This is a genomic window from Streptomyces sp. NPDC057137 (genome assembly GCF_042670825.1).
Taxonomy (GTDB): Bacteria; Actinomycetota; Actinomycetes; order Streptomycetales; family Streptomycetaceae; genus Streptomyces.
Map to the genome: position 1 here is coordinate 144,990 of NZ_JBHUUW010000008.1, position 56,265 is coordinate 201,254.

General features: G+C 71.4%; 46 protein-coding genes and 1 pseudogene. 27 read left to right on the top strand and 20 right to left on the bottom strand.

Going from position 1 to position 56,265, the window contains the following annotated elements:
• Positions 1 to 297 precede the first annotated feature (297 nt).
• The 3 genes from ACFT9I_RS09900 (at position 298) to ACFT9I_RS09910 (ending at position 3,854) form a co-directional block, all read left to right on the top strand.
• Positions 298 to 1,977, top strand: a complete 1,680-nt coding sequence (locus tag ACFT9I_RS09900; RefSeq protein WP_382562541.1) for a hypothetical protein — start codon at positions 298 to 300, stop codon at positions 1,975 to 1,977.
• Positions 1,978 to 1,989: 12 nt separating this feature from the next.
• On the top strand, positions 1,990 to 2,976 hold the full coding sequence (locus ACFT9I_RS09905) for a threonine/serine dehydratase (protein WP_382562543.1): 987 nt from the start codon (positions 1,990 to 1,992) through the stop codon (positions 2,974 to 2,976).
• Between the two features lie 143 nt (positions 2,977 to 3,119).
• Entirely contained in the window at positions 3,120 to 3,854 is a 735-nt protein-coding gene (locus tag ACFT9I_RS09910; protein ID WP_382562545.1) for an alpha/beta hydrolase, read from the top strand.
• Between the two features lie 68 nt (positions 3,855 to 3,922).
• Here ACFT9I_RS09910 and ACFT9I_RS09915 read toward each other — a convergent pair whose 3' ends face one another.
• The gene (locus tag ACFT9I_RS09915) at positions 3,923 to 5,233 is read right to left on the bottom strand and encodes an ABC transporter substrate-binding protein (protein ID WP_382562547.1); all 1,311 of its coding nucleotides are present in this window, start codon (positions 5,231 to 5,233) and stop codon (positions 3,923 to 3,925) included.
• Positions 5,234 to 5,416: 183 nt separating this feature from the next.
• On the opposite strand from ACFT9I_RS09915, the gene ACFT9I_RS09920 reads away from it, so the two are divergent.
• The 3 genes from ACFT9I_RS09920 to ACFT9I_RS09930 all read left to right on the top strand — a co-directional run bounded on the left by ACFT9I_RS09920 (position 5,417) and on the right by ACFT9I_RS09930 (position 7,335).
• Positions 5,417 to 5,854 carry a hypothetical protein gene (locus ACFT9I_RS09920; RefSeq protein WP_363242771.1) on the top strand — a complete coding sequence of 146 codons (438 nt, stop codon included), beginning with the start codon at positions 5,417 to 5,419 and terminating at the stop codon, positions 5,852 to 5,854.
• A 142-nt stretch (positions 5,855 to 5,996) separates the two neighbouring features.
• On the top strand, positions 5,997 to 6,893 hold the full coding sequence (gene purU, locus ACFT9I_RS09925) for a formyltetrahydrofolate deformylase (protein ID WP_382562549.1): 897 nt from the start codon (positions 5,997 to 5,999) through the stop codon (positions 6,891 to 6,893).
• A gap of 178 nt (positions 6,894 to 7,071) precedes the next feature.
• A complete protein-coding gene (locus ACFT9I_RS09930; RefSeq protein WP_382562551.1) occupies positions 7,072 to 7,335 on the top strand; it encodes a hypothetical protein in 264 nt (87 codons plus the stop codon).
• Positions 7,336 to 7,394: 59 nt separating this feature from the next.
• Here ACFT9I_RS09930 and ACFT9I_RS09935 read toward each other — a convergent pair whose 3' ends face one another.
• Both ACFT9I_RS09935 and ACFT9I_RS09940 read right to left on the bottom strand, forming a co-directional pair.
• Positions 7,395 to 8,951, bottom strand: coding sequence for a maleylpyruvate isomerase N-terminal domain-containing protein (locus ACFT9I_RS09935; RefSeq protein ID WP_382562553.1), 1,557 nt, complete (start codon positions 8,949 to 8,951; stop codon positions 7,395 to 7,397).
• Entirely contained in the window at positions 8,948 to 9,529 is a 582-nt protein-coding gene (locus ACFT9I_RS09940; RefSeq protein WP_382562555.1) for a sigma-70 family RNA polymerase sigma factor, read from the bottom strand. Before ACFT9I_RS09940 ends, ACFT9I_RS09935 begins: the two co-directional genes overlap by 4 nt.
• Positions 9,530 to 9,818: 289 nt before the next feature.
• On the opposite strand from ACFT9I_RS09940, the gene ACFT9I_RS09945 reads away from it, so the two are divergent.
• The 3 genes from ACFT9I_RS09945 (at position 9,819) to ACFT9I_RS09955 (ending at position 11,920) form a co-directional block, all read left to right on the top strand.
• On the top strand, positions 9,819 to 10,193 hold the full coding sequence (locus ACFT9I_RS09945) for an STAS domain-containing protein (protein ID WP_382562557.1): 375 nt from the start codon (positions 9,819 to 9,821) through the stop codon (positions 10,191 to 10,193).
• Between the two features lie 155 nt (positions 10,194 to 10,348).
• Positions 10,349 to 10,861, top strand: coding sequence for an EF-hand domain-containing protein (locus ACFT9I_RS09950; protein ID WP_382562559.1), 513 nt, complete (start codon positions 10,349 to 10,351; stop codon positions 10,859 to 10,861).
• A 507-nt stretch (positions 10,862 to 11,368) separates the two neighbouring features.
• Complete coding sequence (locus ACFT9I_RS09955) at positions 11,369 to 11,920, top strand: ATP-binding protein (protein ID WP_382562561.1); 552 nt, start codon at positions 11,369 to 11,371, stop codon at positions 11,918 to 11,920.
• Here the strand turns inward: ACFT9I_RS09955 and ACFT9I_RS09960 are convergent.
• Positions 11,907 to 13,013, bottom strand: coding sequence for a GlxA family transcriptional regulator (locus ACFT9I_RS09960; protein ID WP_382562638.1), 1,107 nt, complete (start codon positions 13,011 to 13,013; stop codon positions 11,907 to 11,909). The genes ACFT9I_RS09955 and ACFT9I_RS09960 overlap by 14 nt on opposite strands.
• Positions 13,014 to 13,121: 108 nt before the next feature.
• Here ACFT9I_RS09960 and ACFT9I_RS09965 point away from each other — a divergent pair, with 108 nt between their 5' ends.
• The gene (locus ACFT9I_RS09965; protein ID WP_382562563.1) at positions 13,122 to 14,453 is read left to right on the top strand and encodes an MFS transporter; all 1,332 of its coding nucleotides are present in this window, start codon (positions 13,122 to 13,124) and stop codon (positions 14,451 to 14,453) included.
• A 266-nt stretch (positions 14,454 to 14,719) separates the two neighbouring features.
• Entirely contained in the window at positions 14,720 to 16,114 is a 1,395-nt protein-coding gene (locus ACFT9I_RS09970) for an MFS transporter (protein ID WP_382562565.1), read from the top strand.
• A gap of 4 nt (positions 16,115 to 16,118) precedes the next feature.
• Here the strand turns inward: ACFT9I_RS09970 and ACFT9I_RS09975 are convergent, their stop codons facing one another.
• Positions 16,119 to 17,312 carry a flavin-containing monooxygenase gene (locus tag ACFT9I_RS09975; protein ID WP_382562567.1) on the bottom strand — a complete coding sequence of 398 codons (1,194 nt, stop codon included), beginning with the start codon at positions 17,310 to 17,312 and terminating at the stop codon, positions 16,119 to 16,121.
• 150 nt (positions 17,313 to 17,462) lie between these two features.
• On the opposite strand from ACFT9I_RS09975, the pseudogene ACFT9I_RS09980 reads away from it, so the two are divergent.
• Positions 17,463 to 18,478: pseudogene (locus ACFT9I_RS09980) on the top strand (ATP-binding cassette domain-containing protein).
• Positions 18,475 to 19,296 carry an ABC transporter permease gene (locus ACFT9I_RS09985; protein WP_382562569.1) on the top strand — a complete coding sequence of 274 codons (822 nt, stop codon included), beginning with the start codon at positions 18,475 to 18,477 and terminating at the stop codon, positions 19,294 to 19,296. The pseudogene ACFT9I_RS09980 and the gene ACFT9I_RS09985 overlap by 4 nt, the downstream one beginning before the upstream one ends.
• Here the strand turns inward: ACFT9I_RS09985 and ACFT9I_RS09990 are convergent.
• Together ACFT9I_RS09990 and ACFT9I_RS09995 are read right to left on the bottom strand one after the other, a co-directional pair.
• Positions 19,269 to 22,607 carry an ATP-binding protein gene (locus ACFT9I_RS09990; protein WP_382562570.1) on the bottom strand — a complete coding sequence of 1,113 codons (3,339 nt, stop codon included), beginning with the start codon at positions 22,605 to 22,607 and terminating at the stop codon, positions 19,269 to 19,271. The two genes, ACFT9I_RS09985 and ACFT9I_RS09990, sit on opposite strands and share 28 nt — an antisense overlap.
• Positions 22,608 to 22,720: 113 nt before the next feature.
• On the bottom strand, positions 22,721 to 23,128 hold the full coding sequence (locus ACFT9I_RS09995) for a RidA family protein (protein WP_382562572.1): 408 nt from the start codon (positions 23,126 to 23,128) through the stop codon (positions 22,721 to 22,723).
• A 131-nt stretch (positions 23,129 to 23,259) separates the two neighbouring features.
• Here ACFT9I_RS09995 and ACFT9I_RS10000 point away from each other — a divergent pair, with 131 nt between their 5' ends.
• The 4 genes from ACFT9I_RS10000 to ACFT9I_RS10015 all read left to right on the top strand — a co-directional run bounded on the left by ACFT9I_RS10000 (position 23,260) and on the right by ACFT9I_RS10015 (position 26,224).
• The gene (locus tag ACFT9I_RS10000) at positions 23,260 to 23,643 is read left to right on the top strand and encodes a winged helix-turn-helix transcriptional regulator (RefSeq protein WP_382562574.1); all 384 of its coding nucleotides are present in this window, start codon (positions 23,260 to 23,262) and stop codon (positions 23,641 to 23,643) included.
• Between the two features lie 51 nt (positions 23,644 to 23,694).
• On the top strand, positions 23,695 to 24,195 hold the full coding sequence (locus ACFT9I_RS10005; protein ID WP_382562576.1) for a MarR family winged helix-turn-helix transcriptional regulator: 501 nt from the start codon (positions 23,695 to 23,697) through the stop codon (positions 24,193 to 24,195).
• An 89-nt stretch (positions 24,196 to 24,284) separates the two neighbouring features.
• On the top strand, positions 24,285 to 25,673 hold the full coding sequence (locus ACFT9I_RS10010) for an MFS transporter (RefSeq protein WP_382562639.1): 1,389 nt from the start codon (positions 24,285 to 24,287) through the stop codon (positions 25,671 to 25,673).
• Complete coding sequence (locus tag ACFT9I_RS10015) at positions 25,670 to 26,224, top strand: cysteine hydrolase family protein (protein ID WP_382562578.1); 555 nt, start codon at positions 25,670 to 25,672, stop codon at positions 26,222 to 26,224. Before ACFT9I_RS10010 ends, ACFT9I_RS10015 begins: the two co-directional genes overlap by 4 nt.
• Before the next feature lie 24 nt (positions 26,225 to 26,248).
• Here the strand turns inward: ACFT9I_RS10015 and ACFT9I_RS10020 are convergent, their stop codons facing one another.
• The gene (locus ACFT9I_RS10020) at positions 26,249 to 26,935 is read right to left on the bottom strand and encodes a pyridoxal 5'-phosphate synthase (RefSeq protein ID WP_382562580.1); all 687 of its coding nucleotides are present in this window, start codon (positions 26,933 to 26,935) and stop codon (positions 26,249 to 26,251) included.
• A gap of 102 nt (positions 26,936 to 27,037) precedes the next feature.
• Between ACFT9I_RS10020 and ACFT9I_RS10025 the strand changes: the two genes are divergently transcribed.
• On the top strand, positions 27,038 to 27,616 hold the full coding sequence (locus ACFT9I_RS10025; RefSeq protein ID WP_382562582.1) for a TetR/AcrR family transcriptional regulator: 579 nt from the start codon (positions 27,038 to 27,040) through the stop codon (positions 27,614 to 27,616).
• Positions 27,617 to 27,726: 110 nt separating this feature from the next.
• Here the strand turns inward: ACFT9I_RS10025 and ACFT9I_RS10030 are convergent, their stop codons facing one another.
• Positions 27,727 to 28,374, bottom strand: a complete 648-nt coding sequence (locus tag ACFT9I_RS10030; protein ID WP_078076684.1) for a TetR family transcriptional regulator — start codon at positions 28,372 to 28,374, stop codon at positions 27,727 to 27,729.
• A 339-nt stretch (positions 28,375 to 28,713) separates the two neighbouring features.
• Here ACFT9I_RS10030 and ACFT9I_RS10035 point away from each other — a divergent pair, with 339 nt between their 5' ends.
• Both ACFT9I_RS10035 and ACFT9I_RS10040 read left to right on the top strand, forming a co-directional pair.
• Positions 28,714 to 29,499 carry a VOC family protein gene (locus ACFT9I_RS10035; protein ID WP_382562583.1) on the top strand — a complete coding sequence of 262 codons (786 nt, stop codon included), beginning with the start codon at positions 28,714 to 28,716 and terminating at the stop codon, positions 29,497 to 29,499.
• Between the two features lie 287 nt (positions 29,500 to 29,786).
• Positions 29,787 to 32,246 carry a serine/threonine-protein kinase gene (locus ACFT9I_RS10040; protein WP_382562585.1) on the top strand — a complete coding sequence of 820 codons (2,460 nt, stop codon included), beginning with the start codon at positions 29,787 to 29,789 and terminating at the stop codon, positions 32,244 to 32,246.
• Between the two features lie 4 nt (positions 32,247 to 32,250).
• On the opposite strand, the gene ACFT9I_RS10045 is transcribed toward ACFT9I_RS10040, so the two are convergent.
• Positions 32,251 to 32,970: a hypothetical protein gene (locus tag ACFT9I_RS10045; RefSeq protein ID WP_382562586.1), complete on the bottom strand. Its 720-nt coding sequence runs from the start codon at positions 32,968 to 32,970 to the stop codon at positions 32,251 to 32,253.
• A gap of 198 nt (positions 32,971 to 33,168) precedes the next feature.
• Between ACFT9I_RS10045 and ACFT9I_RS10050 the strand changes: the two genes are divergently transcribed.
• Complete coding sequence (locus ACFT9I_RS10050) at positions 33,169 to 33,678, top strand: hypothetical protein (RefSeq protein WP_382562588.1); 510 nt, start codon at positions 33,169 to 33,171, stop codon at positions 33,676 to 33,678.
• A gap of 196 nt (positions 33,679 to 33,874) precedes the next feature.
• Here ACFT9I_RS10050 and ACFT9I_RS10055 read toward each other — a convergent pair whose 3' ends face one another.
• The 4 genes from ACFT9I_RS10055 to ACFT9I_RS10070 form a co-directional block, all read right to left on the bottom strand.
• Complete coding sequence (locus tag ACFT9I_RS10055; protein WP_382562589.1) at positions 33,875 to 34,045, bottom strand: sigma-like protein; 171 nt, start codon at positions 34,043 to 34,045, stop codon at positions 33,875 to 33,877.
• Between the two features lie 306 nt (positions 34,046 to 34,351).
• Positions 34,352 to 37,495, bottom strand: a complete 3,144-nt coding sequence (locus ACFT9I_RS10060) for a BTAD domain-containing putative transcriptional regulator (RefSeq protein WP_382562590.1) — start codon at positions 37,493 to 37,495, stop codon at positions 34,352 to 34,354.
• A 172-nt stretch (positions 37,496 to 37,667) separates the two neighbouring features.
• On the bottom strand, positions 37,668 to 38,780 hold the full coding sequence (locus ACFT9I_RS10065) for a hypothetical protein (RefSeq protein ID WP_382562592.1): 1,113 nt from the start codon (positions 38,778 to 38,780) through the stop codon (positions 37,668 to 37,670).
• Between the two features lie 139 nt (positions 38,781 to 38,919).
• Entirely contained in the window at positions 38,920 to 40,458 is a 1,539-nt protein-coding gene (locus tag ACFT9I_RS10070; RefSeq protein ID WP_382562593.1) for a CehA/McbA family metallohydrolase, read from the bottom strand.
• A gap of 251 nt (positions 40,459 to 40,709) precedes the next feature.
• Between ACFT9I_RS10070 and ACFT9I_RS10075 the strand changes: the two genes are divergently transcribed.
• From ACFT9I_RS10075 to ACFT9I_RS10085, 3 genes are all read left to right on the top strand, one after another.
• Complete coding sequence (locus ACFT9I_RS10075; RefSeq protein WP_382562595.1) at positions 40,710 to 41,537, top strand: LLM class F420-dependent oxidoreductase; 828 nt, start codon at positions 40,710 to 40,712, stop codon at positions 41,535 to 41,537.
• Positions 41,538 to 41,661: 124 nt separating this feature from the next.
• The gene (gene murJ, locus ACFT9I_RS10080; protein ID WP_382562597.1) at positions 41,662 to 43,404 is read left to right on the top strand and encodes a murein biosynthesis integral membrane protein MurJ; all 1,743 of its coding nucleotides are present in this window, start codon (positions 41,662 to 41,664) and stop codon (positions 43,402 to 43,404) included.
• A 58-nt stretch (positions 43,405 to 43,462) separates the two neighbouring features.
• Positions 43,463 to 43,960, top strand: a complete 498-nt coding sequence (locus ACFT9I_RS10085; RefSeq protein WP_382562598.1) for a GNAT family N-acetyltransferase — start codon at positions 43,463 to 43,465, stop codon at positions 43,958 to 43,960.
• A gap of 4 nt (positions 43,961 to 43,964) precedes the next feature.
• Here ACFT9I_RS10085 and ACFT9I_RS10090 read toward each other — a convergent pair whose 3' ends face one another.
• The 3 genes from ACFT9I_RS10090 to ACFT9I_RS10100 all read right to left on the bottom strand — a co-directional run bounded on the left by ACFT9I_RS10090 (position 43,965) and on the right by ACFT9I_RS10100 (position 46,463).
• A complete protein-coding gene (locus ACFT9I_RS10090) occupies positions 43,965 to 44,480 on the bottom strand; it encodes a DinB family protein (protein ID WP_382562600.1) in 516 nt (171 codons plus the stop codon).
• A gap of 64 nt (positions 44,481 to 44,544) precedes the next feature.
• Positions 44,545 to 45,801, bottom strand: a complete 1,257-nt coding sequence (locus tag ACFT9I_RS10095; protein WP_382562602.1) for an MFS transporter — start codon at positions 45,799 to 45,801, stop codon at positions 44,545 to 44,547.
• Entirely contained in the window at positions 45,798 to 46,463 is a 666-nt protein-coding gene (locus ACFT9I_RS10100; RefSeq protein ID WP_382562603.1) for a winged helix-turn-helix domain-containing protein, read from the bottom strand. The genes ACFT9I_RS10095 and ACFT9I_RS10100 overlap by 4 nt, the downstream gene beginning before the upstream one ends.
• A gap of 139 nt (positions 46,464 to 46,602) precedes the next feature.
• Here ACFT9I_RS10100 and ACFT9I_RS10105 point away from each other — a divergent pair, with 139 nt between their 5' ends.
• Positions 46,603 to 47,067, top strand: coding sequence for a hypothetical protein (locus ACFT9I_RS10105; RefSeq protein ID WP_382562605.1), 465 nt, complete (start codon positions 46,603 to 46,605; stop codon positions 47,065 to 47,067).
• Between the two features lie 127 nt (positions 47,068 to 47,194).
• On the opposite strand, the gene ACFT9I_RS10110 is transcribed toward ACFT9I_RS10105, so the two are convergent.
• From ACFT9I_RS10110 to ACFT9I_RS10120, 3 genes are read right to left on the bottom strand one after another with little or no spacing between them, the layout of a single operon-like run.
• Entirely contained in the window at positions 47,195 to 47,989 is a 795-nt protein-coding gene (locus ACFT9I_RS10110; protein WP_382562607.1) for a hypothetical protein, read from the bottom strand.
• 52 nt (positions 47,990 to 48,041) lie between these two features.
• Positions 48,042 to 48,245, bottom strand: coding sequence for a hypothetical protein (locus ACFT9I_RS10115; RefSeq protein ID WP_382562608.1), 204 nt, complete (start codon positions 48,243 to 48,245; stop codon positions 48,042 to 48,044).
• 38 nt (positions 48,246 to 48,283) lie between these two features.
• Complete coding sequence (locus tag ACFT9I_RS10120; protein WP_382562610.1) at positions 48,284 to 53,668, bottom strand: DUF6531 domain-containing protein; 5,385 nt, start codon at positions 53,666 to 53,668, stop codon at positions 48,284 to 48,286.
• A 268-nt stretch (positions 53,669 to 53,936) separates the two neighbouring features.
• Here ACFT9I_RS10120 and ACFT9I_RS10125 point away from each other — a divergent pair, with 268 nt between their 5' ends.
• The gene (locus tag ACFT9I_RS10125; protein WP_382562612.1) at positions 53,937 to 54,770 is read left to right on the top strand and encodes an ABC transporter ATP-binding protein; all 834 of its coding nucleotides are present in this window, start codon (positions 53,937 to 53,939) and stop codon (positions 54,768 to 54,770) included.
• 3 nt (positions 54,771 to 54,773) lie between these two features.
• Positions 54,774 to 56,111, top strand: a complete 1,338-nt coding sequence (locus tag ACFT9I_RS10130) for an FtsX-like permease family protein (protein ID WP_382562614.1) — start codon at positions 54,774 to 54,776, stop codon at positions 56,109 to 56,111.
• Positions 56,112 to 56,265 lie beyond the last annotated feature (154 nt).

The following is a 56,265-nucleotide window of genomic DNA, read 5'->3' on the forward strand; positions in this document are numbered from 1 at the left end:
TTGCTTGCCGGCCCGGGTCCCCGGGGTTTGCAACCCCGGCCGCGGGGCGGGGGCCTGTCGGGGGGGGGGGGGTTGTGGGGGGGGGGGGGGGGGGCCCCCCCCACGACGTTGACGCGGCGGCTGGTGGGGCGCCGGTGGCACGGCCGGTACGGCGGGGTGCGGCCGGTCCGGTTGGCCGGCGCCGTCGGCAGGTGTCTTGAACAGGCGGGTGGTGACTGGTTCCAGGCGCGTAGCAGGCCCGCCGATTCACCCGGTAGCGTGAACTGACGATTCCGTAGGTCCACACTAGGAGTCCCGGTGACGCAAAGCGGACAAAGGGACGAGCCGCAGTCGCCTGCCGCTCGGCCCGCGCACGAAGGCATCGTGCTGCCCGCCGACGGCGGTCCCCCCTTGATGCCCGGCGCCCAGGCGCCGGTCCCGGCCGACCAGGCCGCCCCGGCGGGCGGGCAGCCGTGGGGGCAGCCCTGGGGTCCGGGGGCGCCACAGCCGCAGGCCGAGCCGGAGCCGCCTCAGCAGGACCCGGGTGCCTACGGGACGTACCAGCAGCCGGGAGCGTACGGCGGCGGGGGCGGGGGTGGCGGCGGGTACGGCTATCCGCAACAGCCCCAGCAGCCCCAGCAGCAGTACCAGGACCCTCAGCAGCAGCCGTACCAACAGTCGTACCAGCAGCCGCAGCCACAACCGCTGCCGCCTGCCCAGCCGGGGCCCCAGCAGCAGTACGGGGCGCCGCAGGGCGGCACGTACGGCGCGCAGCCGCTGCCCGCCGAGACCCCGCCTCCGCCTCCGGGCGGCAGCGCGGACGCGACGCAGTATCTGCCGCCGGTGCCCCCCGCCGGTGCCGCCGACGCCACGCAGTTCATACCGCCGGTGCCGCCGCAGTACCAGCAGGGCCAGAGCCCCGGCGGGCTGCCGCCCGAGCGGCCCAGCGACTCCACCCAGTACCTCGGCGCCGCCCAGCCGCCCGCGCCCGCGCAGGGCACCTCGGACGCGGACGCGACGCAGTTCATCGCGCCCGTCCCGGCCGCGCCGCCCGGCGCGCCGTACGACATCAGGCCCGGCGCGCCCGGCGACCGCCAGCCGCCCGCCGAGTTCGACAGCCTCTTCCGTACGGAGGCCCCCGGCGGGCCGACGGCGCCGGACGAGACACAGCAGATGCCGCACTTCGACGCCGGCGCGGCTCCCGGTCCGGGGCCTGGTCCGGTCCGGGGCAGGGGCCGGGGCGCTCAGCCGTCGTACGCGCAGCAGCAGCAACAACAGCAGCAGCCGTCCCTGTCGCCGTACGCGCAACCGCAGGGCCCGCACGGCCCCCAGGAGCCCTCGGGCCCGCAGGGCCGGGCCGCCGGGCGCCGCAAGTCCTCACCGCTCCCGCTGATCGCCGCCGTCGTGGTCGGCTGCGCCGTCCTCGGCCTCGGCGCGGGCTGGCTGATGAGCGGGGACGACAGCAAGAAGCAGGACAACAACCAGACGGTGTCGTCGGAGAGTTCACCCTCGGGCTCGGGCGGCGACGAGAACGCGGCCGACCCCGCCGAGCCGCAGGCCGAGGAGTTGGACAAGCTCCTCGCCGAGAGCAACGACAGCCGGGCGGCAGTGATCAGCGCGGTCGAGTCGATCAAGACCTGCCAGAATCTGGACAAGGCGGTCAGCGACCTTGAGGGCGCGGCCGACCAGCGCCGCGACCTGGTCTCCCGGCTCAAGGAACTGACCATCGACAAGCTGCCGCAGCACGGCCAGCTCTCCTCCTCGCTGACCAAGGCCTGGCAGGCCTCCGCGTCGGCGGACGACCACTACGCGACGTGGGCGGGCGAGGCGAAGACGAAGAAGGGCTGCAAGGACGGCAAGGCCCGTACGACGAAGGCGGCCCAGGAGGGCAACCGCGCGAGCGGCGAGGCGACGGCGGCCAAGCGGAAGGCGTCGGACCTCTGGAACGGGATCGCGTCCAAGTACGGCCTCACGGAGCGCGCCCCGACGGAGCTGTGAGGGAGGTTCGCGGTGCGGTTGGACCTCGCGAGGATCCTTGTCGCGCGTAGCCGGCTCAGTCCGGTGTTCCGGGACACACCGCAGTACGAATGCGGGCCTCTGGGCGAGGCGCTGGGCTGCCGCCTCGTCCTGAAGGTGGAGACCCTGAACCCCGTCCGCTCGTTCAAGGGCCGTGGCACCGAGACCGTACTCGACCGCCTTCAGGAGGACGGGACCGCGGACGCCGTCGTCTGCGCGAGCGCGGGGAACCTCGGTCAGGCGCTCGCGTTCGGCGGCCGGTCGCGGGGAATCGGGGTCACGGTCGTCGCGTCGTCGGCGGCCAACCCGCTGAAGATCGCGCGCATGAGAACGCTCGGCGCCGACGTGGTCCTGGTCGACGGCGAGATCGAGAAGGCCCTGGAAATGGCCGCGCGCATCGCCACCGAGACCGGCGCGTTCCTGGTCGAGGACAGCAAGGACATCGGTACGTGCGAGGGAGCCGCCACGATCGGCGTCGAACTGGCGGAGCTGCCCGGTGAACTCGACGCGGTGGTGGTCTCGTTGGGCGCGGGTGGGCTGGCGTCCGGTGTGGGCTTCGCGCTGAGGAATCTGCGCGGGGCCACCGAGACCATCTGCGTCCAGCCCGAGAACGCCCCGGCGATGACGCTCGCCCTGCGCGCGGGCCGGCCGGTCGAGGTCGGCGCCCCGAACACCATCGCCGACGGAGTCGCGGGCCGGTACGTCCTCCCGGAGGTGCTCGACGACCTCTCGTCGGCCACGGACGACGCGGTCCTGGTGACCGAGGCCGGCATCATCGAGGCGATGCGCCTCATCCACGTCCACGCGGGCCTGGTGGTCGAACCGGCGGCGGCGCTGGGAGTTGCCTCGATCCTGGAGTCCGCCGGCCGGTTCGACGGCAGGACGGTCGCGACAATTCTGTGCGGCAGCAATGTGACCCCGACGGACTTCGACCACTGGACCCGTGAAAACCCGTTGGCGGACCACGGCGCCCCCTGCTAATTTCCCGGAGGCCGTGCGAGAGAACGAGGAGGTGGTACCCGTGAACGCAGTATCGACATGGGTGCTCCCTTCCGGGGTCACGGTCGGGCGGTAGACAGGTCGTCCGGGAGCGCCGTTCCAGTGCACTCCCGAAAGGCACGACCATGCGTTTCACTTCCGAGCAGCGCCTCGACGACGGCGTCCTCGAACGCGAATTCACCCTCGGCGAGATCCCCGGCATCCTCTGGACGCCCGAGCCCGCCGCCGCACCCGCACCCCTGATCCTGCTCGGCCACCCTCCCCTCGGCCTGCGCAGGATGTACCCCCGACTGGCGGCCCGCGCCCGGCACTCCGCGGCGGAGGGCTTCGCCGCGGCCACCATCGAACTCCCCGGAAGCGGCGACCGCCCCCGCCTCCCCGCTGTCGAACAGGCCCGCGCCGACCTGCGCCGCGCGCTGGAGGCGGGCGAGCCGGTCACCGACGAGACCGTCGACGCCCTCGTCCTCCCGCTGGTCGACAAGGCGGTCCCGGAATGGCAGGCCGCGCTGGACGCGCTCCTCTCACTGCCCGAGATCGGCGGCCCGGTCGGCTACTCGGGAGGAGTGATCGCCATCGGCACCCGCTTGGCGGCGGTCGAACCCCGCATCTCGGCGGCCGTCCTGTTCGCCGGAAGTTTCGTGCCTCGCGCGACGTTCGATGAGGCCCGCCAGGTCACCATCCCGCTGCACGTCCTGCTGCAGTGGGACGACGAAGGCAACGACCGCCAGGCGGCCCTGAACCTGTTCGACGCCTTCAACTCCAAGGAAAAGTCCCTGCACGCCCACCTCGGCGGCCACACGGGCGTCCCCCAGTCCGCGGGCGACGCCGCGGCCCAGTTCCTCACCCGCCACCTGAAGTAGGACCGGGCTGCCGCTCATTGAGGACAGGCGCCGGGCCTCCTCGATGAGCGGCAGCCTGTGGATGCCCGCTACGCGCTGCGGCCCGCGTCGCTCAAGGTGCCGCGTACGTCCACGAAGCCGTCCTTCTGGGACACCAGTTCGCCGTCGCGTACCACCTGGAACGTCACCTCGCTGTTCACGATGCGCGGGTAGCCGGGGGAGCCGAGCATGTCCTCGTAGCGCCAGCGGAGCGTGGGGGTGAGGCCGCCCGTCTCGACCTTCGCGCCCTTGTCCAGCGCGTGCGAGAGCGTGGCCGAGGAGATCGTGTCCCTGTCGGTCGACTCGATGACCGACTTGAGCGCGGTGTACGCGATCCAGGTCGTCTGCACGCCGGGGTCCGCCGGGTCGATGCTGTCGTCGCCGAACGCGTGCTTCTGGATCACGTTCCGCATCGGCCGCCACGCCGGATCCTTCGCCTGCGGGTACCAGCCCGTCACGTACGCGCCCTCGAAGAGGCCCTTCGAGCCGCCCGTGCGGTCCACCAGGGGCTGGCCGATGCTGCCGAGCACCGAGGAGATGCGGACGGGCTGGCCGGTGTCGGGGAGTCGTCGGTAGGAGTCGAAGAACGTTTCCGTACGGTCGCCGAGCACCGCCGTGACGCAGCCGTCGGCGGCGGTGGCCGCGTTCTCGCGGGCCCTCTCCGCCGGGTCGGTGTAGTCGGTGGCGTCCTCGGCGGCGCGGATGTCCGTCGCCTTCCCGCCGTCGCTCTCGCTCTCGCTCTTGCCCTTGTTCAGGCCGGAGTTGAGCAGTTCCGGCATCGCGTCACCGGTGATCGTGTCGGGCCGCACGATGGAGACCGGGCCGCACTCCCCGCCCAGCTGCATGCCGTTGCCGGCCAGGAGCGACGCCTGGCCGCCGTTGACCGGGTACGAGACGAAGCTGGAGAACTCCCGCTCGGCGATGCCGTAGCCCCCGAGATACGGGATCCCGGCCGCCTCCAGCGGCGCCATGAAGGCGTTGCCGTGCTGGCTGTACGAGCCGACGACGGCCGTGACGTCCTTCTCGGCGGCCAGCCGCGCGCAGTCGGCCGCGCCCGCCGAGGTGTTGCGCTCGTTGCAGGTCAGCACGCGCAGCTCGTGGCCGTCGATACCGCCCGCCGCGTTGACCCACCGGGCGAACGCCTTGGCCATGGCCGGCATCCCCGGCATGTTCGTCGCGGAGGTGCCCTCGGGCGCCCACGTCATGACCGTGACGGGCTCCCTGGAGCCCCCCGGGTCGCCAGGGAGCACGCCACACCCGGTGACCAGCGACGCTCCGGCCGCCGCTGTGCACAAGACGCGGACCGCCTGATTCCGGCGGGAGGGGCGGGGGGAGGAGGAGCGCTGCTGCCTACCGGTCATGTGTCCGCACACTTCCGGCCCGGGGGTAACTGCCAGGTGGGGCTTGTTCAACCAGACATGACAACGAGGTGAATTACGGGGGGCCAGGTGATCGCCTTCCGGAGGACCGTACGATCGACTGCTGTGCAGCAAGGTTCGGATAACTCTTCCCGTCGCGGCCGTCGCTCCTCCACCATGGGCGACATGCCGCTCAATGACATTCCCTGGTGGCGCTGGCGCAGCAATGTGCGCTCGGCGCTGCACATGCTTTCCGATCCCGTCTTCCACCAGGAGTACTGGCTGGCCGGCCGCGAGGGGTACGGCGACGTCACCGACGCCGTGTACCGGCTGGTCGAGGACACCTGGCTGGACAACTGGTCGGCCGAGAAATACGTCGGGACGATCTTCCGCGACTCCGGCGAGGCCGCGCTGGTCGACGTCGCCGTCCTGCGGGTGCTGCGGATCATGCACCAGGTGGGGCCGGACGCCCCGATCTCGGTGTATCTGGAGCATCACGGCTGGCCGGAGGCGGTACGGGCGGCGCGCGAGGCGCACGTCAGGCTGGCCGTCAACGACGGCGAGGACCCGGACACGGTGCCGCGCTCGCTGGACGTGCTGCGGATCCTGACGCGGTCCGCCTGACGCGGTCCGCCTGACGCGGTCCGCCTGACGCGGTCCGCCTGACGCGGTCGGCGTGATGTGCGTTACGTGCCGCGTCTGAGGGTGCGGTGCGTCTGACCGTACGCCGTGCCGCCCCGAGCCCCGTGTGGGATCCTCTGGGGTCATGAGTGCCCCGCAGCAGCCCGCCGCCCAGGCCGACCGGCCCGCCCTGTCCGACCAGTACGTCCTGACGCTGTCCTGCCCGGACAAACAGGGCATCGTGCACGCCGTGTCCAGCTTTCTCTTCATGACCGGGTGCAACATCGAGGACAGCCAGCAGTTCGGCGACCGCGACACCGGTCTCTTCTTCATGCGGGTCCACTTCTCGGCCGAGGAGCGGGTGAACCTGGAGAAGCTGCGTGCGAGCTTCGCCGCCGTGGGGGACTCCTTCCGGATGGACTGGCAGCTCCACCAGGCCGGGGAGCGGATGCGGGTCGTCCTGATGGTCAGCAAGTACGGCCACTGCCTGAACGACCTGCTCTTCCGGTCGCGGACGGGCGCGCTCCCCGTGGACATCGCCGCCGTCGTCTCCAACCACACGGACTTCGCCGAGCTGGTCGCCTCGTACGGCATCCCCTTCCACCACATCCCCGTCACCAAGGACACCAAGGACGCGGCCGAGGCCGAGCTGCTGGAGCTGGTACGCGCCGAGGACGTCGAACTGGTCGTGCTGGCCCGCTACATGCAGGTCATCTCCGACGACCTGTGCAAGCAGCTGAACGGCCGGATCATAAACATCCACCACTCCTTCCTGCCGAGCTTCAAGGGCGCGAAGCCCTACCACCAGGCGCACGCCCGGGGTGTGAAGCTGATCGGCGCGACCGCGCACTATGTGACGGCCGCCCTCGACGAGGGCCCGATCATCGAGCAGGAGGTCGAGCGCGTCGGCCACGAGGTCACCCCGGAGCAACTGGTGGCGATCGGCCGCGACGTGGAGTGCCAGGCGCTGGCACGCGCGGTGAAGTGGCACGCCGAGCACCGCATCCTGCTGAACGGCCGGCGCACGGTCATCTTCGGATAGCCGCCGGAGCCGGACACCGGACCCGGCCGGACCCCCGCCGGTCCCTGCGCGGTCCCCGCCCGGTCCCGGCCCGGTCCCCGCATGACAGGAATCAGCGATCTCCTTGCGGGCACGCGTCGAGTCATTCACGATCTCCATGCACCAGAAACCGCTTACTGCCAACACAGGGGAGATCAGGATGCGCAAGCGTGCAGTACTCGTGAGTGCGGGAATCGCCGTTCTGGCCATCACCGGAATCAACGCCCCCGCCCAGGCGGCGGCTCCGGGAACGTCCGTCACCGCCGGTGCCCAGTCCGAGGCGGCATGGGTGTACATCGGCTCGTACTCCAGCAGGGCCTACTGCGTCGACGCCGGTCAGCAGTACGTGCGTGAGGGCTTCAGCAACTACCGCTGCGACCCGGCCCCGGGCGGCACGGGCTACTACAAGCTGTACGTGAGCTAGTCGCTGATCGGCAGTCCGCAAGTGCCGTACCTCGTCGTACGGCACTTGCGGACGGCCCGCTACAGCCTGCTCAGCGAAGCCGCCGCGAACAGCACGTCCCGGATCGCGTCGCGGTCGCCGTCCTGACCGGCGGCCGCCTCCTCCGGTGAGATGTGCCCCGCCACCAACTGGCAGAACTCGACGTCGTCCAGCGCCACTTGGGCCACCGAGCGCTCGGCCGTGCCGACCGCGGCCGGCGAGTCCAGCGCGATGTACCAGTCGCCGCCGCCCGCGCCCTCGACCTCCAGATGCAGCGACCGGCCCGGCGAACCGGGCACGACCAGTTGACGCGCGGGCGATGCCAGGCCCGCGCGGCGGCGGGCCGCGAGGGTGGACGGGATCAACTGCGCGGCCAGGTCGATCATCACGCGCAGATGCGGACCGCTCGGCGCCGGATACGGGTAGTCCACAGCCTCCGCGATGTCCCAGCCGTGGATCCAGCACTCGAAGGCCCGGTCGATCAGCGCGTCGCGCAACGGCAGGGCGAACTCGCCGTACGAGACGGAGAGTTCGGCGACGCCGCGACCCGCGAAGGACACCGTCCTGATCAGCGTGTGGCTCTGCTCGCGCCACGGCTCGTGGATCGTGCGGGTGGGCGGCGGCTGCGCCGTACGCCAGAACGCCTCGGTCCGGTCGGTCGGCGACAGCGGCGCCGGCGTGCCCAGCGGATCGTCGAGCCCCAGCGCCGACGCCACCAGCCCGTCCACGGTCATGAGATGCCCGATGACACCGGCGACCGTCGCCCTGCGCGCGGTGGGCTCCTCCTTCTCGAACCACTTGAGCTGGAGCGGCGCGTGCCACTCCGCGTCGCCGAAGTCGCGCAGCAGCGCGTCGAGCCGGGCGGTCTCGGCGTCGTACGGGGTGGCCCACACCGGCACCGGGATACGGGCGGCCCGGCGGTCGAGGCAGTTCTCCAGCACGCGGGAGCGGAGCAGCGGCGGGAGATCCAGATTGCGGCTGGTCTGCAACAGGCCGACGGCGTCCCGCAGTTTGAGGGCCTCGTCGGCGCACGGCGCGCACTCGGTGAGGTGGTTCTCGACGTGGGTCGTCTCCTCGGGCGAGCAAGCGGCCAGGGCCCAGGCACCGAGCAGGGACTTCAGTACGGAGTGCGAGGGCGGCGGCCCGGCGGGCTCCGGGGTGAGCGCCGTCACGTGCTGCTCCCCGGCCGGATCGGGCGGGTGGGCCTGCTCGCGCGGCGCGGTGAGGGCCGCGTCCGTAACGCCGTCGGTAACCCCGTCGGCGGCTCCGTCCGTGACGCCGTCCGTGACGCGGCCCGCCCCCGGCCCCGCTTCCTCGTCGGCCTCTTCCGGCCCAGCTGCGTCATGTGGCTCATCTGCGTCATCCGGCTCATCCGGCTCATCCGGCGCTTCCCGCACTTCTCGTTCGCGGCTCTCCTTCGCCGCCTGCGCGGCGCGCGCGGCACCTTCGAGGGCCCGGCGCAGTACGTCCGCCGCGGGCGGCTCAAGGTCGTCCGCGGGGGCGCGCTGGCCGGGTATGCGCGGCACACCGCGCACCCCGTCGGGCTCGTCCGGGTCGCGACGGCCGCCGTCCCGGCCGCCGTCGAACGGCCCGGTCACAGCGACCGTCCGTGTCCGGGCGGCGAGGAGCCCTCCAGGGGGCGGGTGTTCGCCGACGAGAGCAGTTGCAGGCCGAGCCGCAGCCGGCGCCGCGCCTCGTCCTCGGTGACCCCGAGGTCGGCGGCGGTCTGCCGGTAGTCGCGGCGCTGGAAGTACGCCAGGTCCAGCGCGGCGCGCAGGGGAGCGGGCATGGAGGTGACGATGTAGTCGGCGCGTGCGGCGGCGGACGCCTCGCGGATCTTCTGCTCCAGCTCCTCCGCGCTGCCCTCGCCGCTGGCCTGGTGGGCGGCCGTCTCCAGCTGCCGCAGCCGGTTCACGGCCTGGACACGGGCGAGCTTGGCGATCCAGGACCGCATCGAGCCCTGCTTGGGGTCGAAGACGTCCGGGTTCTCCCACACGTAACCGAAGACCTCGCGGGTTATCCGGTCGGCGGCCTCGCTGTCGTCGAGCACCCGGTGCGCGAGGCTGTGCACGAGCGAGGCGAAGCGGTCGTACAGCTCGCCGAGCGCGGCGGCCTCGCCCCGCGCGAGCCGCTGCTGCATCCTGCGGTCCCAGCGGGGCGGTGTGTCCTTTGCCATGAGACCCCCAGCCCTGTGACTGCTCCGTGACGACCCTGCTACCCGTGCTCCGTGCCTGACCCCGCCGTTTCGAATGTACTGGCCAGTGTCAACGAAGTGCGCCCCTTTGCGTTAAGTGCGCCCCCGGAGGCCGTCCGAGCTGATAAGGAATTTCCCCGGTTCATGACCGTTGTGTTTCATGAGAGACCAGGAGGGCAGCCGCCGAGGAAGAAGGATGGTCCCCGGTGAAGGTCCGGAATCCGGAACTCCGCTAACGGGTCTCCGGGTCGGTTCGAGGGAAGGTCCAGGCGTGACGCTCAAGGTGGACAAGGACGAGCACGGTCTGTGGACCGTGCTGCGCATCACCGGGGAACTGGATCTCATGACGTCGCCCGAGGTCCGCCAGCACGTACACGACGCGGTCGCCGCCGGCCGCCGTGAGCTGGTGCTGGACCTGTCCGAGGTGTTTTTCTGCGACTCCAGCGGCGTGGGCGTCCTGATCGCCTCCCGCAAGTTGATGCGCTCCTGCCAGGGCCGGCTGCATCTCATCCTGCCCGCCCACGGCGCGGAGGAGGGTTCACACGTCAACCGCGTCCTCTCGGCTCTCGGTGTGCGCCGCCTGTTCGAGGTCTACTCGGACGTCTCCGACGCCGTCGACGAGGAGGCGCAGCCCCTCTCGGCCTGAGTTGCGCCGGGTCGTGCAGGTCTGCGCCGGGATGTGCCGGCTTGCGCCGGTCGTGCCGCGCCATGGTGGACCGTGGCCGGTCCTGCCGGGTCGTGTCCGCCGGACAGACCCGAAGCCTTCACACGGCAGGCCCCCGGCGTCGTACGCTCCCAGTCATGGACAGCGCAGAGTACGAGGGCAAGATCGCCTCCCGATTCGCCGCCTTCGACCAGGACGGCAACGGCTACATCGACCGCGAGGACTTCAGCGGAGCGGCAGCGGCACTGCTCGCGGAGTTCGGCGTCACCGCACGATCCGACAAGGGGCAGGCCCTCTACAGCGGGGCCGAGGCCTTCTGGCAGGGCATGGCGGGCATCGCGGACGTCGACGGTGACCAGCGGGTCACCCGCCAGGAATTCATCACCGGCGCCGCGAAGAGGCTGCGCGACAGCCCCAAGCGCTTCGCCGAGATCGCCCGGCCCTTCCTGCACGCGGTGATCGCCATCGCGGACGAGGACGGCGGCGGTGTGACGCCCGCGGCGGCCGAGCGGGTGCTGCTCGTGCTGGGCACGGAGCCGGCCGTGGCGGCGGAGGCCGCCCGGGGGCTGGACGGGGACGGTGACGGCCGGATCACCGAGGAGGAGATCCTGACGGCGTTCGCCGCGTACTACGTGACGCCGGAGCCGTAAACCCGGAGCGGTACGAGGCGGTACGAGGCGGTACGAGGCGGAGCGGTACGAGCCGGCGCGAGGCCGTACCGGAGCCGTCCGGAGCCGTCCGGAGAGCGTGACCGTGTGTGACGAGAAGGTCCTTCACGCATGTCGATACCGGGTTGTGTCCTACGGGTGACCCGTCACGGGCCGGAGTCGGCGGCGGGCTCCGGTACGCTCCCTCGGGTGCGAGTGGTAGTGAGGCGCGACGGATCCGGTGTGGCCAGTACGGCGACGCCGGACCGGGGAATGCCTGCCAGTAGCACCGTTCGAAGGCGCCGGACGCGTCCTTGTTCGACTCCCCGCAGAGCGCGTCGCACAGTATGCCTCACGCGTACTCCTTCGCGTTGGAATATGCCCGAAGCGCTTGTTGCGGTGACTGTACGTCAACCATGCTGTCCCGCAAGGGAATCACGTTCTGTGACCTTGTCGTGGACCTTGTCGAGGCGCGAGGCGATGTGCCCGCCGGTTCGGATGGTGTGAGCGGTGCAGGTTCTTCAGATGCAGTTGGAGGTCGGGGCTGATCCGGCGGAGGTCGGGCGGGCCCGCCGATGGGCGCGTTCGCGGCTCATCGGCTCCGGAATGAACGACGACGAGCCGCTGGCGGAGACGCTGATCCTGCTGATCTCGGAGCTCGTCACCAACGCCGTGGTGCACACCGGCTGTCCGGCCGTGCTGCGGATGCTGTTCGGTTCGGGGGCCGCCGAGGCCGGGACCGTACGGGTCGAGGTCGCCGACACCAGCGCGCGACCGCCCTGTCCGCGCCACGCGCAGGGCGAGGACACCAACGGGCGGGGCCTGGAGCTGGTCGACGGGCTCGCCGACCGGTGGGGCTGGCAGCCGGAGGGCTCGGGCAAGCGGATCTGGTGCGAGGTGGACCGCAGCGAGCCGGGCGAGGGCGCGGAGTACGTGCCGCCGACACCGGCGCCGGTGCGGTACTGCGGGCTCGGACGGTACGCGGTCGACCTGTCGGGAGCGGCGGGGTCCGGTGCCGGAACGGTGGCGGACGAGCCGTCGAAGGCCGTCACACAGTCCTGAGCGCCGCGGTCGTGGCCGTGGCCGTCGCTGTCGCTGTCGCCGAATCGGTGGACGGCTCGGTCGGGGGAGTCCGCTGCCCGGGGACCGTGCGGAACGTCCGCCGGTAGACCGTCGGCGAGACACCGAGCGCCGCCTGAAGATGCTGGCGCATGGACTGCGCCGTACCGAACCCCGCGTTCTGCGCGATCTGGTCGACGGAGAGATCCGTCGCCTCCAGCAGATGCCGCGCCCGCTCGACCCGTTGCTGGACCAGCCACTGTCCGGGGCTGATCCCGGCCTCCTCGCGGAAGCGGCGCGTGAACGTCCGTACGGACATCGACTCCTGTTCCGCCATGTCCCGCAGCTGGATCGGCTCGTGCAGCCGGGCGAGCGCCCAGGCCCTGGCCGTGGTCGTGGTCGCCAACTGGGCATCGGGGACGGGACGTTGGATGTACTGGGCCTGGCCGCCGTCCCGGTGCGGCGGGACGACCGTACGCCGCGCGACGTCGTTGGCGATCGCCGTGCCGTGGTCGCGGCGCACGATGTGCAGACAGAGATCGATCCCGGCGGCGACCCCGGCCGAGGTCAGGACGTCGCCGTCGTCGATGAAGAGCACGTCCGCGTCGACCTTGATCCGGGGGAAGGTCCGCTGGAAGTGCGCGGCCGACGACCAGTGGGTGGAGGCGGGCCGGCCGTCGAGGAATCCGGCGGCGGCGAGCACGTACCCGCCGGTGCAGATGGAGACCAGGCGGACGCCGGGGCGCAGCCGACCGAGGGCGGCGGCGAGTTCGTCGGTGAGCCTGCCCTCCTCGTAGACCGGGCCGAGTTCGTACGAGGCGGGGATCAGCACCGTGTCGGCGGTGGCGAGGGCCTCGGGGCCGTTCTCCACGAGGATGTCGAAGTCCGCGTCCGTACGGACCGGGCCCGGCGGGCGGATCGAGCAGGTGATCACGTCGTACAGCGGGGCACCCTCGGGGCTCTTGGCGCGGCCGAAGATCCGCTGGGGGATGCCCAGTTCGAACGGGAGGACCCCGTCGAGGGCGAGCACCACGACGCGGTGGCGCGGCGGCCGTACGGCGCTGCTCACTGATGTCGTCCCCGGTGTCTCCGGCATCGTTCCGCTCTCCGTCGCGGGGGGTCCCTTGCTGTCCGTGCTGTCCGTGCTGTCCGTCATACGGAAACCCCTGGTGGTCCAGACCAGTCCTTGATATCTGTCGACTCTGTGACTGCCAAGCGTTCGACGGACCCCGACATTCCCGCCCCGGCCGGGACCCCTCTCTGGAACCGTAACTTCCGCCTCTTCTTCCTCGCCAGGACCGTCGCGCGCTTCGGCGACGGCATGGTGCCCGTCGCGCTCGCCGCCGGGCTGCTCGACGCGGGACACGGTGCCTCGTCCGTCAGCTTCGCGCTCGGCGCGTGGATGATCTGCTTCGCCGGGTTCGTGCTCTTCGGCGGTGTGCTCGCCGACCGGTTCACCCCGCGCCGGATGATGGTCCTCGCCGATGTGATGCGGCTGTTCGGCACGGTGGGCCTCGCGGTCGTCTTCGCCGGGGGAGCGCCGCCGCTCTGGCTCGTGTACGCGCTGAGCGCCCTCAACGGGCTCGGCGCCGCGCTCTTCCAGCCCGGTGTGGCCAGCATGCTGCCCGTACTCTCGCCCGACGTACAGCGCGGCAACGCGGTGCTGCGGGTCGCCGAGTCCCTGGCGACGATGGCGGGTCCGGCGGCGGCGGGCGCGCTGGCCGGGTTCGGCGGGCCCGGCACGATCTTCGCGGTCAACGCGGCGACCTTCGGCATCAGCGGGATCTGTCTGTTCCTGGTCCGGATGCCGACCATGAGGCCGGTGCGCGGCGACTCGATGCTCACCGAACTGATCGGCGGCTGGCGGGAGTTCCGGGCCCGGTCCTGGCTGTGGGGTGTGATCGCGGTCTGGTCGGTGTACGGCGTCACCGTCCTCGGGCCGATGGTCCCGCTGGAGGCGGTGGTCGTCACCGAGCGGCACAGCTCGGCCATGTTCGGTCTGATGATGACCGTCCAGGGGGCGGGCAATGTGGCGGGCGGACTGCTGGCGCTGCGACTGCGCCCGGCCAGGCCCCTGTTCGCGGGGACGATCGCCCTGTTCGCGGTCGCGGTGAATCTGCTGGTGCTGGCGTACGACGTCCCGCTGCCGCTGCTCGCCGCCGGGTTCTTCACGGGCGGGGTGGCCCTGGCGTTCTGGCTGGTGATGTGGTCCACGACGGTCCAGACGATGATCCCGCCGGAGGCGCTGAACCGGCTGCACGCGTACGACGTGGCCGGCTCCCTGATCATGCTCGCCGTCGGCCGCGCGCTGGCGGGTCCGGCGGTGGAGGCGATCGGGATGCGCGAGGTGCTGGTGGGCGGGGCGGTGGTGAACGTGCTGGTGTGCGGCGCGTTGTTCGCGGCGCGGCCGATACGGGAGTTGAGACGGGTGTCGGGCGCCTCAGCGGGGCCCGTCCTCCTTGTCGGGGAAAGCGACCCTGAGGAAAACGAAAAGCACGGACAGCACGGTGCCAGGCACACCACAGAACAGCACTAACACGGCTATGTCGGTGGATATGAATGCCGCGGAGTAGAGACCGCCGACGGCGACCGCTGCTATATGGCCGAGAAGTAAGGCCGTGACGAAGCGTGTTCGCCGCATCGCGAAGAACGGCAGGGAGCCCCACGCCACCGCCACGGCGAGATAGATGAAGGGCACGAAGATCATGGGGTTTCTCCCGGGCGGAGCGGAGCTGGACCGTTTGGCCCGATCCTAGTGGCCGCTGTCCCTCGGGCCACTCGTATGCCGTGCCCCCGCCCTCGATGCTTCTTGACGTGACACAGACAGCCGAGACTCCCGCCGGTACTCCCGCGAAAGCCCCGACCCCTGCCCCCGCTCCCGCCCCCGCCCGCGCCCCGCGCCGTCGTCTCCGTATTCACCGGGCCTGGTTCGTCGCCGCCGTCACCTTCGTGACGATCATCGGCGCCGCCGCCTTCGCCTCGCTGCCCGGACTGCTCATCGAGCCGCTGAACAAGGAGTTCGACTGGTCACGCGGCGAGATCGGGTTCGCCGTCTCGGTCAATCTCGCGCTGTACGGGCTCACCGCGCCGTTCGCCGCCGCGCTCATGGACCGGTTCGGCATACGCCGGGTCGTCGCCGTCGCGCTGACCGTGATCGCCACCGGTTCCGCGCTCACCGTCGTCATGACCGCGGCCTGGCAGATGGTCCTCTACTGGGGCGTCCTCGTCGGTCTCGGCACCGGCTCGATGGCCCTGGCCTTCGCCGCCACCGTCACCGACCGCTGGTTCGTCGCCCGGCGCGGGCTCGTCACCGGCATCCTCACCGCGGCGGGCGCGTCGGGGCAGTTGGTGTTCCTGCCGCTGCTCTCCTGGCTCGTGGCGAACCACGGCTGGCGCCCCGCCTCCATCACCGTCGCGATGTCCGCGCTCGTCGTCGTCCCGTTCGTCTGGCTGCTGCTGCGCGACCACCCGGCGGACGTGGGGCTGCCGGCGTACGGCTCCGAGGAGTTCAAGCCCAAGCCGCCGCCGGTCACCGGCGCCGCGCGGCGCGCGGTCACCGTCCTGTTCGAGGCGGCCCGCACCGGGCCCTTCTGGCTGCTCGCCGGAACGTTCGCGATCTGCGGCGCCTCCACGAACGGCCTGATCAAGACCCACTTCATCCCCGCCGCGCACGACCACGGCATGCAGATCACGGCCGCCGCCTCGCTCCTCGCCGTGATCGGTGTCTTCGACATCATCGGCACGATCGCCTCGGGCTGGCTCACCGACCGCTTCGACGCGCGCCGGCTGCTGGCCGTCTACTACGCGCTGCGCGGTGTCTCGCTGCTCTTCCTGCCGATGCTGCTCGTGCAGGGCGGTGCGGACGTCCGGCCGCCGATGCTGTTCTTCATCGTCTTCTACGGCCTCGACTGGGTCGCTACCGTCCCGCCGACGATCGCCCTGTGCCGTGAGTACTACGGCGCCGACAGCGCCATCGTCTTCGGCTGGGTGCTCGCCTCGCACCAGATCGGCGCCGGGGTCGTCGCGTTCGCGGGCGGCATGGTGCGGGACGTCACCGGCTCGTACAACGCGGTCTGGTACGCCTCGGGCGCGCTGTGCGCGGCGGCGGCGCTGATGGCCCTGCTGATCAGGAGCCGTACCAAGACCGAGGCCGACCCGGCGGATGCGATCAACGTGCCTTCATCGCCTACGACTTGAGCGCCTACGACTTGGGCGTCTGTGACTTGACCGCTTTCGACTTGGGCGTCTGCGACTTGACCGCTTTCGCTATCCGCTCCGCGTCCATCGCCAGCTCGCGCAGCATCCCGCTGATCGGATTCGTGAAACCCGTGAAGTACAGCCCCGGCGCCCGCTCGGACGTCCGCCCGCCGCGCACCACCGGGCACCCCCGCTCGTCCAGCACACCGAGGTGGCCCAACAGCCCCTCCAGGGAACGGCTGTAGCCGGTCGCGGCGATCACCACGTCCGGCGAGATCCGCGAACCGTCCGCCAGCACAACCTTGTTGTCGTCGAACGACTCGACCGCCGCCACCGGTTCGACCTTGCCCTTGCGCACCGCCGCGATCAACCCCACGTCCTGCACCGGGATCGCGCCCTCGCGCACCCGCGAGTACATCCCGGTGTCGGGGCGCGGCAGCCCCTGGGCCGTGAGATCGGGCATCGCGATCTTGCACATGATGTCGCCGCCCCGGTCCACCAGCCGCGTCGGCAGCCGCCTCACCAGAATGCCGGTGCGCTGCGCCGACCAGCCCGCGGTGGAGCGGCGCACGATGTGCGGGACGGTACGGATCGCGAGGCGCACCCGCGCCGCGCCGCCCTCCACCAGGTCGACCGCGATCTCGGCGCCCGTGTTGCCGGCGCCGACGACCAGGACGTCCTTGCCCTCGTAGGGACGGGGGTTGCGGTACGCGCCCGCGTGCAGCAGTTCACCGCCGTACGACTCCGCGCCCGGCCAGGACGGCAGCCGCGGCGTGTGGTTGTAGCCGGTGGCGACGACGACGGCGCTCCCGGTCAGCTCCCGCCCGCCGGTGCCGTGCAGCAGCCAGCTCTCGCCGTCCGCCGAACGCTCGATGCCCGTGATCTCGACGCGGGTGACGATCTCCAGGCCGTGGAACTCCGCGTACTTCTCCAGATAACGGACCATGTGCGCACGCGAGACCCAGCGGCCGAAGGACCGCGGCATCGGGAGGCCCGGCAGCGCGGACAGCTTGCGGGTGGTGTGCAGATGGAGCCGGTCGTAGTGGCCGCGCCAGGAAGCCCCGACGGCCTCGGACTTCTCCAGTACGACGGCTCGCACGCCCTGCGCGCGCAGCGCGGCGGCGACGGCGAGACCGCCTGGGCCGCCTCCGATGACGTACACGGGGCGGTCGTTGGTGAGGTCGATGTCGCTGGGCATGAGAGCTGAGCGTAATCGAGCGGGCACTTGTTGGGTCTCGGTCAAGATGGGAATCGATTGCGAATCGGTTACGTCCGGGTAAGTTCTGCGCGCGGCGGCTGAAACCGCGGTGAAAGCGGCGTGAATCCGACGGGCCCCACGCTGCTCCCCATGACGACAAACCTCACAACGGCCGCAGCGCCACGTGCCATCAGCGTGAGCGGACTGCGCAAGTCGTACGGCGAGAAGGTTGTTCTTGGTGGTGTTGATCTGGAGGTGGTGGAGGGTTCGGTGTTTGCGTTGCTGGGTCCTAATGGTGCGGGGAAGACGACGGTGGTGCAGATTCTGTCGACGTTGATCGGTGCTGATGGTGGGGTGGTGCGGGTGGGGGGTCATGATCTGGGGCGTGAGCCGGAGGGTGTGCGGTCGGTGATCGGGGTGACGGGTCAGTTCTCGGCGGTGGACGGGTTGTTGAGCGGCCGGGAGAATCTGGACCTGATGGCGGATCTGCGTCATCTGGGGCGTGCCGTGGGGCGGCGGCGGACGGAGGAGCTGCTGGAGCGGTTCGATCTGGCCGGGGCGGCGGACAAGGTGGTGTCGGCGTACTCGGGCGGGATGCGGCGGCGGCTGGATCTGGCGATGACGCTGGTGGGGGATCCGCGGGTGATCTTCCTCGACGAGCCGACGACGGGGCTGGATCCGAGGAGCCGGCGCACGATGTGGGAGATCATCCGCTCCCTGGTCGCGGACCAGGGGTGACGATCTTCCTGACGACGCAGTATCTGGAGGAGGCCGACCAGCTCGCGGACCGGATCGCGGTGCTGGACCACGGGCGCCTCGTCGCCGAGGGCACACCCGCGGAGCTGAAACGCCTGGTCCCCGGCGGGCACGTCCAGTTGCGGTTCACCGACACCACCGCCTTCGAGACGGCGGTGGGGGTCCTGTCCCGGACGCTGGACGACATCCCGCGTGACGAGGACGCACTGACCCTCCAGGTCCCCAGCGACGGACGCGTCAACTCCCTGCGCGCCCTGCTCGACCTCCTCGACACGCATGCGGTCGAGGCCGAGGAACTGACCGTCCACACCCCGGACCTGGACGACGTGTTCCTCGCCCTGACCGGACAGCCCCAGCCCGTCCGCACCGCGACCGCCGGCTCCCTGAGCGGGAAGGCTGTGACCCGATGAGTTCCCTCAACCACACGCTGACGGACTCGGCGACGATGCTGCGGCGCAATCTGCGGCACATGCTGCGCTACCCGTCGATGACGGTGCTGCTGGCGGGGATGCCGGTGGTGTTCCTGCTGCTGTTCGTCTACGTTTTCGGCGGCGCCATCGGCAACGGACTCGGCCCCGGCCCGGCCGGCGGCGGAGCTGGTGGGGCGGGGGGTGGTCGTGGTGAGTACATCGTCTACGTGATGCCCGGGATCCTGCTCATGACCGTCGCCGCCGTCGCCCAGGGCACCGCGGTCTCCGTGGCGATGGACATGACCGAGGGGATCATCTCCCGCTTCCGTACCATGTCCATTTCCCGTGCTTCTGTACTGACGGGGCACGTCGTCGGGAGTCTCGTCCAGACCGTGATCGCGATGGTGATCGTGGTGGCTGTCGCGCTGGTCATCGGGTTCCGCAGTGACGCGACCCCGGTGGAATGGCTTGCGGCGCTGGGGATCCTGGGGATGATCGCCTTCGCGGTCATCTGGCTGTCGGTCGCCCTGGGCCTGGTCAGCAAGACCGTCGAGGGCGCGAGCAACCTGCCCATGCCGCTGACCTTGCTGCCGTTCCTCGGCAGCGGGTTCGTCCCCACCGACTCCATGCCCACCGGGCTCCGCTGGTTCGCCGAGTACCAGCCCTTCACCCCCGTCATGGAAACCCTCCGCGGACTCCTCACCGGAACACCCATCGGCAACAACGCCGCCCTCACCGCCGCCTGGAGCACCGCCATCGCCCTCCTCGCCTACCTCTGGGCCCGAAAGCTCTACAACCGCGACCCTGCCGCCCGTTGAGTGGCGTGCACGCTCCCGTCCCGCTGTCGTAGCGCCTCCAGGGCCGCCGCGCGCAGGTCTTCGTGGGGGAGGACGGCGTACTCCGCCGCCGCCCGCGCGTACTCGGCCGCGTCGGCCCGCTCGGCGGTACGGCGGGCGCGGGCGGGGGACATGGTCGGCTGGAAGTTCCGGAGGAGGCGGAAGCGCTCGGCGAGGGCGATCAGCCGGGCCGCCGACCGCCGCAGGGCGGCTCCGTCGCCGTCGGTGGTGCCGTCCACAGCCGCGAGGTCGACCATGGCCAACGTCAGCAACAGGGCGCCACAGGCGGGAAGTTCCAGCAGCGACATCGGTGAACTGGCGAGCGGGGAGGCAAGCGCCTTCGCCAGTGAGGGCCGCAGTCCACCGGCGGTCTCCGCGACGAGATCCAGCCGGCCGTGCTGGGCGTGCGCCAGCACGGCGGCCGTACCGATCTCAACGGCCCAGAGATCCAGGCTGTGTTCGGCGATCAGGTTCCTGTCGCTGGGTTGTGTCACCTGCTCCACGGCCGTACGCCACAGGCTCAGCCCGGTCTCGATCTGCCCGCGCGCGAGGGCGATCTCACCCCGTACCGCGTGATCGAACGCGTGACCGGACTCCGCGTCCGTCCCGAGGCCGAACGTCATCGCGGCCTCGTCGTCCGCCGGACAGCTCGTCGCGAGGTCCAACTGGCGCTCGGCGTCGTCGACATCACCGAGCTGAAGACCGATGAGCGCCAGCGCCGCGTGGACCCCCACCACGTCCGGCCAGGCGTTGAGCCTTTCGAGCACCGGCAGCATCGCCTCGTAGTGGTTCCGCTCCCGTTCGATCCGCCCGGACCGCGCGGCCAGTTCACCGACGCGCGCGTGGGCGATGATCCAGATCCAGGGGACCGTCACGGCGTCGGCCGCGTCGAGCATGCGTACGGAGGCGGCCAGCGCGCCTTCTACATCTCCCTCGGACTCGCGGGCGAAGCTGTCGAAGGCGCTTGTCACGGCGGTCAGCAGGGAGTTGTCGCCGCCGTCCGTCGTTGGCGTCCCGGGTACGGCGGCCAGGACGACGGACGTGGCCCGTATCAGGGTGTCGGGAGGGGCGGTCGGCAGCCGGCGCAGGGCGACCAGGGCGCGTGAGGCGTGCGGCCCCTGGGTGACGACGGCGTACGCGACGCACACCGTGAGCGCCGTCCTGGTGACCTCGACGGCCTCGGGCCCCGGCCGGTAGTGCGACAGCGTCCAGGCGGTCTCGTCGGTGAGCGCCGCCATGCGCGCGTACGCGGACTCGACCAGCCAGACGCCGCCGAGAACGGCGGTCGTGGCCGCCACCGTGGCGCCGTCCCCCTGGGCGAGCCCCAGCCGCAGCGCCCGCAGGAGATTGTCCTGCTCGGCCTTGATCAGCTCTCCGGACGTGATGGGTGCGGCGCCGAGGAGCGGTCCGTGGTGCGTCGTACCGAAGTCGCGTGCCCAGGCGAGGAATGCGGCCGTCACGCGCGTGGTCTCGCCTGCCGCCTCCAGGTGTGCCGTACCGAACTCCCTTACCGTCTCCAGCATGTGGAAGCGCGCGCCCGACCGGGCGTCGACCACTCTGAGCAGCGACTGGTCGACCAGGTCCTCCAGGACTCGCAGCGTGTCCTCCGCGTCCGCGTCCTCGTCCGTGTCCTTGGTCTCCGGGCGTCGGCCGAGCAGCGCGTGCGCCGCCTCCTCGGTGAAGCCGCCGGGGAAGACCGAGAGGGCGCGCAGCGCGGCCCGACCCGCCGGATCCAGCAGGTTCCAGCTCCACTCCACGACCGCCCGCAGGGTGCGGTGGCGCGCCGGTGCGTCACGCGCGCCGCCGCGCAGCAGGGTGAAGCGGTCGCCCAGGCGGCGGGCGATGGTGGGAACGGACATAACGCGTACGCGGGCGGCGGCGAGTTCCACGGCCAGGGGCAGTCCGTCGAGTTGGCGGCACACCTCGGCAACGGCGTCCGGCGCCAGTTCGACGTCCGGGCGCGCGGCGCGCGCACGTCGCTCGAACAGCTCGACGGACGTGGGGAGGTCGAGCTGCGGCAGCCCGTACACCGACTCCGACGAGAGGCCCAACGGGGCCCGGGTGGTGGTCAGTACGCGCAGATCGCGGGTCATCGACACGAGGCCCCGCACCATCTCGGCGGTGCCGCGCACGACGTGCTCGCAGTTGTCGAGGACCAGCAGGACCGGCCCGGGGCCCAACGCGGCGACGATCAGGCCGAGTACGTCCGCCGGGGCGGTGAGCCCGGCGCGCGTGGTGCGGCGCGCCTCGCGGACGCTGAGGGCGGAGGCGACCTCACTCGCGACGTCGCCGTCGCCGTCGGTGCCGACTCCGGCGAGCGGTACGAAGTACACGGAACGCTGCTCGGCGACGCGGCTCACCGCGTGGGCGAGCCGGGTCTTGCCCAGGCCGCCCGCGCCGACGATGGAGGTGACGCGCGAGGTGCGGAGCAGTTCGGCGACGGTGGCGATGTCGTCGTCGCGGCCGATGAGGGCGTTGGGGTCGTGGACGACGCCGTGCCGGAGAACGGGTGCCTGGCTCCGGAGGAGTTCCTGGTACGCGGCCTGGAGCGGGGCGCCCGGATCGGTGCCCAACTCCGCGCGCAGGGCGCGGCGGTAGGTGTCGTACGTGGCCAGGGCCTGGGCCGGGCCCGCGGTCGCCGCCTCGCAGCGCAGCAGCTCCAGCAGGACCTCCTCGTCGCGCGGGCGTGCGCGCAGGACGGCGGTGAGCGGGTCGGTGGCGTCGGTACGGCGGCCGAGCCGGGACAGGGCGAGGGCGCGGGCACGCAGGAGGGAGCGGTGGGTGGAGGCCCGCCGGCGGCGCAGTTCGGTCAGGGGGTCTTCGGCTCCGTCAGCGTCGGCGTCGGTTTCGTCTTCGAGGGGGCCATGGGGGTCTGTTACGGCGCCGGCGTCCTGCCGCCGCCCTTCCCACTGGGCGAGGCCCGCCTCGGCGTGGTGGAGGGCGGAGATGTGGTCGCCCGCGCGGGCGTGGCGGGCGCTCTCGGCCGCGCTGAGCAGTACGGCGGAGGCGTCGACCTGGTGCTCGTCGAGGGCGAGCCGGTAACCGGTGGTGGTGCTGACGACGAGGCCGGGGCCGAGTTGTGCGCGGGTGCGGGAGACGAGTACCTGGAGCGCCTTCTTCGGGTGCTCGGGCCGCTCCTCGGCCTCCGGCCAGAGGCCGGCGACCAGGCGCGCGCTGGTGCGGCCCGCGCGCAGGTCGTCGGCGAGGAGCGCGAGGAGGCCGTGCAACCGGGGGCCGGTGATCCCCCGGCCCCGGTAGGACACCTCGGACAGGAGTCGGAGCTCGGTGGTCACCCGTTCAGGTTACCCAGCGGGGTCCTTGGCGGGGGTGGGCGTGGTGAGGGCGGTCGCGGTGGGCGCGGCACTCAGCCGGTCCGCTCCGCTCAGCCGGTCGCTCGGCCGGTCGCTCAGTCGATGACCGCCGTGGCCTCGACCTCCACCAGATGCTCGGGTACGTCCAGCGCCGCGACGCCGATCAGCGTGCCCGGCGGTACGGGGGTGACCCCGAGCTTCGCGGACGCCCGCGCGACACCGTCCAGGAACTGGGGCATCTTGTCGGGGGTCCAGTCCACGACGTACACGGTCAGTTTCGCGACGTCGTCGAAGGACGCGCCGACCCCGGCCAGCGCGGTGGCGACGTTGAGGTAGCACCGCTCGACCTGCGCGGCGAGGTCCCCCTCGCCGACCGTGGCTCCGTCGGCGTCCCAGGCGACCTGCCCGGCCATGAAGACGAGCTTCGATCCGGTCGCGACCGACACCTGGTGGTAGACGTCGATCTCCGGCAGTCCGGTGGGGTTCACCAGGGTGATGGCCATGCTGCTGCCTGCTCTCTTGCGGTCTCGGGTGGGCTCTTGCGGGCACTTGTGGTCTCTTGTGGTTACTCAGGAACCGTAGGAGAGTGTGCGCCGACATGGAAGAACGCACTTTTCAGTGACTGGGGAACCTCATGGTGACCAAGCAGCTCAGCGGCTCGCCCGAGAACGCGGACCTCACGCGCGCCGACTCGCTCGCGAGGGAGATCTTCTCGGACGTCGCCAACAAATGGGCGTTGTTGATCATCGACGCGCTGGGGGAGCGCACCCTGCGCTTCGGCGAGGTACGGAAGGAGGTCGAGGGCATCAGCCACAAGATGCTCACCCAGAACCTCCGCATGCTGGAACGCAACGGCCTGGCCGAGCGGAAGGTCCACCCCACCGTGCCGCCGAAGGTCGAGTACACCCTCACCGAACCGGGCCTGGCCCTGCGGGAGACGGTCCACCGGATGTGCGACTGGACCCACCAGTACATCGGCCACATCGAGTCGTCCCGCGACCGCTTCGGGGCCGGCTGAGCGCGGGCGACATATTTGCGCAGGCTGGACTGCGCAAGTTAGCCTGCGTACATGGACGAGATCACTGAAGGCACTGTCGGCACCGACGTAACGGACGTCACCGACGTAACGGACGTCACCGACGTGTCCGAATCGGCCGTACGCGCGGCGCGCGAGGTGCGCGTGGTCTTCAGCCGTCTTCGGCGTCGTATGCGCGAGAGCTACGACCCCGGCGATCTCACGCCCTCCCAGACCTCCGTCCTCAGCCGCCTGGACAAGGACGGCAAGGCATCGGTCAGCGACCTGGCCGCCGCCGAGCGCGTACGGCATCAGTCGGTGGCCGCCACCATCGGCGTACTGGAGGATCGCGGCCTCGTCTCCCGGCGCCCGGACCCCCAGGACGGCCGGCGGCAGTTGATCTTCGTCACGGAGAGCGGCCACGCCTTCCTGGAGGACCGCCGCCGCGCCGGAGAGGGCTGGCTCACCCGCGCCCTGGAAGACAACTGCACGGAAGCCGAACGTCGCACCGTCATCGAGGCGGCGGCCCTGCTGGAACGAGTCACCCGGTCGTGACCGGCGCCGTGTCCCGCCTCCTGTGCCGACCGCGTCCCGGCGGAGCCAAGGCGCCGGGCGACGGCTTCGACCGGCGGCTGCTGGCCCCGATGATGCTGGGAGCAGCCCTCAATCCGGTCAACTCCTCCATCATCTCTGTGTCGTTGGTACCGATCGGCGTCGCGCTCGGTGCGCCGCCCTCCCAAACCGCGTGGCTGATCTCGGCCCTCTATCTGGCCACCGCCATCGGGCAGCCCGTCGTGGGACGGCTGATCGACCTCTTCGGGCCGCGCCGTCTGTTCCTGATCGGGACGGCGCTGACCGGCGTCGCCGGGGTCGTCGGCATGCTCGCCCCCAATCTCGGGGTCCTCGTCGCCGCCCGCGTACTCCTCGGCCTCGGCACCTGCGCCGGCTATCCGGCCGCCATGTACCTCATCCGTAGCGAGGCCCGACGTACCGGACAGAACAGCCCGGCCGGTGTCCTCACCGCGCTCGCCGTCACCACCCAGACCATCGCCGTCATCGGCCCCAGCCTCGGCGGACTGCTGATCGGCGTCGGCGGCTGGCGCGCCACCCTGGCCGTCAACATCCCCCTCGCCCTCGTCGGCCTGTACCTCGGCGCCCGTCGCATCCCCGCGACCCCCGCCACTCCCATGCGCCGCGACGGCCGCCACCCCGTGAGCGACCTGGACCTGCCCGGCATGGGCCTGTTCTCCGTGGCGCTCGTCTGCCTCCTGCTGTTCCTGATGAACCCCGGCGGCGACGACTGGTACCTGGCGGTCCTGGCCGTCGTCGCGGCAGCCGGCTTCACCTGGCGCGAACTACGGACGCGGCAGCCCTTCATCGACGTACGCGTACTCGGTGGCAACCTGCCACTCCTCGCCACCTACGGCAGGGCCCTGCTCTGCTACGTCGTCACCTACGGCTTCCTGTACGGCTACACGCAGTGGACGGAGGAGGGGTACGGGCTCTCCGCCTCCCAGGCCGGCCTGGTCCAACTGCCCCTGTTCGCAACGGCGATCGTCGTCTCCACCCTCACCGGACGCCGCGAGGCCGTGCGCGGCAAGCTCCTGGTCGGCGCCGTCGGCCAGATCGCCGCCTGCGCCCTGCTGCTCCTCCTGCACGTCGACAGCCCGGTGCTGCTGCTCCTGGCCGTCGTGTTCGTACTCGGCGTCCCCCAGGGACTGAACAGCCTCGCCCTGCAGAACGCCGTCTACCACCAGGCCGACCCCGACCGCATCGGCTCCTCCGCCGGCCTCCTGCGCACCTTCGGCTACCTCGGCGCCATCATCGCCTCCGCCGCCAACGGCGCCTTCTACGGCGAACACGTCGACACCGGCGGCCTGCACCATCTCGCCTGGTTCCTGCTGGCCGTCAGCGTCCTGTTCCTCGCGGTGACCGTGGTCGACCGCTCACTGCGCCGTATCGGCCCCGCGAAGACCGAACCCCACTCCGAACCCCACCCCGAACCCACCGCAACGACGAAGGACCAACCATGACCAACTCAGCCCTGCTCGTGATGGACGTCCAGAAGGGCATCGTCGACCGCGTCCCCGACCTCGACCCCGACTACACGTCCCGCCTCGCCCGCGCCGTCACCGCGGCCCGGACCGCAGGCGTGCCGGTGGTGCACGTCGTCATCGGCTTCCGCCCCGGCCACCCCGAGACCCGGTCCAGCCAGGTCTTCAGCGCCCTGCCCGACGGTGCCTTCACCGACGACGACCCCGGCGCCGCCATCCACCCCGACGTCGCGCCCCGCCCCGGCGAGAGCGTCGTCACCAAGAAGCGCGTCAGCGCCTTCGCCGGCAGCGACCTCGACCTCGTTCTGCGCGGCGGCGGCATCGACCGCCTCGTCCTGACCGGCCTCGCCACCAGCGGCGTCGTCCTGTCGACGCTCCGCCAGGCCGCCGACCTCGATTTCCGGCTGACCGTCCTGTCCGACGGCTGCGGCGACGCCGACGCGGAGGTCCACCGGGTGCTGACCGAGAAGGTCTTCCCGCGCCAGGCGGAGGTCACCACCGTCGACGCGTGGATCTCCGGCCTCGGCTGACCAGGGCCCTGGGGCGCCGGGGCACTAGGGCCAGAGCAGCTCCCGCACCCAGCCGCCGTCGGTACGGCGGTAGCGCAGCCGGACGTGGCGCCGCCGGGCGTCGCCCTGGAAGAACTCGACCTCGTCGGCGTCGAGCACATACCGCCTCCAGGTCGGCGCGGGCGCGTCCGGCTCGGCCTGCGCCCGCTCCCACGCGGCCTGCGACACGCGCGCCAACTCCTCGGCGGACCCGAGCACTTCACTCTGCCGCCCGGTGAGCGCGGAGGCCAGCGCCCCGGTGGACCGTACGGCCAGATCGGCCCGGCTCTCCTCGGCCCCCGCGGCACTCACCGCACCCCGCACCCGGATCTGCCGCCCCTGCGCGGGCCAGTAGAACCCGAGCGCGGCCCACGGCCTGGCGGCCAGTTGGCGGCCCTTCGCGCTGGTCACGTGCGAGGCGAAGTGCCAGCCGCGCTCGTCGGCGTCGTGCAGCAGCAGGGTGCGTACGTCGGGCCGCCCGTCCCCGTCGACGGTCGCGAGCACCATGGCATGCGGCTCGACCTGCCCGGCCCCGACGGCCTCGACGAACCACCGCTGGAACAGCACCAGCGGTACGTCGGGCACGTCGCCGGCATCGAAGCCGGCCAGCCCGGAGTCCCAGGTCCGCAGATCGCGCAGTACCGCACGGAATGCCTGCTGCTGCTCGTCGCTCACGTCGCTCAGGTCGCTCATGGGCTCATTCAACCGCGCCGGACCGCGCCCGAAGACCCATGACCACTTAGGATGTAGTACTACATTTGAAGTGGTGCCAAACAGGAAAGGTGCGACCACCCCGTGCGACAGAACCTGGCCCGCCGCTCCGCGCTCGTCGATGCCGCCATCGAAGTACTCGCCCGTGACGGCGCCCGGGGGCTGACCTTCCGGGCCGTCGACGTCGAGGCGGACGTGCCCAAAGGTACGGCGTCCAACTACTTCACCAACCGTGATGAGCTGCTCAATCAGGTGAGTCACCGGATCTACGTGCGGCTGCTTCCCGACGAGGCCACCGTCGCCGGCATGGTCACCGGGCCCAACACCCGAGAGCGGACGGCGGAGTTGGTACGGCAGGTGGTGGAGCGGGTCGCCGCGTTCCGGACCGGGTTTCTCGCGCTGCTCGAACTGCGGCTGGAGGCCACCCGGCGTCCCGAACTGCGCGCCGTACTGACCGCGCGCGTGGCGGAGGACGTCGAGGCGAATGTCGCGCATCATCTGGCGTCCGGGCTGCCCGGTGACGCCGACGCGGTCAAGGTGATCTATCTGGCGACCAATTGGCTCGTGGTGGAGCGGCTCACGCTGCCCGGTGTCTTCTCGGAGGAGGAGACCGCGCGGCTCATCGGCGTCCTGGTGGAGCGGGTGCTGCCGTCCGGTCCGTGAGACACCCGCGAGACGCCCGTGAGTCACCCGGCGCTCGTGAGAAGGGAGCGCCGGCGGGGATCAGTTCGCTGATCCGCCGCCGGCGTGACAGGACGGAGGGAAGGGCACCGTTACTTCGCCGGCTTCTTGCCCGTGATGCCCAGGTGGACCAACAGGGCCAGATTCGGCTTCAGTTCGGCCTGCTTCACGCCCCAGGTCTGGAAGCCCTTCTGGTGCCCGGCCACCGCGGCGAGCATGACGACCAGCGAACCGGCCATCGCGGCGGGGTTGACGTCCTTGTCGACCCTGCCTTTGGACTGGAGCTCCTTCACGGAATCCGTAAGGGAGTTGGTGACCGAACTCAGGATCTTCATGCGGATCTTGTAGAACCGCTTGTCGCCCTCGGCCGCGCCGAGATCGATGACCCTGAGGATCGCGTCGTTCTTGCGCCAGAAGTCGAGGAATCCCTCTACGAGTTCTTCCGCCGTCTGGCGTCCCGCTTTACCGGCCCAGGAGCGCCCGGAGACCAGTTCGGTCAATCCGGCGCCCTCCTTGGCCATTTCCTCCGCGATCTCAAGGACAGCGCCCTCGACGTCCGGGAAGTACTGATAGAAGGTCGCGGGTGAAGTGCCTGCCTTCCGGGCAACGTCGATGACTTTGACGTCCCGATACGGCGAGGTGCTGAGCATCTCGCTGAGGCAGTCGAGCAGCTTCTGCCGCGTCGCCTGGCCGCGCCGACCGGCCACGCGGCCGTCGACGGTACGTACTTGTCCTGTCATGCCGTCAGCTTACCGAGGGGTGATCGGAGCGCGATTCGGCCGACTGCAAATGGGGAACCGCCCGCTGATCACCGGGGCTCGGAAGAGGGGCTGGAAGAGCGGGCGAAGAGGGGCGGGAGAGGAGCGGAAGAGGCCCGCCCGGAGCCTGTGACCAGGAATAGTGTTATCAACAGCCTGTGGACAACCGCGGTGGATAACCCAATGCGCACAGGCCCTCACCGGGAGACAATTAGTCAATTGTTCGATTTGCCCCGTCCTGCGCCGGGCGAAATGCGCCATTAGCGTGGCCGGAAGGCGCACCGCTCGGGCGGTACGCACACGGAGGAAGGATCCGGGCTCATGGCCGCATTCGCGGAAGGCGCACCGTGCTGGGTGGATGTGTCGCTTCCCGACGTCCGGGCGGGCAAGCGTTTCTACGGCGAGCTGTTCGGCTGGACATTCGGCGCGGACGGCGGTGCGGCATACGGGTACTACACGAATGCATTCAGTGACGGAAAGCGCGTCGCCGCCCTCGCCGCGAAGCAGGACGGGCGTATGCCGACCGCCTGGGGCGTTTATTTCGCGACATCGGACGCCACCGCGCTCAGTGCGCGAATCAAGGAGGCCGGCGGCGGAATGGTGATGGATCCGACAGCCGTGGGGCCGTACGGCACGATGGCGCAGGGTGTCGATCCCGGCGGCGCGGTCTTCGGCCTCTGGCAGCCGGGCGCGCACTCCGGCTTCGAAAAGCAGAGTGAGCCCGGATCTTTCTGCTGGACAGAGGTCTATACGAGGGACAAGGAGAGCGTCGACCTCTTCTACGAGTCGGTATTCGGCTTCGTCGGCAAGGACCTCCCGGGCGAACCGGTCGACTTCCGCACCTGGTCCCCGGCGGGATCCGAGCCGGGGAGTGACAGCGCCATCGGCGGGCGAAGTGTCATCACCGACGCATTTCCCAAGGAGATGCCGGGGCATTTCCTCGTTTACTTCTCCGTGGCGGACTGCGACGAGACGGTCGCCGAGGCGGTACGGCTGGGCGGCCGGGTCCGCGAGTCCGCCGCCGACACCCCGTACGGCCGGATCGCGAGCCTGGTGGACAACCAGGGCGCGGTCTTCGCGGTGCTGGCGGAGCCGGAGGCCGCCTGAGTCCTGAAGACGGAGGCCGCCTGAAGGTTGTTTCAGGTGGTTCGAGAGTGGTTTGAGGGGCGCGTGCGAGTCGTGTGTACGGGTGGGGCAACCCGCGTTGGTCCGTACGCGTCAAGACTGTTACGGACGTGATAGTCACTCCGTACGCGGTCGTTCGCTCATTTCCTGTCCGAAACAGGGTGAGACACCCCGATCCGCCCCCGGGTTCGCAACCATCGACCCAGACAGGAAGAATCAGGGGGCAGGGGGCCGTACCTTTGTGGCCCGTACGGGGAGGTGGCAGGCAAGTGGAGCAGCTGACGCAGCACGATCCGAGACGTATCGGGCCCTTCGAGGTGCTCGGACGCCTCGGAGCGGGCGGTATGGGGCTCGTCTATCTCGCGCGCTCGGCCTCGGGCCGACGCGTGGCGATCAAGACGGTGCGGACCGAGCTCGCCGAGGACCAGCTGTTCCGCGTCCGTTTCACGCGCGAGGTGGAGGCCGCCCGCGCGGTCAGCGGCTTCTACACGGCCGCCGTGGTGGACGCCGACCCCCGGGCCGCCGTGCCCTGGCTGGCCACCGCCTACGTGCCCGCGCCCTCCCTCGAAGAGATGGTCAACCGGTGCGGCCCGCTGCCCGTGCAGGGCGTGCGCTGGCTGGCCGCCGGTATCGCCGAGGCGCTGGAGTCCATCCACGGCGAGGGCCTGGTCCACCGCGACCTCAAGCCGTCGAACGTGCTGGTCGTGGAAGACGGTCCGCGCGTCATCGACTTCGGTATCGCATCCGGCGTCTCCAACACCCGGCTGACCATGACCAACGTGGCCGTCGGCACCCCGGCGTACATGTCTCCCGAGCAGGCACGCGACTCCCGCAGCGTCACGGGCGCGAGCGACGTCTTCTCGCTCGGCTCCACCCTTGTCTTCGCCGCCACCGGCCACGCGCCCTTCCACGGGGCCAACCCGGTCGAGACCGTCTTCATGCTGCTGCGCGAGGGACCGAACCTGGAGGGGCTGTCGGAGGAGCTGCGCCCGCTCATCGAGTCGTGCATGCAGATGGACGCCACCCAGCGCCCGTCGCCCGCCGATCTCCAGTCGCAGCTCGCCCCGCATCTGTTCGCCTCGGGCAGTGACGACAGCGGTACGGCTTCGGCCTGGCTGCCCGCGTCCGCCACCGAGATGATCGAGGAACGCCGTGGCGGCGGGCGCATCAACGCGGCCGCCGCCGCTGCCGCGCGTCCCCCGCTGCCCCCGCCGCCCTCCCACGACCCGCCTCCGCCCCCGCGCGCGCCCGACTGGGACGCCGCGTGGAGCCCCGACGGCGAAGGCCGGGGCGGGCAAGGCGGCAGGCAGGGCGGGCAGGGCGGCGGCCGTGGCCCCGCGGTGTCCGTGCCCGCGCCCGCCGGACCGGCCCACGGCGGCCCCGTCCGCCTCTCCGGCTCCCCGGTACCGATCGGCCCCGGCCCCCGCGTCGCGGAGGGCCGCGGCGCCGCCTCCGTCGACGCCGGACCCGCCACCGGCTGGATCCGGCCGCCGCTCGGGCCGAACGGCGCACCGCTGTCCACCAGCGCCGTCCAGGCCCCCGCCGTACCGCCGATGCCCGCACCGGCGCCCGTCCCCGACGGCGGCGCCGCGCCGGGCCGCTGGCGGCCCTGGCGCTTCCGGATGTCGAACGACGTCTGGGGCACCCCCGTCGTCGACGGCGATCTGCTCTACGTCACGTCGTTCGAGGTGCACGCGCTGGACGTGGGCAGCGGGCGCCGGCAGTTCAAGACCCGCGACGTCGCCTGGGCGATGGCCGTCGCCGGAGGCCGTATCCACGCCTCCGACGGCCCCACCCTCTACGCGCTCGACGGCGCGGACGGCACCGAGCGCTGGCGCCTCCAGACCGACGCGTGGGTGTACTCGCTCAAGACCGACCGGGGCACCGTCGTCACCGGCACGCGCGGCGGCGGCGTCCAGGCGTGGGAGGCGTCCAACGGCGAGAAGCTGTGGGAAGTCACCGGCGCCCAGACCGACTTCGAGACACCGGAGGCCGGGCCCGCGATCTTCGACGGCACGGTGTACGTATGGCAGGACGCCCGGCTCCGGGCACTCGACGCGCGCACCGGCAGCGAGCGCTGGTCGTACCCCGTCGGCGACGGCGCCGCCTGCGGTGGCGTACCGATTCGCCTGGTGCCCGCGCCGGACGGATACGTGTACGTCTCCGCCGGCACCCGCGTGCTCTCCATCGACGTCGCGAGCGGGCACGTGCGCTGGCGCTTCGAGGCGCCCGCCGTCTTCCTCTCCCCGCCCGCCTTCGCGCCCGGCCCGGCCGTGACCGGCGGCGGCGTGTATCTCGCCGACTACCTCGGCACGGTGTACGCGCTGGACGCGACCACCGGCAAGGACCGCTGGCGCATCGCCACCGAGGCCCGCCAGTCCCTCGAACCGGTCCTGGTCACCGCCGGGAACGTGCACGTCGGCAGCGGCAGCGCGCTCTACACGCTGGACGCGGTGGCCGGTACGCCCAAGTGGCGCTTCGCCGCGGGCGGCGAGGTCGTCGGCGCACCCGTCGTGGCCGACGGCCGGCTGCACTTCGGCTCGGCCGACCATGTCCTCTACACGCTGGACGCCGGCGGGGGACAGCTCCGCTGGAAGCTGGCGACGGGCGGCGAGATCACGGGCTCACCGGTGGCGCGTGGGGGAGTCGTGTACGCGTGCAGCAAGGACCGTTGCGTCTACGCGCTGGACGCGATCAAGGGCACGGCGACGGGCCGCGGCGCCCGCTGATCCGTTACGGGCGGCGGCCGGTGTCGTCGTCGTCCGGAGGCGGAGGCGGAGGCGGCGGTGGCGGCGTCCAGGGCTGCTCCCGGGTGTCGTCCCAGGCGTGCTGTTCCGTACTTCCCGCGGACGGTTCGGTGTCGTACGGCTGGTACGACTGGTGAGGCTGGTACGGCTCCTGCTGGTCGTACCCGACCTGTCCGACCTGTCCGGTGTCCCCGTACCGCTCGCGGTCCAGGTCGCGGTCCATGTCGCGGCCCCGGTCCCGGTCCCGGTCGCCCCCGACGTACCGATGCCCCCCGCCCCCACCCCTGCGCCGCGTACGGCGCCCGCTCATCACCGCCGCCGCGATCAGCAGCAGCACCCCGCCGCCGAAGGCGCCCGCGACGCCGAGGCCGATCCCCGTGCCGTCGCTGGTCAGCGTGAGACCGTCGGCGCGCTGTCCCTGGCGCACCATCCACAGGACGGTGAAGCCGAGCACGATCAGCCCGGACAGCGCCACCAGCAGCCGCGAGCGCAGCACCAGTCCGAGCAGGGTGACCAGCGCGGCGAAGACGAAGGGCAGCAGGAGCGACACCCACAGGTCGGAGCTGGTGCCGGTGATGCCGTTGAACAGGTCCTCGACGCGGTAGTCCCGGCCGTGCCGGCCGTCGTACCAGGCCTGGAACGGGCTCGCCACCGCCGCGGCGGCCCCGATGACGGCGAGGACCGACCCGATGATGTTGCGGACCATCGACGGCCTCCTTCGGTGAGCGTGCGGAGCACAGCTGCCGAAATTCGACGCTACGCCCGGGAACCATGGGCCGCCAGATTTGGTCCCGTGCACCGAGGTCTCCTGCACCGAGCACCCCTTGCGTCCTGCTAGGGTGACATGCGCTCGACAAAAGGGCATCAACAGTGACCAACCGCACCATTTTCAACGGGGGTTGAAGTGAAAATTCGCCATGTCCGCGCCATAGCCGTCTTCGGCATCGCCATCGTCGCGCTGACCGGCGCCCGTGGCTCCGGCGGCGGCTGCTCCAGCTCCAGCAGCAGTTCCAGCAGCAGCGGCGGCAGCCACTCGGACAGCGACTACGACGACGACTACGACAGCGACAGCACGTCGGGCTCCACCACCACCGGGGGCTCCGTCACGGGCGGCAGCTCGGCCGACGCGGCCCGCGACCTGACCATCGCCGGCTGCAAGTACGACACCGCCAAGCAGGGCTTCATCGCCACGGTGACCGCCAACAACAGTGGCGCCGTGGACTACACCTACTCGTTCACGGTGGAGTTCACCGACTCCTCCGGGGCGACGGTCGGCACCAGCGCCGGCAGCCTCTCCGGCGTCATGGCGGGCGGCTCCGACAGTGTCGAGGTCATCGCCGTGGACACGTCCGGCCAAGAGGGTGCCTCCGGCGGCGAGTGCACGGTCGACAACGCGATCCGTACCTCCGCCTGAGAACCGCTCGGAGCCACTGAGAGCACCTGAAGGACAGAGAAAGACAGAGAAAGACAGAAGAACGACGGTCGGCGGGGCCCCCTGAACGGTCCCGACTTCCGTCGTTCCTCTGTCTTTCGCCCCCTGCCGGGCGCGGTCGCGGCAGCCCCCCTCCCCCGCCGCCGCGACCGCGCCCGGTCGTGCCCCCGTGCGACTGCTACTTGGGCGGCGCCGGCGAGTGGTGGTCGCCCTGGGTCGTCGCGTTGCCCTTGGGCGGTACGGGCGAGTGGTGGTCGCCCTGCGTGGTCACGTTGTCCTTCGGCGGCGCCGGCGAGTGGTGGTCGCCCTGCGTGGTGATGTCGTCCGTGTTCTTCTCGGTGCTGCTCATCTTTCCCCCTTGGGATCCCTGCGTCTTACAGAAGGCGGCCTTCTGCCCGGATACTCCCCCGAGGTCGCCGGGCAGAAGGCCTGGGAGACCGCCCATCTCCCTGCGGAGGTGGTGGTCCCAAGCGACCCGTCTGCCCCCCGAGGCGACGGATCGAATATGCACTGGAGCATGCCGAAAGAGCATAAACATTCGATGAACGCCCAGGCCGGGCGCCCCGTAGGACATCGGACGTCCCTCGGGCCACTCATGCCGCGCCGCGCGGAACTCAGACCGGGCCCCGGAGGCGCACGCCGCGGTCCGCGGAACTCACGCCGCGCTGAGCGGGGCGTCGAGCAGCCCCCGTACCTCCTCGGCCTCCGCCGCGTCCGACCGCTCCAGCAGCGACAGCGCCTCGCGCCAGCACACCCGCGCCCGGTCCGCCTGCCCCAGGCTCTCCAGCGCCTTGCCCAGCGTGATCAGGACGTTGGCCCGCGTCCGGTCGCCGCCGATGCAGCCGATCGCCAGTGCCTGCTCGGCGTGCTGCGCGGCCGCGGCGGCGCGGCGGGCCGCGAGATGGGCCTGGGCGATACGGAAATGGGTCGTGCCCTCCCACAGCCGCTGCCGGTTCGCCTCGAACCCCGCCATCGCCTCGCCCAGTTGCTCCAGCGCCTCCGTGTGCCGCCCGGCGTGCGTGAGCGCGATGCCCAGCGCGAAGCGGGCGTTGGAGAGCCGCAGGGTGTGGCCGATGCTGTCGTAGACCTGGACGCCCTGCTCGGCCAGCGCGATGGCCCGTGACGTACGGCCCATGGAGTGCTGGATGCGCGAGAGGTTGCACAGGGCGCTCGCTTCGCCGGGGCGGTTGCCGTCGGCGCGGGAGCCCTCCATCGCCTTGAGCAGATGCGCCTCGGCGTCCTTGAAGCGGCCCTGGTTGAAGGCGATGATGCCCCGGTCGTTGTCCGACCAGTAGACCGGCGCCGGGTCCCCGACGGACGCCGCGAGTGCCGCCGCCTGCCGGGCCTCCTCGTCCGCCTCCTCGTAACGGCCCGCCACCAGATGGACGTTGGTCATCGAGGTCCGCGCGCGTCCCTCCGTACGGGCGTCGCCCGCCTCGCGGGCCGCGGCGAGCGCCGAACGGGCCGCCGCCTCGTACGACTTGGAGTTGGCGCCCGACTCCGCCAGGTCCTGCGCGGCCCACAGCAGGTCCACGGCGACCCGCAGCCGGGTCCCGCCCGCCGCCTGCCTGGCGCACGCCAGCAGGCAGTCGGCCTCCGCGTACAGCCAGTCCTGCGCCTCCTGCCGCTCGGTGAAGACCAGGCCCGCGTACTCCGTCGGCTCCAGATGGTCCTTGAGCCGGTCGCCCGGCCGCTCGATGGTGTACACCCGCGATGCCGTCGCCAGATAGAAGTCCAGCAGCCGGAACAGCGCCAAGTCGATCCCGGTGGGCGGCTGTTCGTCGCGGTCGGCGCAGGCGCGCGCGTAGAGCCGGACCAGATCGTGGTAGCGGTAGCGGCCGGGCGCCGCCGACTCGACCAGGGAGGTGTCCACCAGGGACTCCAGCAGATCCTCGGTCTCGTGCAGCGGCAGATCCAGTACGGCGGCGGCCGCCGCCAGCGAGATGTCCGGGCCGTCGGCCAGCCCCAGCAGCCGGAACGCGCGGGCCTGCGCGGGTTCCAACTGGCCGTAGCCCAGCTCGAAGGTCGCCTTCACCGCCAGGTCGCCCGCCTGGAGTTCGTCCAGCCGCCGGCGCTCGTCGGCGAGCTTCGCCGCCAGCACCGAGACCGTCCAGGTACGGCGCGAGGCCAGCCGGGAGGCGGCGATACGGATGGCGAGCGGCAGGAAACCGCAGGCGGCGACCACGTCCAGCGCCGCTTCGCGCTCGGAGCTGACGCGCTCCTCACCCACTATCCGGGTGAACAGCTGAAGCGCCTCCTCCGGCGACATCACGTCCAGGTCGACCAGATGGGCACCCTCCAGATCGACCATCCGGACCCGGCTCGTGACGAGCGCGGCGCAGCCCTCCGTACCGGGCAGCAGCGGGCGCACCTGCGCGGCGTCGCGCGCGTTGTCGAGCAGGATCAGGACCTGACGGCCGTCCAGCGCCGAGCGGTACAGCGCGGAGCGCTCGTCCAGCGAGACCGGGATCGCCGAGTCGGGCGTGCCGAGCGCCCGCAGGAACGAGCCGAGCACCGCCTCCGGTTCGGCGTAGCGCGCGTCCGCGCCCTGGAGGTCGACGTACAACTGGCCGTCGGGGAAGCGCGGTCGGGCCGCGTGCGCGACATGCACGGCGAGCGTCGTCTTGCCCACGCCGCCGATACCGGCGAGCGCGGAGACCGCCATCACCGATCCCTCGGCGCTCGCGAGCCGCCTGCCCAGCTCCCGCACGAACACCTCCCGGCCCGTGAAGTCCGGCACCGTGGCGGGCAGTTGGGCGGGCCGGGTGAAGGTCGCGACCGGCGCGGTCTCCTCCACCGGGCGGGCCAGCTCGGCGTCCGCCTGGAGGATGCGGTGCTGGAGCTTGGAGAGTTCGGGGCGCGGGTCCACCCCCAGTTCGTCGGCGAGGAGACGGCGCGTGTCCGCGTACACGGCCAGCGCCTCGGCCTGCCGGCCGCTGCGGTAGAGGGCCAGCATCAGCAGCTCGCGCAGGCGCTCGCGCAGCGGCTGCGCGGCGGTCAGCGCGGTGAGTTCGGAGACGGCCTCCGCGTGCCGGCCCAGCTCCAGGTCTATGTCCAGCCGGTGCTCGACGAGTTGGAGGCGCCACTCGTCGAGCCGGTGGCGTTCGTTCTCGGCGTACGGACCGGGCACGGACGCCAGCGGCTCGCCGTCCCAGAGCCCCAGGGCCTTGTTGATCAGCAGACGGGCCTGCTGGCGGTTGCCCGCGGCCCGCTCCTTCTCGGCGGCGGTGGCCAACTCCTGCGCCATGCTCAGGTCGAGGGCGTCGGGCCTGGTGTGCAGGGCGTAGCCGCCGGACTCGCTGACCAGGACACCGGGGGTGAGGACCTTGCGCAGCCGGGAGGCGTACGTCCGTACGGCCGCGAGCGCCTGGGAGGGCGCCGACTCGCCCCAGATCGCGTCGATCAGCTCCCCGGCGGTGGCGGTACGGCCGTCCCGCAGGAGCAGGGCGGCGAGCAGCGCGCGCTGCTGGGGCGAACCGGGCGGCAGCAACTCGCCGCCACGCCAGGCGCGTACGGGCCCGAGCACGCTGAAGCGCAGCTCGCCGACGAGGGGTGCCGGGGCCGGGGTGGCGGGGGCAGGGACGGGCGCCGACGCGGCCGGGGTGGGTGTCGGGGTGGTCGGCGTGGCGGGTGCCGGGGCGTCGCTGTTCGGTGCGTCGCTCGGTGCGTCGCTCGGTGCGCTGTTCGTTGTGCCTGTCGACGTGCTCACAGACGGGCCCGTCGACGTGCTCATCGACGTGCTGTCCAGTGCGGCCGGAGCCCGCTGCTCCGGTACGCGCGGCCCGCTGTCACGGTGCATAGCTCCCCCTGCCCCCGAACTGCCGGTATCGCCCCCGACAGTCTGCCTTGTCCGGAGTGGCGGCGTCAGCCTCGGGCGGGGGTCTGCACAAGCCCTCGACACGGTAAAGGACGACGCCCCTCCGGGTAAATCCTGAACGTCCCGAACCGGGAGTGACGGCAGCGACGGGACCTCACCTCGCCGACGGCAGGCGGCGCTCCGACGGCAGACGCAGATCGGTGCAGCCGTGCCGCTCGGCCGACCGCTCCGCGAACTCCCGGAACGCGGGCAGCCCGAAAGTCTCCTCGCCCTTCTCGCCGGGCAGCCACACGGTGGCAGCCTCGAGCGGCACGATCGCCGTGAACCGGGCGCGCTCGGCATCGCCGGGGCACTCCGCGCTCGCCCAGGCTCCGTGTACGCCGACTCCCGCCGCCGCCTCCGTGTTGACGTCGGCGACGTTCCGCCCGAGCAGCACGTCCGGACCGAACCGGGCGGTGAAGACGTAGGGCGCGTCGAAGTAGTCCGAGGCGATGACACGACAGGTCTCGTACACCGAGCCGCCGCCGACCCGGGTCTCCTCCATCTCCTCCAGCCGCTTGTCGCGGGAGAAGGGCAGGCCGGCGCAGGTGCCGTCGGCGCCGGCGACCGGTTCGGGCTCGACGACCGTGGGGGGCAGCGCCCGCAGGGGTTTGCCCGCCTCGGCGTCGCAGTCCCACTTCGCCGCGGCCTTGACGGCCGTCGCGACGGCGAACCGGGCCCAGAACAGATCGCTGTCGAGCCACCCGTCCTCCGACGCCTGACGGGCCTCCGTCTCCTCATGCCCGGTCTCGTTGAGGTAGGAGCCGACCGTCACCGCGACGCGGTCCTCACTGTCACGGCAGTCGACCAGGACCCGGACCGACCCGCCGTCGATCGCGCCGCGCCAGCCGCCGGTCAGCGGCACGGGCGACAGGCTCCCGCTGAAGTGCGGCAGGACGCGCTCCAGGTCCAGGGTCTCGTACTTCCCGGCGCCGAGCCGGGCCACGGTCACCTCCGCCGGCGCCACGCCGAGACGGCAGGAGTAGGCGTCCGGACCCAAGGTGGTGTCGCTCGACAGATTCGTGCCGGTTCGCAGGCCCTCGAACTGTGCACTCTTCTCGTGGGCCGGCAGGCCCCCGCAGAAGGTCTGCACGGCTTCCTCGTAGCGCCAACGCTCAGGGGTGCCGCTCTTCTCCCACCAGATCCAGCCCGCCAGCAGTACGAGGACCAGCGCCCCGGCCGACCACTCCGCCCACGCCCGCCAATTGACCCCCGCCGTACGTACCATGCCCGCCCTCGCCTCTTCTTCCAGGAATTGACGTGTTCCTGCCCTGTTGGATCACTCAGACTACGGCGGGGCGGAGGCGGGGCGTTGGCGGGCCGGGGGGCGCGGGAGGGGCGGGCCGGGGGTGCGGGTCGGACAGGGCCTACGCGCCCGCACGCCCCAGGAACACCGGATTCGTCAGCGCGACGAAGTTGCCAGGCAGGGGCGGGGCCGTCGCGGGCCGGCGTACCTCGGCGCGTACGTACGTCGCGTACTCGGCCGTCGTACGCCACTCCACCGTCCCCGTCCCCGACTCCGGCAGCGTGACGGTGTGCAGCGTCCCCTGGTCGGTGACGATGCGCGCCGAACTGCCCGCCGGGGCGCCGGTGACCTCAAGACGTACCGTCACCGGGTCGTCGTCGGCCACCCGCAGCCGCTCGCCGATGCCCGCGTGCAGGCCGCGACCGCCCGAGGCGCCGAAGGTCAGGGACACCGCGGCCGACTCCGCGACGTAGCTGCGGCCCGCGCGGATGCCCGCCAGGATCGCCTCGCGGGACAACTCGTCGGCGAGGACGACCGTCTGCGGGGTGCCGATCGGTTCGGGGTCGCGGTGCGCGTCGCTGCTCCCCATCGCGGGGGTCCACGGCCGCCCCGAACGGGCCGACGAGACAAGGGTGTTGTCCCAGGAGGCCAGGGCGACCTCGTCCTCCGGGGTGAAGGGACCGTTCCACACCTCGACCGCGTCGGCGTCCCCGAAGCCGAACTTCCAGTTGCAGCCGATGCAGGTGGCGTGCGGATGCGCCGGTACGACCAGACCGCCCGCGCGCCGTACCTCGCGCGCGTAGTGCCCGAAACGGTTGTCGCGGGCGCGGTAGCGCCAGTCGACGAACGTGCCCGCGTCCATGCCGATGGCCACGACATGGCCGTTGCGGGTGGTGATCTCCTCGCCCGTGAGGATGAGCAGGTCGTCGCCCCACAGCCCCTCCCAAGCGGCGTGCGCGGACGAGGTGTTGTGCTCGCTGGTGTTGATGAAGTCCAGCCCGGCGGCCCGCGCGCCCGCCGCGATCTCGGCGGGGGTGCGCCTGCCGTCCGAGTGCACGGAGTGCAGATGGCAGTCGCCCCGGTACCAGGCGCGCCCGCGCCCCTTGGCCCGCTCGGGCGGGTGCACCGGGCGCGGGGTGCGGCCGGGGGAGCCGTACGTGAGGGTGATCGTGACCTCGTACGCCAGGCCCTCGGGCGCGACGGTGTACGGCCCCAGCGCGATGTGCCACTTCCCGGACCGCACCGGGCCCGGCAGATAGCCGGGGGTCGCCTCGTCGGCGCGGATGAAGAACTCCGAACGGGCGCCGCCGGACCAGCCCCGGAAACCGTCCCCGCCCAGGCCGGTGCCGCGCTCGTCGAAGATGCCGATGTCGAGGGCGTTTCCCTGGGTGCCGGCGGGGACGGCGGGCCGCTGGTAGCTGTACGCGACGCGGATCTCGCGCACGCCGCGCGGGACGTCGACCGGGAGGTAGACGAAGTCCGGGGAACCGGTCGGCAGGGTGCCGCGTACGGTCCGGGTCTCCGCACCGGGTTCGCCGCTGCTGTTGTCGCCGGGTGCGGCGTTCGCGAAGCTCACGCTGCCCAACGTAAGGGCCGCGGCGGCTCCGGTCACGAGCAGACCGCGTCTGCCCATCGCGTGTTCGGTGTGGTCGTTGCACATGCCGGCGGCTCCCTGGAGGTGTCTGGAGGGACAGGAGTGGTGCACTCGAACCCTGGTATTGAGCCGTGAACGGGCGTGCAAGGGAAGGGGGTAGGGAGGTGGTGCGGACATTGCCGGTGGCTGTCCGTCCTGTTGTGTCGCGGGACACATGTGTGGCCCGATCCGCGTCAGCCCCGCCGGGCCGGGCATAGGTTTGAACGGCACCCGACCTCGGCGCAGCTCTCCACCCGAGCCGAAATGAGAACGCCCGCATGCGGATCGCGACCACCCTCTCCCTCACCGACGAGACGATCACGCCCGTGCGGCTCGCACGGGAGCTGGAGGAGCGTGGCTTCGCCGGGCTCTATCTCGGCGAGCACACCCACATCCCGGTCGAGCGGACCACCCCGTACCCGGCGGGCGGCGACCTGCCGCGTGAGTACGGCCGTACGCTCGACCCCTTCGTCGCGCTCGCCCAGGCGGCGGCGGTCACCGACCGCCTCGGGCTCGCCACCGGCATCACGCTCATCGCCCAGCACGACCCGATCGACCTCGCCAAGCAGATCGCGACGCTCGACCATCTGTCGGGCGGCCGGTTCACCCTCGGACTCGGCTTCGGCTGGAACAAGGAGGAGGCGGCGGACCACGGAGTGGAGTGGACGTCACGGCGCGCGCTCGGCTGGGACCGGCTGGCGCTGATGCGGGCGCTGTGGGCGCCCGAACCGACCCCGTACGACGGCGAGTTCGTCTCCGTCCGCCCGAGCGAGGCCCACCCCAAGCCGGCGAACGGCGCCCCCCGCACCCTGGTCGGCGGCGCGCCGGGCCCCAAACTCTTCGCCCGCATCGCCGAACAGGCGGACGGCTGGCTGCCGATCGGCGGCCGGGGCCTGGCCGAGTCGGTCCCGGCCCTGCGCAAGGCGTGGGAATCGGCGGGCCGTTCACCGGAAGCGCTCTATATCGTCCCGTACGCGGTCCACCCCTCGCCGGACAAGCTGACGCGCTACGCGGACCTGGGTGTGAGTGAAGTGGTGGTGCAACTGCCGTCGGGTGACGAGTCGGAGGTACTGAGGGCGCTGGACGAGTTCGCGCAGTACGTGTGACAGGTCGCCGTCCCTGTCGTGCTCGTCACTCCCGCACTCGTCACTCCCGCTACTCCCACTCCCGCTACTCCCACTCCCGATTCCATGGTCAACTCTCTTTCCCACACGGTGAAAGAGTGTGCGCATGAGCGCGCCGCACGACCACGACACCGTCACCCTGAGACTGCCGCCCGGGGTCCCGCAGCAGCACCAGGAGCCGGCAGCCACCCCTGCGGCGTCCAGCGGGTCCGCCGGGTCCGCAGGCCTGGCCAAGTCCAGCGCCCTCATGGCCGCCGGCACCATCGTCTCCCGTATCACCGGTTTCGCCCGCACCCTGGTCATGGCCGCGGCCATCGGCGTCGGCACGCTCAACGACTCCTACCAGGTCGCCAACGTCCTGCCCACGATGATCTACGTCCTCGTCGGCGGCGGCGCGCTGAACTCCGTCTTCGTACCGCAGCTCGTACGCGCCATGAAGAAGGACGACGACGGGGGCGAGGCGTACGCCAACCGCCTCCTCACCCTGGTCATGGTGGTGCTCGCGGCCGTCACCGTGCTCTGCGTCGTCGCCGCGCCGCTGCTCGTCCACCTCATGTCGCCGGACATCGCGGACGATCCGCGCCGGATGGCCGTCACCGTGGCCTTCGCCCGCTACTGCCTGCCGACCATGTTCTTCATGGGCGCCCATGTGGTGCTCGGCCAGATCCTCAACGCGCGCGGACGCTTCGGCGCCATGATGTGGACCCCGGTCCTCAACAACGTGGTGATCATCGCGGCGTTCGGCGGTTTCATCTGGGCCTTCGGCGGCTTCACCGGCTCCGGCGTCACCCCCGCCACGGTCACCCCGGAGGGCGTACGGCTCCTCGGCATCGGCACGTTGCTCGGTCTCGCCGTCCAGGCGCTCGCGATGCTGCCGTATCTGCGCGACGCAGGCTTCCGGCTCCGCCCGCGCTTCGACTTCCGGGGCCACGGGCTCGGCAAGGCCATGGGCCTCGCCAAATGGACGCTGCTCTTCGTGCTCGCCAACCAGCTCGGCATGGTCGTCGTCACCCAACTCGCCACCAAGGCGGGCGCGGCGGCCGAACAGGCCGGCTTCACCGGCACCGGCATCACCGCGTACAACTACGCCCTCCTCCTGTGGCAGATGCCGCAGGCCATCATCACCGTCTCCGTCATGACGGCCGTGCTCCCGCGCATCTCCCGCGCCGCCGTCGACGGCGACGCGGCGGCGGTACGCGACGACATCTCGTACGGTCTGCGGACCTCGGCCGTCGCGATCGTGCCGTGCGCCTTCGCCTTCCTGGCCCTGGGAGTCCCGATGGCGACGCTGCTCTACGCGGGCTCCGGGGCCGAGGGCGCGCGGGGCATCGGCTTCGCGCTGATGGCCTTCGGGCTGGGCCTCGTCCCGTACTCCGTGCAGTACGTGGTGCTGCGCGGCTTCTACGCGTACGAGGACACCCGAACCCCCTTCTACAACACCCTCGTTGTCGCCCTGGTCAACGCCGCCGCGTCCGCGCTCTGCTTCGCCGTCCTCCCGCCACGCTGGGCGGTGGTCGGCATGGCCGCGTCGTACGGCCTCGGCTACGCCTTCGGAGTCGGCATCGCCTGGCGCCGCCTCCGCAAGCGCCTCGGCGGCGACCTGGACGGCTCCCGCGTGCTGCGCACGTACGCCCGCCTGATCACGGCCTCGGCCCCGGCGGCCCTCGCGGCGGGCGCGGTGTCGTACGCGCTCACCCGCGCCCTGGGCAGCGGCGCGCTCCCGTCACTGCTCTCCCTGACGGCGGGCGGGCTGGTGCTGCTGTGCGTCTTCCTCGCGGCGGCCCGCCTCCTGCGTGTCCCGGAGCTGACGGCACTGACGGCCATGGTGCGGACGCGGCTGGGCCGTTGACGCGGGGCCCCGTTTATCCGTGGCGCCTCGCGCGCGCCGGGTTGTAGCGTCGGCCCCCATGAGCTGGCTGCCCGACGACTTCGTCCACCCCGTCCACGTACCCGTACCCGGCACCGCGCTGCACCTGCGCCCGATCCGGGAGGCGGACACCGCCATCGACTACCCCGCCGTGATGGGCTCCCGCGAGCGCCTGTGGGAGATCTTCGGACCGGCCTGGGCCTGGCCCAGCGAGACGATGACCTATGAAGAGGACCGCATCGACCTGCTGCGGCACGAGAAGGAGATCGCCGCGCACCAGTCGTTCAACTACGCGCTGCTGGACGAGGCGGAGACGGCGATCCTCGGCTGCGTCTACATCGACCCGCCCGAGCGCACCGGCTCCGACGGCGAGGTCGCCTGGTGGGTGGTGGACGACCACGTCGGCGGCGAGGTCGAGCGCGCGCTCGACGCGCTGGTGCCGCGGTGGATCGCCGCCGACTGGCCCTTCCGGCAGCCCCGCTGTCCGGGCCGCGACATCAGCTGGCAGGACTGGCTCGCGCTGCCGCGCGCCTCGTGACCGGCTACGCGCCGACCGTCCCGTCCACACCTTCGCGCAACAGGTCGGCGTGGCCGTTGTGGCGGCCGTACTCCAGCAGTACGTGCACCATCACCATCCGCAGCGAGACGTCCTCGCCCCACCGCGGCTGATGGCCCGTCAAGTCCAATGACCCGGCCGCCCGTTCGATCCGCCGCGACGTCTCGACCTCGGCCTCCCAGGCGGTGAAAGCCTCGGACCGGGACGAGGCGCTCGCGTCGTACGCCGCCTGGAAGTCGATCTCACCCGGGGGCGACCACAGCATCGGCGCCGCGTTGTCCTCGAACACCCGCCGGAACCAGGCGCGTTCGACCTCGGCCAGGTGCCGTACGAGCCCCAGCAGGGACAGCGTCGAGGGCGCCATCGACTGCTGCCGCAACTCGTCGTCGCTCAGCCCGGCGCACTTCATGGCGAGGGTGGCGCGGTGGTATTCGAGGAAGGCCCGCAGGGTCTCGCGCTCGCTGCCGAGACGGGGCGGGCCTACGCGGTCGTCGGTGGTCATGGTGCCGAACCTAGCCGAACCCACTCCGGCCATGTCCACGATCCCCGGCGGATGAACGCACGCTTCACCACCCGAGGCGGGTCGGCCGGCCGGTGCCGGGCTTACCCCTGCCGGAGAGGAAGAGCCACGCGGAGGCGCCGGCTGTCAGGCCGGCGATGATTCCGATGAGGGCGAGATGGCCCAGTACGCCGAGCAGCGCCGACCCGGCCGCGATGCCGCACGCCTGCGGTGTCCGGGTGAGCATGCCGGCCGCGGCCGCGGCTCGGCCCTGCATGCCCGGCGGTGTCAGGCGCTGGAGTTGCGTCTGCTGGGCGACCACCAGCCAGGGCAGCGCGGCGCCGTAGAGCGCGAACCCGAGCAGTACGGCCGGCAGTGCCGGGAGAGCCATGAGCGCTATGCCCACCGAGGCGGCGGCCAGGCTCAGCGCGGCTGTGCGCACCTCGCCGAAGGCCCGTACGGCCCGCGCGGAGAAGATGCCGCCGAGCACGGCGCCGGCGCCCTGAAATGTGAACAGCACGCCCATGAAAGCCGGGGCGCGCTGCAGGCCCTCGCTGTTGACGGAGAACGCGGCGGGTTCCAGGAAACCCAGTCCCAGGGTCACGACGGAGAAGGCGAGGACGACGCGGCGAAGCGGTGCCGTGCTCATCAGATGCCGTACGCCGGCGCTGAGTTCCGCCCATGCGCCCGTGCGTTCGGCCGAGGGGTCGATGACCCGCGGTGTCCGCGTGCGGATCAGGGAGATGGCTGTGGCCGCGACCAGGAAGCCGACGGCGTCCGCGATGATCACCGGTGTGGCGCCGACCATCGCGAAGAGCCCGGCGCCCAGGATCGGCGCGAACAGGTTCATGCCTTGCTTGGCCGTTGCCAGGACGGCGTTGGCGGTGGGGAGGAGTTCGCTGCCGAACAGCGGCCTGACCAGTGCGGAGGCCCCGGCGTTGAGGAGTGCGCTGGCGGCCCCGTAGACGAAGATCACCGGGTAGATCAACCAGGCGTCGTCCTCGCCGTGGACGAGGAGCAACAGGAGCACGTTGGCCGCGCAGGCCAGGTTGGTCACGATCAGCAGCGGGCGAACGGGTAATCGGTCGATGAGGACGGCGGACAGCGGGCCGGTCAGGTTGCCGAGGATGAAGGCGAACCAGACGAGGGCCGCCTGTGAGCTGCTTCCGGTGAGCGTCTTGATCCAGATTCCCGCCGCCAGCCACAGCGAGGAGTGGCCCAGCATGGAGGTGATCTGGCCGCCCAGGTACAGGCAGGCGTCGCGGTCGGCGAGCAGCCGCCGACGGGAGGGCCGCCGGCCGGCAGTTTGCCTGGCGAGCGTCATGAGGGGTCGGCGCTGTCGGGACTCCCGGGACTCCCGGGACGTGATTCCTCGTCGGTGGGCGCGGCGGCCGGCCCGGGCATGGTGTAGGTGAACATCTGGACGGGGCGGGACGCGGCGGGACGCGTGGTGCGGTCCGCGTAACGTGCCAGGAGGGCGAGCAGGTCCGTACGGAGTTCGCCCGTCTCCTCCAGGGTCAGATGGAGGATCGCGCTGGAATGCCCGCTCAGCTGCTGCCATTCGGCCGGCAGGCCCGGCTGGGTGACGGCCCGGTGCTTCCTGATGGTCTCCAGGTGCCGGTTCACGATGACGTCGGTGAGCGCCCGGCCGCTGACCGAGGCCTCCGTGCCGTCCAGTACCTCGGGAGTCCCGATCCCCCCGGCCACCCGCTGCCACGGCCGCTCCCGCCCACGCCCACCGGCCGCCTCCTCGACGAAGCCGTACTTGGCCAGGGTGCGGAGGTGGAATGAACAGTTGGCCGGGGTCTCGCCGACCAACTCGCCGGCCTGCGCCGCGGTGAGCGTGCCTGCCAGGGTGAGCTGTTCAAGCAACTCCAGCCGCAGGGGATGAGCCAGCGCCCGCATCGCCTTGGGGTCGGTGACCTCACGCGCGCCGGGGGCTGGGTCGGGGGGAGGGGGTGCGTCCGGGGAGCTATCGAAAGACATGTTGCGATAGTATTCACGCGCCGGTGGATGTCAACCGGCGGCGGGGCGCGGGCACCAGAGGGCTTTGGTCGTTTCCATCCCATCTCGCGTACGAGTGGCCGATGATGGGGTCTTCATTCGCTATGTCCCTGGGGGGACCATGCGTACTGGACACACCACCGCGCTCACCGTAGCCCTGCTACTCACGCTCGCCGGCTGTTCCGACGGAGGCAGCAGCAGCCCGAGGGGCGCATCGGCACCAACGGCTCGTGCGTACGACGTCCACGACTGCAAGGCCCTGCTGGAGCGCGACTACGAGGCTGATGCTCTGCGCGACGCGTCGGAAGAATCCGAGTGCCGGGGACTGACGCGGGATGAGTACGTCGAGGCTGTCGGCGAAGTCCTCGGGGGCCACAAGGGCGACGTCCTTGAACAAGCCGCGAATGAACTCGTCTGGGACGAGGCATGGGATGGGACGGACGCCGCACAGCGGAAGCTCGTATGCGAGCGCCTTGTCGCGGACGGCGCCATCACTGTGGGCCAAGAGATGATGGACGCGGCGGACAGTGCGCCTGACGGTACCGAGGTCGACATGGCGCAGTACTTTCTCGACGAGAAGTGCTGAGCCGGCTCTGACCATGGGTAGGGCTGTGGGCGCCCGCGGTTGCAACGAACGCCTTGCGCCATGCCGACGTTGGCGTGGCGCGTCCGGACGGGCCGAACGGGGCGTTGGCCGATGGACGGCACGCGTATTACGGGTATCGGCGCAGAGCGTTGAGAGCGGTGGCCACCCGGCGGCGTAGGTCCGCCTCGGTGAGGTCGTCCTCCAGTGCGTAGAAGACGTCGTCGAGTACGGACTGGATCCCGTCCCGCACACGCTCACCGGAGTCCCGCGCGGCGCGGCGCGCCGTGAGCCACCGATTCGCGAACGTCGCCCCGTCCAGACTCCGGCGCACCAGGCCGTCCATGAGGGCCAGTTGCCGGCCGGTGTGGCTGGTGGCCGGTACCTCGGCGGTCGTTGCCCACGCGCGGTTGAGCGCCGGGTGGAGATCGGCGATACGGATCAGCTCGGGCACCGCGTCACGAAGCCTCTCGGCGTACCGGCGAAAGCGCGCCCGCGCCTCGTCGGCACCTTCCGGCACGGCGCCCCGTACGAAGTCGGCGGTGCCGGCGACGAGTACGTGTCCGGGACGCGACAGCACGCCGCCGAGCAGGTTGTCGGCGAGGAGGAGTGGGGCGGTGTCCGCGCTGTCCTGGGAGGCGAGTCGCCACAACTGGCCTGCGTCGAGAGGCGATTGAACGACGTCGTCGTCGGCCAGTCTCGCGTCGAACGACACGACCCACGCGCCCGTGGCGCCCACCTCCCGGGCCCCGCCGATGGCCCGCGCGGTAGCCATGGGGCTCAGCCCACGATGGGCGGGCAACGGCACGACGGCCTTCCCGGCGTCCGCGGCGATCCACGCGCCCGCGAAGCCCCTAGAGGTCTCGGCGCCGGAGACGACGCGTCCGATCACCGCGCGATTGCGCCTACCCGCCGGGCTGCTCATACCGGCAATCCACGACGTCGATCCCCGACTGTTGTAAGCCTCGGTCTCAATCTCAGAGCGCAATCGGTCGATACGCGAGAGCCTTGTCGACCACTTCCTCCGCAGTGAGCTTCGGGGTCGAGTAGAAGATGTATGTGATGACTTCTGGGTCCAGCACGTTTTCCTGGAGCCGCATCACGAGCTCGTCTCCCACCTCTTCCGAGTCCTCGGCGGAGATTATTCGATCCACGAGGGAGATCAGCTCTTCCCGAGACATGCGCGAACCCATGATGCCTTACCTCTCTTTATCGCCGTCTAGCCATAATGATACCCGCTGTCCAATATTTCGGCGTGATATCGCGGTGTCACAACGACTATATTGTCCAGGTCGTATACGCCTCCTCCATGATGGATCGGCACGACATGGTGCAGGGTATATCGGTTGTGACCAGGCGTACTCTGTCTCGGTATCACAAACGGGGCGCGTCCATTTCTCATATTTCCCACGTTTGACGGATCGAATTGTCGTGACAGCTCTGGTCTGTTTCCGACCTCTTCCCAGAATGCTCTCCTGAAGTCACCGAAAGTCTTGAACTCTCTCCCCTGAAGCGCTCTCGCGACTTGACCAGGTATTCGACCGGCATTTCCGGCTGAACCTCTGAGCCACCTCCCTGTTACGTCGCGGAGTTGAGATCCGCCCGTCGCGGCTCCGGGGCTGTTTCTGAGTTGCGTGGCCGTGCGGGCGGGGGAGAGCGCCGGGCACCCCGGCGCCAGCCCCAGCGGGTCGCACCACGTCAGTGGGTTGTGGACATACGCCGTCGGGTTCGGGGACGGGGCCAGGCCCAGGGGGTCCGGGGTCAGGTAGTGGGCGGATTCGGGGTCGTAGTGGCGGTGGAGGTTGTAGTGGTGGCCCGTTTCCAGGTCGTGGTATTGGCCCGGGAAGCGCAGGGGGGTGTACGCCGTGGACGTCGGGGGCCAGGTCGTGGTGCCCCAGAGCGTGCGGCGGGCGTGCCAGGCGATCGTGCCCGACTCGTCGATCAGATGGGTCGGGGTGCCGATCAGGTCCGTGATGATCGCGTAGAAGCGGGTGTCGGTCTCCGCCCCGGACGCCGGGGTGTAGCGCGTCGTCTGGGCCAGCGGTGTCAGGGACGATTCGTCGTGGTCCCAGGTGAGCGTCTGGGCGCCCGTCCAGTCGGTGGAGGTCGACGTCTCCTCGATCAGGGTGGGGCCCTGGTACGTGAAGCGGGTCTCCTCCGTGACCGAACCGTCCGCGGCCAGGCGGGACTTCGTCGTGCGGCGGCCCAGCGCGTCGTACGCGTAGCGCCATGTCGTGCCGTCCGGCGTGGTGACCGCCGTGAGCTGGTCGCGCGCGTTCCACGTGTAGCGCCAGTTGTCCGGCTTCCGCGACAGGCGGGGCTTCTGGCGCAGGGTGGTGCGGCCCGCCGCGTCGTACTCGTAGCGGACCGTGCCCGCCGTCCCCACGCGGGTGCCCGTGTAGGTGCGCGGGCCCGTCGACTCGGGGTACGCGAGGTCTGCCGGCCAGGCCGCGTCGGTCGGGTTGCCGGTGGGGTCGTAGGCATACGACTCCGACCGGTCCGCCGCCCGGACCTCGGTGACCCGGCCCGCCGGGTCGAGCGTGTAGCGCGCGTCGCCCGCGGCGAGGAGGTGGCCGTCCGGGCGCCAGGTGTACGTACGCGTGGGGACGGGCGCGCCCGTGTACGAGCGGGACAGCGGGCGCCCCGTCGGGTCCCATGTCTGGGTCAGGGACAGCGCGTCGCCCCAGCCGAGCCCGGTCTCGCGGCCCGCCGCGTCCCGTGTCACCGTCAACGACCGCCCGGACGCGGTGAGTTCGGTGCGGCTGCCCGCCAGGTCGTACGCGTACGTCGTGACCGCGCCCGCCGGGGTCCGCCGACCGGACGGCCGCCCCGCCGCGTCGTACGACAGCCGCAGCACCCGCCCGTCCACCGTCTCCGTCAGCAGCCGGCCGGCCGGGTCGTACGTGCGCAGCAGTTCGGTGTCAGGACCTGTCGCGCGCGCCAGATCGTCGCCCGCCGTCCAGTCGAACGTGGTCACCTCGCCGGCCGCGTCCTGCGCGACGAGGCGGCCCAGCAGGTCGTAGCGGTGGTCGGTGCGGACACCCAACGGGTCCAGGCGCGATACGAGTTGGGACGCCGCGTCGAGTTCGTACGTCACCGTACGGCCGTCGAAGTCCGTCTCCGCTATGAGACGTCCGGCCGCGTCGTAGGCGTAACTCCAGCTCAGGCCCTGCGCGTTGGTCACCTGCGTCAAACGCGCCGCCGCGTCATGGGCGAAGGAGTAGCGCGCGCCGTCCGGGTCGGTGCGGGCCGTCAGCAGGTCGAAGTGGGTGTACTCGTGGTGGGTGACACCGCCGTTGGCGTCGGTGTACGTGACGGTGTTGCCCTCGCCGTCGTACGTCCACGACTCCGCCGAGCCGTCCGGTGCCGTACGGCGCAGCAGCCGGCCCTCCGTGGACCACTCGAAGGACGAGACCGCGCCCAGCGGGTCGGTCGCGGACACGACCCGGCCGAAGGCATCACGCGTCACCCGCGTCGTCGCGCCCAGCGGGTCCGTCGTCTCGACCGGCAGACCCGCCGCGTCGCACCGCACCCGCGTCGTGGCGCCCAGCGGGTCCGTGATCGCGAGCGGCGCGCCCCGGCCGTCGTACAGCCAACGGGTCGTGGCGCCCGTCGGGTCGGTGACCGACGTCCGGTTGCCGGCCGCGTCGTACGTCTGGCGCCACACCTGCCCGGCCGGGTCGGTGATCCGTACCGGCCTGCCCTCGGCGTCGAGGGCCGCCTCGACCGTGCTGCCGTCCGCGCGCCGCACGCCCGTGAGGTGGCCGCGCCCGTCGTACGTGAACTCCGTGGTGCGGCCCAGCGGGTCCGTCTCGGCGGTGACACGGCCGGCCGCGTCGTACGCGGTACGCGTCACCGCGCCGTTCGCGTCGATCTCGCCGACCACCAAGTGGCGGTCGTCGATCAGGTGACGAGTGGTGGCGCCGTCGGGGGCCACCAGAGCCGTCACGGCCAGACCGGGATACGCCGGGTCCGAACCCCCGTAGCTGAAGCGGAAGTTGTAGTGCCCGCCCGCGCCGCCCTCCGCCACCACCCGGTCGTCGTCGGGGCCGCCGTACTCGTACGCGTACGAGCGGTCGTTGCTGTCCGTCCACGACGTCACCCGGCCCACCGCGTCGTAACCGAAGCGCAGCGGGAGACCCGACGAGTTGTACGTCTCCGTCAGCCGGCCGTCCGCGTCGTAGCCGTACGACATCACGCGCACGTCACCCAGCCACAGGCCGGTGACGCGCTCGCCGTTCCGCGTCAGGCGCAGTACGTAACCGCCGCTGTGCGCGATCTCGACCGGCGCGCCCTCGGCGTCGTACGTGAACGTGATCCGGTTGCCGTGCCGGTCGGTGACCGTACGCAGCAGAGCGACGCCGCTGTCGCCGTGCACGCCGCTGTCGCCGTGCACGTCGGAGTGCGCCGTGAACGCGAGGACCTGCCCGGCATCCGCGTCGGTGACCGTGTACGAGCCGTCGGCGGCCCGCGCCAGCGGCCATCGCGCGTGGCCGGCGGACTCCTCGGGCAGCACCGCCTCGCCGCCCGGCACCGGGTGCGGATACGCCAGCAGCAGGCCGTCCTCCGTGAAGAACACGACACCCTGCTCGTCGAACTCCAGCCGTTGGTCCGCCGTCGACGCCCACGTCGGGCCGAACCAACGACCGCCCCGGTAACCGGAGTCCACCCGCCGCGAGAACAACAGCGGCAGCACACCCGGCAGTTCCACATCCGTCACGGGCAGGAACATCCGGCCGGTCGCCACGTCCACCGGGTCCGTCCCGCCGTGCCGCACCTCGTCCGAGCGCCGGGTGAACCTGCCCCGGCCGCTCCGCAGCGCGCTCCGCGCCCACGCCAACGCGCCCCGGCCCGCCAGCCGCGCGCCCACCTGGACCGCGACCCGGGCGGCCACGGGGGCCAGCACCCGGCCCGCCGCCATCGCCAGCAACTCCGGCAGCAGGAAACCGAGTCCGCCGGTGGCCACCCCGAACGGCAGCGCGAACGGGAGGGCGAACATCAGCAGCGTCAGGATCAGCGCGGGGGCCACGTCCAGGAACTTCTCCAGGACGAAGGAGACGATCAGGTGGTCGGGCACGACCCTGTCGTACTCGGCGATGGTGCCCGCCCGCGACAGCAGCAGCGCCCCGGCGCACAGCCCACCGGTGACGACGGCCACCCGCAGCAGCGCGGCGGCGTAGGGCTCGGCCGGGGGCAGGGCGCGCAGACGGGGGAGGGAGCGCCACGTGAGTACGAGACGGAACGCGGCCAGCAGCAGACCCGCCAGACCGCAGCCGATGAGCAGTTGCCACCCCTGGCCCTCGGTGAAGTACTCCTCAAGGTCCTGCGTCCCCTCGAAGGCGAAGGTGGCGGCGAGAAGGGCGGCGGGGATCAGCAGCACCAGTCCGAGGGCGAGGACGGCCTTCTCCCACCACGGCAGCCGGCCGTCCCCGCGTGCGCGGACCCGCCGCCATGCCTCACGTATCGAGGTGCCGCGCCACGCCCCGGGATCCGACGTGGCGTCCAACTCGGCTGTACGGGTGGTGAGTTCGTCCCGCAGCGCGGCGACGTGCTCCGGGCGGGCGCGGGGGTGCGTGGTGAGCTGGAACAGGGCCCGGCGCCGGCGGGCGTACCCGAGCGCGATCAGCGTGGTCCACGGGGCCCGCAGGAGCGCGTAGTTGAGCAGCACAGCCACAGCGCCGCCGCCCTGACCGGCGCCCCCACCCTGCGCCGAGCCCGCGCCCGTGCCCCCGCCCCCGCCCCCGCCCCCGCCCTCCCGCTCCGCCCTCAGCCACACCCCCACCTCACGCGCCCGCCCCGCCCGCCGCGTACGCACGTCCCACACCACGGCCGCCACCAGGCATCCCAGCACCCCCCAGAGCCCGCTCGCGACGATCCGGTCGTACCACTCGCGCGGCGCCCCGTGCGCGCTGGGCAGGGCCGCGATGTAGTTCACCGCCGTGTGCAGCCCGACGGCCGCGAGCAGCGGCAGCAGCCCCGCCACCCGCACCCACCAGCGGTGTCCGCACACGATCAGCCCCACGGAGAGGCCGCCGAGGGCCGACCACGCGACGTGGTTGTCCACCGGCACGGTCGCCGTGGCGGAGCCCAGCTCCAGGGTGCCCACGGCCCCCGGGAACCAGTGCCCCAGGAACTCCGGAAAGCCCGACACGAACGGCGCCTCGAAGAGCCGCGTCGCGACCGTCCAGCCACCCGCCGACTCGACGGGGCGTACATGGACATCCGGTGCGAACGCGAATTGCAGCACCGATTCCAGCAGCCCGAACCCGGCCCCCACCGCGCCGCCCAGCACCACGAAGTCCGTCAGGCCCCACTGGACCCGGCCGCGCAGCGCCCAGGCGGCGAGCGCGAGCGGGGCGATCTTGAGCAGTTCCTCGGCCGTCGGAGCCGTCGTCCACATGACGGTGTCCATGACCGTCTTCATCGACGTCTCGTCAGCCGCCGCCAGTTGGCGGGTGACGACCGTCTCGATCAGGACCGAGAAGACACCGCAGCCGTACGCCCCCACCCCGAAGGCCAGCAGTACGGTCGGCCAGCCGACCGTACGCGCGGGCCACGACAGCAACAGCAGTTGCATGACGCACCACAAGGACGCGGCAGCCATCCAGAACGCCACAAACCCCACCCCGTAAACCCCATGAATTTGCGTTAGTGAACTGAACGTAGGGGTGAGGGTCGGGTGTGTCAACAGGGCATCGGCCGGGCAGCGCCCGGCCGCCGTCACCCACCTCCCCCACGCCCGGGGGAAGGCCCCAGGCGGCAGGTGTATTCAGCGACACCTGAGACTCGGGCTGTACGCCCAATGTGATCGAAGTCCGCCGTCCGTAGCGTCTTACTCGTGGCACAGAGGGTGTCCGACGGAAGGAACGATCATGAAGCTTCGTAAGAACAAGAGCCGCCCGACCCGGAGCGCCGAAGCTCTTCGTCTGGCCCATGTGAGCAAGGTCTACGGGGGCGCCGAGAACGCCGTCACCGCGCTGGACAGTGTGTCGCTGAGCCTGCCCGCCGGGTCCTTCACCGCCATCATGGGGCCGTCCGGCTCCGGCAAGTCGACCCTCCTGCAGTGCGCGGCCGGCCTCGACCGGCCCGACAGCGGGCGGATCATGGTCGACGGTGAGGAGATGACGGGCGGCAGCGAGGCGGCCCTGACGAAGTTCCGCCGGCGCCGGATCGGCTTCGTCTTCCAGAAGTACAACCTGCTGCCCACCCTCACCGTCGCCCAGAACACGGTGCTGCCGCTGAAGCTCGCCGGCCGCCGTATCGACCGGGCCCGCGCCAGGGAGATCCTGACCCAGGTCGGCCTCGGCGACCGCCTCGGACACCGGCCCGACCAGCTCTCCGGCGGCCAGCAGCAGCGTGTCGCCATCGCCCGCGCCCTGGTCACCGAGCCCGCCGTCGTCTTCGCCGACGAACCGACCGGCGCTCTCGACATCCGCAGCGCCCGTGATGTGCTGCGGCTGCTCCAGGAGACCGTACGGGTCCACGGCCGCACCGTCGTCATGGTCACCCACGACCCGGTCGCCGCCTCCTACGCCGACTCCGTCATCTTCCTCGCCGACGGCCGACTGGCCGGGCGCATCAACAACCCGACCGTCGACGCCGTCGCCGAACGCCTCGCGCACCTCGGTGACGCGGTCAGCCAGTCGGGCGCCACGTCGGCCCAGCAGCCCCATCTGTCCGCCAACAACGCGTACGCGGGGGTGTGACCCATGTTCTCTCTCGCCATGAGCTCCATCCGCCGGCGCCCCGGGCGCTTCATCGCCACCCTGCTGTCGACCTTCCTCGGCGCGGTGGTCATCATGACCTTCAGCTCGATGCTCGACACCGCCGCCGCCCCGGGCATCGACAGCGTCAGCAAGGAGCCCATCACCACCGCCGCGAACGTGGTCGGCGGCTACGGCGCCCTTCTCGTCTTCTTCGCCATCGCCTCCACCCTCACCGTCAACGTCCGCCAGCGCGGCGAGGAGATCGCACTGCTCCGCCGGAGCGGGGCGACCCCCGCCCAGATCAAGCGGATGGTGGTCTTCGAGGCCGCCGCGGTGGGGATCATCGGAACGCTGCTGGCGATCGTGCCCGCCATGATCGGCGGTCAGCAGCTGCTCAACGTCTTCAAGGACAGCGGTCAGGTCGCCGACGGGGTCGACCATGTCTTCGGTCCGATCGCGCTCAGCCTCGGCGCCGCCATCACCGTGCTGGCCTCCGTCGGCGCCGCGTTCCTCGCGGTCCGCCGGGCGACCAAGGAAGCGGCCGGCGGCAAGAAGTCCCGCGGCCGGGCGAAGAACATCGCCGGCGTCGCCGCCCTCCTCCTGGGTGCCGGCACCGTCAGTACCACCTTCGCCATGGACAAGACGGACGTCGCGCTGATGGCCGCCCCGGGTTACGGCGCCATCCTGCTCGCCGCGGGCTTCGCGATCCTCTCGCCCGCACTGCTGCGGATGCTGCTCGGTGTCCTGTCCGGGCCGCTGACCCTGCTCACCGGTGCGAGCGGCTATCTGACCATCCACAACATGCGCCAGCGCGCCGCACAGCTCTCCAGCGTGCTCATGCCGCTGATCCTCTTCATCAGCATCTCCTCGGCCATCCTCTACATGCAGGCCATCGAGAACGACGTGGTCAAGGCGTCCGGACTCACCCGCTCCAGCGACGACAAGAGCATCCAGACCCTCAACTACGTGATCTCCGGCATCATCGTGGTCTTCGCCTGCATCATGCTGATCAACAGCCTCTACGCGGCGACCACTTACCGCACCAGGGAGTTCGGCCAGCAGCGCCTCACCGGTGCCACGCCGAACCAGGTCCTGGGCATGATCACCCTCGAATCCCTCATCCTCACCGTGTTCGGCGTGTTCTTCGCGACGCTGTCGGCCTTCGCCGGGATCGTCTCCTTCAGCGCCGTCCGCACCGACACCGCCATCCCGGACCAGAGCCTCGGGATCTGGCTGACCGTCGTGGGCATCGGCGCCGCGGCGACGATCGTCACCAGCGTGGGCACGGCCTACCGCGGCCTGCGCACCCCGGCCGTCGAGGCGGTGGCACTGGCCGCCTGAGATGACACACCACGAAGCCGAACACATACGAGACCGAACACCAGGAAAAGCCGCCGAAGGGCAGTCGCACACAGCGACTGCCCTTCCGGGCTTTTCCACCGCGCCAGTTGCGCGGTCGCCCGGCTGCCCGGTCGTCCCCCGATTCGTCGTCGCG

What these genes read in the sequence shown, in the direction of transcription:
- ACFT9I_RS09910 (WP_382562545.1), top strand. Translation starts at nt 3,120, where the DNA reads ATGCGTTTCACTTCCGAGCAGCGCCTCGACGACGGCGTCCTCGAACGC.
- ACFT9I_RS09915 (WP_382562547.1), bottom strand. Translation starts at nt 5,233, where the DNA reads ATGACCGGTAGGCAGCAGCGCTCCTCCTCCCCCCGCCCCTCCCGCCGG.
- ACFT9I_RS09920 (WP_363242771.1), top strand. Translation starts at nt 5,417, where the DNA reads ATGCCGCTCAATGACATTCCCTGGTGGCGCTGGCGCAGCAATGTGCGC.
- purU (WP_382562549.1), top strand. Translation starts at nt 5,997, where the DNA reads ATGAGTGCCCCGCAGCAGCCCGCCGCCCAGGCCGACCGGCCCGCCCTG.
- ACFT9I_RS09930 (WP_382562551.1), top strand. Translation starts at nt 7,072, where the DNA reads ATGCGCAAGCGTGCAGTACTCGTGAGTGCGGGAATCGCCGTTCTGGCC.
- ACFT9I_RS09940 (WP_382562555.1), bottom strand. Translation starts at nt 9,529, where the DNA reads ATGGCAAAGGACACACCGCCCCGCTGGGACCGCAGGATGCAGCAGCGG.
- ACFT9I_RS09950 (WP_382562559.1), top strand. Translation starts at nt 10,349, where the DNA reads ATGGACAGCGCAGAGTACGAGGGCAAGATCGCCTCCCGATTCGCCGCC.
- ACFT9I_RS09960 (WP_382562638.1), bottom strand. Translation starts at nt 13,013, where the DNA reads ATGCCGGAGACACCGGGGACGACATCAGTGAGCAGCGCCGTACGGCCG.
- ACFT9I_RS09970 (WP_382562565.1), top strand. Translation starts at nt 14,720, where the DNA reads ATGCTTCTTGACGTGACACAGACAGCCGAGACTCCCGCCGGTACTCCC.
- ACFT9I_RS09975 (WP_382562567.1), bottom strand. Translation starts at nt 17,312, where the DNA reads ATGCCCAGCGACATCGACCTCACCAACGACCGCCCCGTGTACGTCATC.
- ACFT9I_RS09985 (WP_382562569.1), top strand. Translation starts at nt 18,475, where the DNA reads ATGAGTTCCCTCAACCACACGCTGACGGACTCGGCGACGATGCTGCGG.
- ACFT9I_RS09995 (WP_382562572.1), bottom strand. Translation starts at nt 23,128, where the DNA reads ATGGCCATCACCCTGGTGAACCCCACCGGACTGCCGGAGATCGACGTC.
- ACFT9I_RS10000 (WP_382562574.1), top strand. Translation starts at nt 23,260, where the DNA reads ATGGTGACCAAGCAGCTCAGCGGCTCGCCCGAGAACGCGGACCTCACG.
- ACFT9I_RS10005 (WP_382562576.1), top strand. Translation starts at nt 23,695, where the DNA reads ATGGACGAGATCACTGAAGGCACTGTCGGCACCGACGTAACGGACGTC.
- ACFT9I_RS10010 (WP_382562639.1), top strand. Translation starts at nt 24,285, where the DNA reads ATGATGCTGGGAGCAGCCCTCAATCCGGTCAACTCCTCCATCATCTCT.
- ACFT9I_RS10015 (WP_382562578.1), top strand. Translation starts at nt 25,670, where the DNA reads ATGACCAACTCAGCCCTGCTCGTGATGGACGTCCAGAAGGGCATCGTC.
- ACFT9I_RS10020 (WP_382562580.1), bottom strand. Translation starts at nt 26,935, where the DNA reads ATGAGCGACCTGAGCGACGTGAGCGACGAGCAGCAGCAGGCATTCCGT.
- ACFT9I_RS10030 (WP_078076684.1), bottom strand. Translation starts at nt 28,374, where the DNA reads ATGACAGGACAAGTACGTACCGTCGACGGCCGCGTGGCCGGTCGGCGC.
- ACFT9I_RS10035 (WP_382562583.1), top strand. Translation starts at nt 28,714, where the DNA reads ATGGCCGCATTCGCGGAAGGCGCACCGTGCTGGGTGGATGTGTCGCTT.
- ACFT9I_RS10045 (WP_382562586.1), bottom strand. Translation starts at nt 32,970, where the DNA reads ATGGTCCGCAACATCATCGGGTCGGTCCTCGCCGTCATCGGGGCCGCC.
- ACFT9I_RS10055 (WP_382562589.1), bottom strand. Translation starts at nt 34,045, where the DNA reads ATGAGCAGCACCGAGAAGAACACGGACGACATCACCACGCAGGGCGAC.
- ACFT9I_RS10060 (WP_382562590.1), bottom strand. Translation starts at nt 37,495, where the DNA reads ATGCACCGTGACAGCGGGCCGCGCGTACCGGAGCAGCGGGCTCCGGCC.
- ACFT9I_RS10065 (WP_382562592.1), bottom strand. Translation starts at nt 38,780, where the DNA reads ATGGTACGTACGGCGGGGGTCAATTGGCGGGCGTGGGCGGAGTGGTCG.
- ACFT9I_RS10070 (WP_382562593.1), bottom strand. Translation starts at nt 40,458, where the DNA reads ATGTGCAACGACCACACCGAACACGCGATGGGCAGACGCGGTCTGCTC.
- ACFT9I_RS10075 (WP_382562595.1), top strand. Translation starts at nt 40,710, where the DNA reads ATGCGGATCGCGACCACCCTCTCCCTCACCGACGAGACGATCACGCCC.
- murJ (WP_382562597.1), top strand. Translation starts at nt 41,662, where the DNA reads ATGAGCGCGCCGCACGACCACGACACCGTCACCCTGAGACTGCCGCCC.
- ACFT9I_RS10085 (WP_382562598.1), top strand. Translation starts at nt 43,463, where the DNA reads ATGAGCTGGCTGCCCGACGACTTCGTCCACCCCGTCCACGTACCCGTA.
- ACFT9I_RS10090 (WP_382562600.1), bottom strand. Translation starts at nt 44,480, where the DNA reads ATGACCACCGACGACCGCGTAGGCCCGCCCCGTCTCGGCAGCGAGCGC.
- ACFT9I_RS10095 (WP_382562602.1), bottom strand. Translation starts at nt 45,801, where the DNA reads ATGACGCTCGCCAGGCAAACTGCCGGCCGGCGGCCCTCCCGTCGGCGG.
- ACFT9I_RS10100 (WP_382562603.1), bottom strand. Translation starts at nt 46,463, where the DNA reads ATGTCTTTCGATAGCTCCCCGGACGCACCCCCTCCCCCCGACCCAGCC.
- ACFT9I_RS10105 (WP_382562605.1), top strand. Translation starts at nt 46,603, where the DNA reads ATGCGTACTGGACACACCACCGCGCTCACCGTAGCCCTGCTACTCACG.
- ACFT9I_RS10110 (WP_382562607.1), bottom strand. Translation starts at nt 47,989, where the DNA reads ATGAGCAGCCCGGCGGGTAGGCGCAATCGCGCGGTGATCGGACGCGTC.
- ACFT9I_RS10115 (WP_382562608.1), bottom strand. Translation starts at nt 48,245, where the DNA reads ATGTCTCGGGAAGAGCTGATCTCCCTCGTGGATCGAATAATCTCCGCC.
- ACFT9I_RS10120 (WP_382562610.1), bottom strand. Translation starts at nt 53,668, where the DNA reads ATGGCTGCCGCGTCCTTGTGGTGCGTCATGCAACTGCTGTTGCTGTCG.
- ACFT9I_RS10125 (WP_382562612.1), top strand. Translation starts at nt 53,937, where the DNA reads ATGAAGCTTCGTAAGAACAAGAGCCGCCCGACCCGGAGCGCCGAAGCT.
- ACFT9I_RS10130 (WP_382562614.1), top strand. Translation starts at nt 54,774, where the DNA reads ATGTTCTCTCTCGCCATGAGCTCCATCCGCCGGCGCCCCGGGCGCTTC.